The sequence below is a fragment of the Pseudomonas sp. NPDC089996 genome (assembly GCF_044748405.1).
Classification (GTDB): domain Bacteria; phylum Pseudomonadota; class Gammaproteobacteria; order Pseudomonadales; family Pseudomonadaceae; genus Aquipseudomonas.
This window is the reverse complement of record NZ_JBIVGA010000024.1, coordinates 1-55,637: the sequence shown is the minus strand read 5'-3', so window position 1 is coordinate 55,637 and position 55,637 is coordinate 1. Positions and strand designations below refer to the sequence as shown.

Genomic DNA, 55,637 nt, shown 5'->3' with positions numbered 1-55,637 from the left:
GGCTGCTCCAGTGAGGTTGCGCGGCATGCTAGGTCGCGGGTCCCGGTGTGTCAAGGCGCGGTGCCCGCGGGCCGGGGGCGGGACTTGCAAGCAAAACCCGGGTTGCGTACAATCGCGCACCCTAACTTCCTGGGCAGCACCTGCCTTACGCAATTGCACAGGGCCGTTCCAGCCCCGTGCAGCCATGCCAGCCAATACTCATCATATAAAGCGCTGGGTGAGCAGGATTATCGGAGAAATACCCATGTCTTACGCAGTAATCGTTACCGGCGGCAAGCAGTACAAAGTCGCTGAAGGTGAATTCCTCAAGATCGAAAAACTGGAAGTCGCCACTGGCGAATCCGTGACCTTCGATCGCGTTCTGCTGGTTGCCAACGGTGAAGAAGTCACCATCGGCGCACCAGTCGTCGCCGGCGCTAAAGTGGTTGCCGAAGTCGTTTCGCAAGGCCGTCACGACAAGGTTCGCATCATCAAGTTCCGTCGTCGTAAGCACCACATGAAGCGTATGGGCCACCGCCAGTGGTTCACCGAGATCAAAATCACCGGTATCCAGGCTTAATCGCCCGGTTCCCCTGAATTTACTGGAGAATTGAACCATGGCTCACAAGAAGGCTGGTGGTAGTACTCGTAACGGTCGCGACTCAGAATCGAAACGCCTTGGCGTGAAGATGTATGGCGGCCAGGTTATCAAGCCAGGCAACATCATCGTCCGTCAGCGCGGCACCGAATTCCACGCTGGCTACGGCGTTGGCATGGGCAAGGATCACACCTTGTTCGCCAAGATCGAAGGCGTGATCAAGTTCGAGAAGAAAGGCGAGTTCATGCGCCGTTACGTGAGCATCGTCGCCGCTTAATCGCGACGTCGCTCCAGAAGCCCCGTCATGCGACGGGGCTTTTTCGTTTGTGGTGAGCCTCTTGCAAAGCTGTTTGTCTGGGTTGCCGGCGTTGGTTTCTACGGTCGTACGGGGCCGCCGCGCTCATTTTTGCAAGAGCCTCATGTTTTTGAGTCATTCAGCTCGTCTGCCGACGAGAGGCGGTTTTAATGAAGTTTGTTGACGAAGTATCCATTCGGGTCAAAGCCGGTGATGGCGGTAACGGTTGCATGAGCTTCCGCCGCGAGAAGTTCATCGAGAACGGCGGCCCCAACGGCGGTGACGGTGGTGACGGTGGGTCGGTGTACATGGTGGCCGACGAAAACCTCAACACTCTGGTCGACTATCGCTACACCCGTCACCACGAAGCCCAGCGCGGCTCCAACGGCGGCAGCACCGATTGCACCGGCAAGAAGGGTGAAGACCTGTTCCTGCGCGTACCGGTCGGCACCACCGTGATCGACGCCTCGACCCAGGAAGTGATCGGCGACCTGATCACCCCGGGCCAGAAGCTGATGGTCGCCCAGGGCGGCTGGCACGGCTTGGGCAACACCCGCTTCAAGTCCAGCACCAACCGTGCGCCGCGCCAGACCACCCCAGGCAAGCCGGGTGACCAGCGCGACCTGAAGATGGAAATGAAGGTATTGGCCGACGTTGGCCTGCTGGGCCTGCCGAACGCGGGCAAGAGCACCTTCATCCGTTCGGTCTCCGCTGCCAAGCCGAAAGTAGCCGACTACCCGTTCACCACCCTGGTGCCAAACCTGGGCGTGGTCAGTGTCGACCGCTGGAAGAGCTTCGTCATCGCCGACATCCCCGGCCTGATCGAAGGCGCTTCCGACGGTGCCGGCCTGGGTATTCGCTTCCTCAAGCACCTGGCGCGTACCCGCGTGCTGCTGCACCTGGTCGACATCGCGCCGCTGGACGAAAGCAGCCCGGCCGATGCTGCCGAAGTGATCGTCAACGAACTGACCCGCTTCAGCCCGTCGCTGGCCGAGCGCGAGCGCTGGCTGGTGCTGAACAAGTCGGACATGGTCATGGACGACGAGCGTGATGAGCGTGTTCAGGAAGTGATCGATCGCCTGGAATGGGAAGGTCCGGTCTACGTGATTTCGGCTATCTCCAAGCAGGGTACCGACAAGCTCAGCCACGACCTGATGCGCTACCTCGAAGACCGCGCTGACCGCCTGGCCAACGACCCGGCCTATGCCGAAGAGCTGGCCGACCTCGACCAGCGCATCGAAGACGAAGCCCGCGCCCAGCTGCAGGCCCTGGACGACGCCCGTACCCTGCGTCGCACCGGCGTCAAGAGCGTGCACGACATCGGCGACGATGATGGCTGGGATGATGATTTCGAGGACGACGAAGACGGCCCGGAAATCATTTACGTGCGCGACTGACCGGTTGCAGTACACTGAACGCCGCTCTCAGGAGCGGCGTTTTTGTATCCACTGTATCTACAGATTCGACATAGGTTGGAAGACGATGCGAAGCAAGGTGACGGGCGCCAAGCGCTGGGTCGTGAAGATTGGCAGCGCCCTGCTGACCGCCGATGGCAAGGGCCTCGACCGCGGCGCCATGGCCGTTTGGGTCGAGCAGATGGTCGCGCTGCGTGAAGCAGGCGTGGAGTTGGTACTGGTCTCATCCGGGGCCGTGGCTGCCGGCATGAGCCAGCTGGGCTGGTCGTCGCGACCGAGTGCGATGAACGAGCTGCAGGCAGCCGCCTCGATCGGCCAGATGCGCCTGGTGCAGGCCTGGGAGTCGAGCTTCGGCGAGCACGGCAAGCACACCGCGCAGATTCTCCTGACCCACGATGACCTGTCCGACCGCAAGCGTTACCTGAACGCCCGCAGCACCCTGCGCACCCTCGTCGACCTGGGCGTGGTGCCGGTCATCAACGAGAACGACACCGTGGTCACCGACGAAATCCGTTTCGGCGACAACGACACCCTGGCCGCACTGGTGGCCAACCTGGTGGAAGCCGACCTGCTGGTGATCCTCACCGACCGCGACGGCATGTTCGACGCCGACCCGCGCAACAACCCAGAAGCCCAGCTGATCTACGAAGCCCGCGCCGACGACCCGTCGCTGGATGCCGTGGCCGGTGGTACCGGCGGTGCCCTGGGCCGTGGCGGCATGCAGACCAAGCTGCGCGCCGCGCGTCTGGCAGCCCGTTCCGGCGCCCACACCATCATCATCGGTGGCCGGATCGAGCGCGTGCTGGACCGTCTGAAGACTGGTGAGCGCCTGGGCACGCTGCTGTCGCCCGAGCGCGGCATGCTGGCGGCCCGCAAGCAGTGGCTGGCTGGCCACCTGCAGACCCGCGGCACCTTGGTGCTCGATGCTGGCGCCGTGCAGGCGCTGCGTGGAGCGAACAAGAGCCTGCTGCCGGTCGGCGTGAAGACCGTGCAGGGCAGCTTCCGCCGGGGCGAGATGGTGGTTTGCGTCGGCCCGGATGGCGTCGAGGTGGCCCGTGGCCTGGCCAATTACAGCGCGCTGGAAGCGCAGAAGATCATCGGCCAGCCGTCCGATCAGATCGAGGGCGTGCTGGGCTATATCGCCGAGCCGGAGCTGGTGCACCGCGACAACCTGGTGTTGGTATGAAGGTGCTCAAGCGGGCGATCGCCCTGGCAGCTTTTACCCTGCCGGTGCTGGCCGGGGCCGAGGAGATTGGCCAGGTGTCCACCGTGTTCAAGTTCGTCGGGCCAAATGATCGCATTGTGGTCGAGGCTTTTGACGACCCGAAGGTCGAGGGCGTGACCTGCTACCTGTCGCGGGCCAAGACTGGCGGCGTGAAGGGTGGGTTGGGGTTGGCTGAAGATCGCGCGGAGGCTTCGATTGCCTGCCGGCAGGTGGGGCCGATCAACTTCAAGGGGGAGTTGAAGGACGGTGAGGAGGTGTTCAAGGAGCGCACTTCGCTGGTGTTCAAGACCATGCAGGTGGTGCGCTTCCTGGACAAGAAGCGCAATACGCTGGTGTACCTGGTGTACAGCGACCGCATGATCGAGGGCAGCCCGCAGAATGCGGTGACGGCGATTCCGATCCTGCCTTGGGCTCACTGATAGTTTGCTAGATTGCCGGGAGGCCTTTGGCCTCCTTTCGCGACACAAGGTCGCTCCCACATTGGCCGGCGTACGCAGGGCCTTTGTGGGGGCGGCCTTGTGTCGCGAAAGGGCCGCAAAGCGGCCCCAACTACCTCAGGCCAACTCTTCGGCCTGATCCTCACGCACAACCGCCTTCACCTCATCCAGCCGGCTGATGTACTTCCAGTCCGCCTCGTCGATGTAGATGCCATTCGGCCCGCTGCCACCTTCCAGGTCGATCGCCACGCGCGCCGACACCTGCGGCTTCACGCTCGCCAGAATCGGCACGAAGCCCAGCTGCAGGCTGGTTTCCAGCAGTGCCGCCTGGTTGCGCTCGTCGATGTCCGCCGCCTCGTCGAGGTAGTACGGCAGGCGAATGCGCCCGGCCAGGTCGCGGTCCATCAGGTGCAGCAACAGGTACATGTTGGTCAGCGCCTTGATGGTCATGGTGGTGCCGTTTGATGCCGCGCCGTCGATGTCGGCATGGATGATCGGCTGGCCGTTGACCTTGGTGATCTCGAACGCCAGCTCGAACAGGTCCTTCAGGCCCAGCTGGTTGTGGTTCGCCGCCACCAGCCGCGCCAGGTACTCCTTGGCCTCTTCGTTCTTGTTGTCCTGCTCGGCGCTCTGGGTCAGGTCGAACACCGACAGGGTTTCGCCTTCTTCGTACTGGCCGGCGCTGTGGATGATCTGGTCGATGTGCTTGAGCGCTTCCTTGTTCGGCGCCAGCACCACGCGGAAGCTTTCCAGGTTGGACACCTGGCGCTTGTTGATCTCGCGGTTGAACAGGGCCAGCTGGTGCTCAAGGCTGTCGTAGTCGCTGCGAATGTTGCGCAGGGTCCGAGCGATGTCGGTGACCGCGGCGCGGCGCGCCTTGGCCAAGGTCAGGGCCTCGTCGGTGCGGTGCGCATAGGCGTTCACCAGCAGCTGCAGGCGGCGCTCCATGTCGTCTTCGCTGTCGAACTTGGCCACGCCCTTGAGGCGCACCTGGGCGTACAGCGCCTCGATCTGGTTGTCGACCCGCTGCAGGGCCTGCCAGCTGTCCTGATAGTCGTTGAGCATCGGCAGCAGGTTGTCCATGGAGTCGTCGACCGCTTCCATGAACGGCGTGCCGAATGGCAGGTCGGCCGGCAGCAGCTGGCGGCGGCGCAGGGCGTCTTCCAGGGTGCGCTGCTTGGATTCCAGGTCGCCGATCTGGCGACCGACCAGCTGCAGCTTGGCCGACAGCTGCTGGACGCGCTCGGTGAAGGCGTCGCTGGAGCGCTTGAGCTCGTCCTGGGCAGCTTCCAGCTGCGCCAGTTGCTCCATCTTCTCGGGTTCTTCGGCGCTCAGGGTTTCGCTGCGGCGGTAGTCTTCCAGGGCCTTCTGGGCGTCCAGCACTTCCTGGTACAGGGCCTCGGTCTGCGCCTTGGAAGCGGTACGGTCGGCGGCGACCTGCTGCTGGGTCTTGAGCTGCTTGAGCTCCTTTTCCAGGCGTTCCTTCTGGTCGCGCAGTGCCGCGCGATCGGCCAAGGCCTGCAGGGCCGGCGGGTCGATATTGGAGAGGTCGATGGACAGGCCAGGGGCTTCGAAGCGTTCGCCCTTGAAGCCGTCGAGCACTGCCTCCAGCGATTTCACCCACAGGTCGCTGTCGTCCAGCTCGATGCCGCGGTCGCCCAGCGGCAGGCTGAACAATGCGCCGTTGAACAGACGCATCAGGCGGTCGACGTCCTGCTGCGAGAATTCTTCGCGCAGGCGGGCGTAGCTGTTGTTGTCGGCGTGGTCGAGCTGCTGCTTGACCTGCTTCAGGCGTTTTTCCAGGTCGCGCACGCGCTCGTCGAGGTCTTCGGCACTGAACTGGCGCGACTGGGCCAGGGCACCGGCCAGCTCGTCGTGGGCGTCCTTGGCGGCCAGCAGGCCCTGTTCCAGCACCTTGACGTCATCGACCAGGGCAAAGCGGTGCTTGAGCACCGACAGCTCGCCAAGCCAGCGCTGGATGCCGGTGATTTCACGCTCCAGGCGCATCAGCTCCTGGGTGCCGCCGCGCTGATCGTTCTGCAGGCGGTCCTGCTCGCCACGGAAGTGCTCGGCCTGGATCACCAGCTCTTCCTTGCGCGCCATGGCGTATTCCTGCCAGGTGCCCAGCAGGTTGTCGAGCAGTGGCGAAAGGCGGTGCAGCTTGCCGCGCAGGATGTCGCGCTGGGCCACGCCGCCGGCCAGGGCCTCGACCAAGGGGCCTGCGGCAACCAGGGCGTTGTAGTCCTGTTCCATGCGGCGCACGTCGCGGAAGGCTTCTTCGCAGGCGGCGATGTAGTCGACGCTGCCCGAGCGCAGGCTGTGCTCGAAGGCGTCGAGGAACAGCTGCTTGAGCTTGGCGGCGGTGATCTCGCGCATGTGCAGCAGGTTGATGAACAGTGCCCGGAAGGTTTTCAGGCTCTGTTCGCTGGTCGAACGCAGCGGGATCAGGGTCAGGTCCAGCGGGCACGAGGTGTGGCCGCCGACCAGCAGCCGGCGCAGTTCATCGGGCTTGAGCTCATAGGCCTTCAGGCCCAGGCGCTCGAGGTTGGTGAACAGCTCTTTCTGGCGCAGGCAGGTGTCGTTCTTCTGGTAGTGGGCCAGGTCCAGCTCGCCCTTGTAGGCAAAGAACTGGTGGCCGAAACCGCCGCCCGGGCCGCGGCCGACCACACCGATCACGTGCGGGCCGTGGGGCAGGTTCAGTTCGCAGAGGATGTACGAGGTGTCGCTGGCGAAGTAGAAGCGGCGCGACTGCTCCAGGCTGTACTTGCCGAAGCTCATGTCGGACATGCGCGCCAGGATCGGGAACTGCAGGGCGTTGATCGACGCCGACTTACCCAGGTTGTTGGCACCGTACACCGACAGCGGGTGCTCCAGCGGGAACAGGCCGAGGCTGTAGCCGGCGGTGTTGAGCAGTGCGAAGCGGCGGATGCCGTAGCGTTCCTGGCTCATGCGTCAATCTCCTGTTGCTCTTCGCGGATGGCCCGGGCCAGGGCGTCCTCTTCGCTCTCCTCGCCATCGAACGGGGTGAGATCGAGCGGGTCGTCGGTGCGGTTGAGTTGTTCCGGGCTTTCTTCTTCCACCAGTACCGGGGTCGGCAGCGGCAGGTCGCTGTGCAGGCTGGCGGCCAGGTCGCGGTCCTGCTGCACCGACAGGCACACGTCGAGGAAACGGTGCATCGGCGGCAGGAAGCGGTAGATGCCGCCTTCTTCATGGGCGAAGCCGAGCTGGGTCATGCGGCGCATGATCTTTTCTTCCAGCTCGTCCACGGTCTGCACTTCGGCCTGCAGGAACAGGTCGCGGTACTTGTCCAGCAGCGAGGGCAGCTCGTCGCGGCCGATGCTGCCGCCATCAAGCACGGCCATCGGGTCGCGGCCCTGGTCGGCCAGGTGCTCGACGATGATGAAGGTGAACAGCGACAGGCGCTGGGCGGTCTTGTTGACCTGCGCGGCGGCCTGCTCGGGGACGAAGTAATAGAAGCCGCGGGTATCGCACACCAGCTCGAAGCCCAAGGCCTTGAACAGGGTACGGTACTGGTCCTGGAAGTTCGACAGCTGGGCGTACATTTCAGGGTCGCGACGGCTGACGTGGAAGCCCTTGAACAGCTCGCGGAAGATCGGCGCGAGCTGGGACAGTTCGGAAAGATCAAGATGCATTGGCTGGGCTCGCGTTGGTTTCAGGTGGCGCTTCGCGGCTGGACGTCAGGGCGAACGAGCGCAGGCTGACCAGGTGTTCGTGGGTGGTGTACTCGCGCCGGTCCAGGCGCTCGCGCTTGAAGCGCTTCTCCCGCGACAGTCGCGAGAACCAGTACAGCAATTCGTCGGTGGCGCCTTCGGGCTCCTGGTCCAGCAGCCAGACCATCAGGTCTGGCAGCGGCAGGGCGTCTTCGCAGCGCTCGAGCATTTCTTTGACCGTGCGTGGCGCACGTGGCAGCGGGCCTTTCTGGGTCTTGTGCGCCTTGGGAAACTTGGCCGGCTTCGGCTCGAAGCGGGCCAGGGCATAGACGTAGGCCTCGACCTGGCTGGCGCTGCCGAGGAAGGTGCTCTGCGGGCGGGTGAACAGCGGCATGGCGGCTTGCGGCACGGCGTCGATGCCCTTGCGCCGGATCACCGACAGCGCCAGCGCGGCGCCGCGGGTCACGGCATTGTGCCGGCGCGCTTCCTCGCGCAGCGGCAGCAGCAGTTCGCGGGCGTGGCGCAGGGTCAGTTGAGCGCTGGTCTGCATCTCCAGGATGCGCGCGTGGGTGCGCAGCAGCATGTCGTCGTCGACCAGGTGGCCGAGGCGCGCCTGTTCGCCCAGCAGCTTCAGCAGCACGGTTTCGACCTTGCGCACGCCTTGCTCGAAGGCGCCGTCGGCGTTCACCAGCTGAATCATCGGCTCGACGTACTCGTCCCAGGTCGCCAGCACTTCGGCGTAACGCTGGCGCAGTGGGATCTGGCGGTTGCTGGTCTTGGCCCGTTCGGCCACGGCGACCAGCGCCTGCTCGTCGTTGTCGAGCTTCTTCAGTACGTCGCGCACGCGCATGTCGAGCAGGCGCAGTTGGCGCGCCAGGTCGTCGCTGTCACGGTTGTCGAAGGCGTCCTGGATGTGCCCGGCCAGGCGCTCCAGGTGGCGCAGGTAGGCCTCGATCTCCAGGCACAGGCCCAGCCGGTGCTCGCGGCGCAGGTAAGCGAGGAAGTCGTGGATCTGGGCGTTGAGCTCGAAACGGTTCGGGCTCTTGGCCACCGGCACCAGGATATCCAGGCGGATCCACACGTCGAGCAGCTGGGTGATGTCCTGCGGGGTGCTTTCCACCTGCTGGCGGCCCAGTTGCTGGCGCAGTTCGACCAGGCTCAGGGTGCCCTGGTCGAAACGCTCGCACAGCGGCTCGATCAGTGCCCAGTGTTCGGCTAGGGCGCGCAGGACGCGCTTGGGTTCGATCATTGGCGTCTACTCGTTGCCAAGTAAAAAGGGGGCGATTGTACTTCATCCAGGGGGGAGGATTTCACCCCTTGGTCTGTAATGAGCGATAACCTTGCCCCCGGTGAGGGTTTCGCCGACTCCTGTGGAAGCGGGTTCACCCGCGAAGAGGTCGGTACAGGCAACAAAAATCCGCCGACCAGTTGCAGCACAGCCCTGCCAACAACGTTAGAATGTGCGACGTTTCAAACCCCGGAACTCCGAGCCTTGCTGACCGAACCCCGCCGCCGCGCCTACCTTTCCGCCATGCAAGTGGTGCATTGGCTGCCGCGTGCCGAACTGCCGTTCGCCGCACCTTCGCGCCCCGAGCTGCTGTTGCCGCAAGCGCCGGTAGAGGACGTCGATTTCGAGATCAGGCCATCCGCGCCAGCGGCCAGCGATGCCCCGGCCGTGCCCCAGGCCCGCGCCGAGCGCCCGAAAATCGAAATCCCGCGCCCTGGCAGCACGCCCAAGGTCGCTGCCAAGCCCGCCGAAGCCGAGGAAGCTGCCCCAGCGCCACGCCCGGCCCCGGTACCGCCCCCGCGCTTCGCGCTGCAACTGCTGCGCGCCGGTAGCTGCCTGTTACTGGTCGAGCTGGCTACCGGGCAGCCCTTCCAGAGCCGCGATCCGTCCTATCTGCTGCTCAAGGACATGCTGCGCGCCGCCGGCCTGCCCGATGCGCCACAGATCATCGGCGAGCCGGTGCGCTGGCCGTTACTGGTGCGTGGCAACATGGATCAAGGGCCGGATGCCGCGCGTGATTTCGTCCAGGGCTTCATCCAGGCGCGCCTCGAAGAAGCCCCCTGCAGCGTGTTGTGGCTGATTGGCCTGCCGGCCTTGCGCCATGCCGCCAGCGCAGACGCTGAAGCCTATTACCAAGTACTGAAGGTCGCAGGCCTGGGCGATGCCTGGGCCCTGCCGGGCCTTGAACTGTTGATGGACGAGCCGCAGCGCAAGGCGGACGTCTGGCAAGCGATGCGCCAGCTGATGGCGCGCTGGAAGAGCGTTGAATGAGTGACTCGATCAGTTTCCGCCCGATGACCGAGGCGGATCTGGATGCCGTGCTTAAGATCGAATATGCCGCGTTCAGCCATCCCTGGACCCGCGGCATCTTTCAGGATGCGCTCAAGTCCTACGAAGTGTGGCTGATGTTCGATGGCCAGCAGCAGGTGGGGCACGGGGTGATCAACGTGATCATCGATGAAGCGCATCTGCTCAACATCACCGTCAAACCGGAGAACCAGGGCTGCGGCATGGGCCTGAAGCTGCTTGAGCACCTGATGGCGCGGGCCTATCAGCTCAATGGTCGTGAATGCTTCCTTGAGGTGCGGGCCAGTAATCAGTCGGCCTATCGCCTGTACGAGCGATATGGGTTCAATGAAATCGGTCGCCGTCGTGATTACTACCCAATTGCCGGGGGGCGTGAAGATGCGCTGGTGATGGCCTGCACACTGCTTGAGGACTAATCGTGCGGCTCGCTCGCATTACCAGTAGTCAGGCTTGATGGCTGGCCTTTTCTTGGTAGGAACCCGCTCCGGGAACTGATGAGCAGCAAGTTCTTCAGTCGTCACCAAATGCCGCATCCAATGTGAGTTGTTTTTGAGAGAGCCTGGCGTTGTTCGCTTCATGCCCTCTCTATGCGGCAGGATTACGCCGAGGCGCAAGTCAGGAAAGTCTTCTTTGATAGCTCCCAGGGCGGGTGTCATGTCCGTGTCGGCAGAAACCAGTACCAGCTGCTGGACCCGTTCCTGCGCAGGGAGGCTGGCTTGTCTGGAGGCGAGCCTGTACATGCTGATGGCGATGTGAACATCTGTCTCTTTTTCCTCAAGCTTCCAGATGGCCACCTGGTCGAGTCGTGAAGCCAGGCCGTAGAAGACGTTTATCCATCGACGAAGCAAGCGGTACGCAAGGCTTACATATCCCTGAAAACGAAAAAACCGGCACTAGGCCGGTTTTTTCACCCCAACTGCCGACGAACCAAATCATCGCGTACGGGGTTGAGTAGTGAAGTGATTATGCCACTGTAACCGAGCAGGTCAACGGGCATCTTCGGTCCGGATCGCAGTAGCGAAAGAATGATCACTCAAAATGGACCCTGGGTACCGTAAAGGTGCTCTTAAAGTGTATGTCTCAGGATTGCAGGAGACATTTTCTGTAACAGGTCACTCAAGATTGACCGGCTTGCGCAGGTCCCACAGCCCTCTGTTCATCTTTCCGGTATTGCACTTCGCCGCCGCCTGCTCCGGCGTGATAATGCGGTCTTGTGCATGCTTAACTCTTCGTAAGTGGCAACCAGATTGGCGGCCATGCGCAGATGGAGCAGGGAGCATGGGGATAAGAAGAGCGCGCGGGCTGCTGCTGGCTGCGGGTGTGCTGCTGAGCACCATGGCGGCGGCTGACGAGCGAGACGTGTGGATGTTCGCGCAGTGGGCCGGTGACCATCAGACCCGGCCGTTTCGCGAGATGCTGGTGGATGCGCGTCTGTATGGTGTGGTGCCTATCCATCAGCTGTTGCGTTCGGCGTCGGACTGGAAGCTGTGCCATGCCTCGCCTTTCGCTGTACCGCCTGTTGGCAACTGGCCGGCAGTACGTTCCACCCTGTCACTGATCAAGACCCTCGACGAGCAGGGCATCCTGCGCCAGTTCGAAGTGGTATCGGCCTATCGTGCTGCCGATCTCAACCGCTGCGCCGGCGGCGTCGTGGACAGTGCCCATACCCGCGCTTTCGCGGTCGATATCCTGCTGCCGGCCTGGGCCGATCCCAATCCGCTGTGCCGCTTCTGGCAGCAGAGCGGCCAGGCCTGGGGCATGGGCCTGGGGCGCTATCCGAGCGGGCGCATCCACCTCGATACGGCGGGTTATCGCACCTGGGGCGGTGATGGCAGCGCTGGCTCGTCGTTCTGCAGCAAGCCCAGGTGAGTGAGGCAGGCCTGGCTTTCAGTCATCACCCACTCTACGAAGCATTGGCGCTTGCCGCCGTCGTTCAACGGCAGTGGGCTGAGCAGGTGATAGGCAGAGCCATCGCGCAGGAAACCGAACGGCGCCTGCAGTTGGCCGCTGTCGAGTTCGTCGCGCACCATCAATGCCGAGGCGATGGCCAGGCCCAGTCCGGCGCCGGCGGCCTGTAGCGACAGGTAGAAGTGTTCGAAGTCGCTGCGCTCGCTGTGTGTGGCCTGCCGTCCGCTCAGGCGCAGCCAGGTGGGCCATGCACTGGCGCGGGTGCTGCTGTGCAGCAGGCGTTGGCCAGCGAGGTTGTCACTGCCGTGCCGGCTGACCGGGCCTATCCACTCGTCACAGATCTTCATGCTGTGCAGCGTCGGCGGCCAATGGAAGTCGTCGCGGCGTAGCGCCAGGTCGACCCCGCTGCGGGCGAAGTCCAGCGGGCCCCCGGCAGCCACCAGGTGCAATTGCAGGTCCGGGTGCGCGGCATGCCAGCGCGGCAAGCGCGGGATCAGCCAGCGCATGGCGATGGTCGGCTCGCAGGACACGACCAGTACATTGTCCCGTTGCTGCTGTTGCAGGCGCTGCACGGCGCCTTCGAGCTGTTCGAAGATCGCCTGGGTGGTGCCATGCAATGCGCGGCCGGCGGGGGTGAGGAAGATCGCCCGGTTGCGTCGCTCGAACAGTTCGACGCCCAAGCTTTCTTCGAGCAGGCGCACCTGGCGGCTGACGGCGCCGTGGGTGACATGCAGGCGCTCGGCGGCGCGCACGAAGCTTTCGGTTTCGCCGGCGATGTCGAAGTAGCGGAAGGCGGTGAGGGGTGGCAGTTTCATGAGCTTCTCTGTTGCCTGTTCCCGCCGCGAAGCGGTCGGAACAGCTTTGAAAATCTGTCAGGAAAACTATCAGATTTTCATCACTATAAATCGTTTTTTCCGCTTCATCAGGCATCTGATAATAAGTGCATCTGTGCTTTATCATCGTCCATCGAGGCCCTTTTCAGTGACTGAAATTATTGCTGTCGCCCTGTTCACCCTGTTGGCTGTCATCAGCCCTGGTGCCGACTTCGCCCTGGTAACCCGCAGCAGTTACGCACAAGGCCGCAAGGCCGGACTGGCAGCTGCAGTCGGAATTGCCCTGGGTGTGCAGGTGCATGTGCTGTACACGGTGTTGGGGATCGCGGTGGTCATCAGCCAGAGCCCGGCGCTGTTCCTGGCGATGAAGGTGCTCGGTGCGGGCTACCTGATCTACCTGGGCTACCAGTCGCTGACCAATACCGGGCGCATCAGCCTGGAGGGGGAGGTGGCGCAATCCGGGGTGCTGGCTGCACTGCGCACAGGCTTCGTGACCAATGCACTCAACCCCAAGACCATGCTGTTCGTCGTCAGTGCCTACACCCAGGTTGTGCAACCGGGCAGCGCGCTGCTGGTGGATTTCGCCTACGGGGCCTTCATGTCGTTCGCCCACTGGGCGTGGTTCAGCCTGGTGGCGCTGTTCTTTTCCAGTGAAGGGCTGCGAGTGTTGATGATCGCAAGGCAACGGCTGGTCGACCGGGTGATCGGTCTTGCCTTGATCGGCCTGGGCCTGGCCGTGGCAGTCGTGGGGGGGCGGTGAGGCGCGAGTCCTTTTCCGCAGGCAAAGAAAAAGGGCCTACCTTGCGGTAAGCCCTTTGACTTGTTTGGTGGCTACACAGGGACTTGAACCCCGGACCCCAGCATTATGAATGCTATGCTCTAACCAACTGAGCTATGTAGCCGATGGCGCGCATTATTCCCTTGTGAGGGACCTGTGTCAACACTCATTTCAAAAAAAATTTGCACGCTTTCAAAAACTTAGCGGCCAGGCCCGGTGCTAGCGGACGATCAGCCACTGCCCGAGCACGCCATACAGCTGCAAATGCTGCTCGGCAGCCAGTTGCTCCAGGGTTTCACCTGGGCGGTCGAGATTGAAGTTGCCACTTATACGTCGATAGGCGGTCTGTTCATCCATCAGCCAGACCCGGCGGCCCTGGTAGCCGGCCAGGCGTTCGATGACGTGCCCCAAGGGCATTTCACTGGCCCGAAGCTGGCCGTCGCGCCAGGCCTGCGCTGCCTTCACGTCGGCTTTCTGCACCGAGTTGATCCGCGCCTCGTTGAATGTCACCCGCTCACCCGCCGAAACCATGCGCTGATCCCCGCCCTGGATGACCATGGCCTTGCCATTGAGCACCACCAGTTCGTCGTGCTCTGCGTACCGCGCCACCATCAGGCGGGTACCGTACACCTGGATGCGGGCATCGTCGACCTTAACCTCCATGGCACGTCCGTCGAGCACCACCTCCAGGTACACCTGACCTTGTACCAGGTGCAATTGCCGCGTGCGCCCGCGCAGGTCGACGTTCATCGCGCTGGCGCTGTCCAGGTGCAACGTCGAACCGTCGGCCAGACGCACGCTGCGGCGCTCGCCCACATCAGTGGCCAGTTGGCTGGCCAGGCGTTGCATCAGCGGCCAGTAAAGGTAGGCAGAAGCACACAGCAGCAACAGGAACAACGCGGCCAGTACCTTGCCCAGGTTGCTGCGGCGGACCTTGAGCAAACGCGGCCGGAGCCGGGCCGGCGGCACCTGCAGTTGCTGCCAGCAAGCTTCCAGTTCGGCATAGGCGTGCGCGTTGCCAGGTTCCTGGCACCAGCGCGCGAATGCCTGGCGTTCGCCTTCATCGCAGCCGGGCTGGCGGAGGCGGGAAAACCACTCCAGCGCTTCCTGCTGAGGGTCGGCCTGAATCTGCGTGGCGGGCATCGGGCTCATGGGTGGATGTGCTCGCGTGAGGGCTGTTTCGCCCAACGATTACGGGAAGGTTTGGCAGGGGATGCTAAATATATTGAGAACCATTTACAAGTACGCGACGTCACCCCGATAAAAAAGGTAGCTATGTATCTATTTGTTTCCCGATAATCGGATCCCAAACCTGCGGACGGAATTGAAACCCATGGCCATCAGCAGCACCCCCACCGCCAGCACCGGTTCGGCGAACCCAGCCAATCCGCTGGTGATGCGCATTATCGGCTTCTGCGCCCTGGCGCACCTGATCAACGACCTCATCCAGTCGGTGCTGCCGGCGATCTACCCGATGCTCAAGGCCAATTACGACCTGAGTTTCGCCCAGATCGGCATGATCACCCTGACCTTCCAGATCACGGCATCGCTGCTGCAACCTTGGGTCGGCTTCTACACCGACCGCAGGCCGACGCCCAACCTGTTGCCGATGGGCACCCTGTGCACCCTGGTGGGAATCGTCATGCTGGCGTTCGTCGGCAGCTTCCCGATGATTCTGCTGGCCTCGGCGCTGGTTGGCATCGGTTCGTCGACCTTCCACCCGGAGACCTCGCGCATCGCCCGGCTGGCCTCGGGGGGGCGTTTCGGCCTGGCGCAGTCGACCTTCCAGGTGGGCGGCAACACCGGTTCTGCCTTCGGCCCGCTGCTGGCGGCGGCCATTGTCATTCCATTCGGCCAGACCCACGTGGCCTGGTTCGGCGTGGCGGCGCTGTTCTTCTTTGCCGTGACCCTGATGCTACGCCGCTGGTACAAGGAACACCTGAACCAGGCCAAGGCACGCAAGGCGGTACAGGCCACCCACGGCATCTCGCGCGGGCGGGTAATGGCGGCGCTGGTCGTGCTCGGGCTGCTGGTGTTCTCCAAGTACTTCTACATGGCCAGCTTCACCAGCTACTTCACTTTCTACCTGATCGAGAAGTTCGACCTGTCAGTGGCCAGTTCGCAGTTGCATCTGTTCCTGTTTCTAGGCGCGGTGGCGGCGGGTACCTTCTTTGGCGGGCCGATCGGTGACCGTATCGGGCGCAAGGCGGTGATCTGGTTCTCGATCCTGGGAGTGGCGCCGTTCACATTGGCGCTGCCGTATGCCGACCTGTTCTGGACCACCGTGCTCAGTGTGGTGATCGGCTTTATCCTGGCCTCGGCCTTTTCCGCGATCGTCGTCTATGCCCAGGAACTGGTGCCGGGCAGCGTGGGCATGATTGCCGGCGTGTTCTTCGGGCTGATGTTCGGTTTTGGCGGGATTGGTGCGGCGTTGCTGGGGTATCTGGCTGACCTGCGCGGTATCGAGTATGTGTATGGCTTGTGCTCGTTCCTGCCGCTGTTCGGCTTGTTGGCGGTGTTTCTGCCAAATACCGGTAAGCGTTGACATCGCCGGGGCTGCTTTGCAGCCCTTTCGCGGGCGTGCCCGCTCCCACAGGGGCCTCGCAGGGGCCTCCGGCAATTGACGATAGGGGCGGGCTTGGCCTAGAGTGCCGCCTCTTCTAAAACACCTGCGTAGTAGCCACAGCAATGCGCCGTACCCTGACTCTCCCACACACTCGCCAGCCTGCCCTTCAGGCCATGCGTCGTGCGTGGCCGAGCGATACGGTGCTCAAGCGTCGGCGCAGCGTGCTTTTCGCCTTCACTTTCTCGCCACACCAAGCCTGAACTGACCTCCCGCGCCCTTTGCGTCGTCCGCCTCTTCGGCGAGCGTGTGGGCGCCTGTATCTGCACGTCTTTTCAGTTTTGCCTGGAGTGGTACATGAACATGCGTTTGCTGGCGGGCCTTCTGTTCGCCGTGTCGGTGGTAGGCTTCAGCCTGGGAGCCAGCCTGCCGCTGGTGTCGTTGCGCTTGCACGAGGCCGGTGCCGGCACCCTGGAAATCGGCATCATCTCGGCCATCCCTGCTGCGGGGATGATGCTCTCGGCGTTCATGGTCGACGCCTGCTGCCGGCACCTGACGCGGCGCACCATCTACCTGCTGTGCTTCAGCCTGTGCACCGTGAGTATCGCGTTGCTGGACTCGGCGTTCGATTCGCTATGGCTGCTGGCCGTGCTGCGCCTGGGCCTGGGCATCGGCATGGGTATCGCGATCATCCTTGGTGAGTCGTGGGTCAATGAGCTGTGCCCGGACCACAACCGCGGCAAGATCATGGCCTTGTATGCCACCAGCTTCACCGGCTTCCAGGTGCTGGGCCCGGCGCTGATCGCACTGATTGGCGCCGACAGCCCGTGGATCATCCGTGTGGTCACCCTCGGCTATGGCCTGGCCCTGCTGTGCATCTTGCTGACCGTGCCCAACGACCATGCCGAGCATGGCGATGAGGGCGAAAAGAGCTTCGGCCTGGCGGGCTTCTTCCGCGTGGCGCCGGCGCTGTGCGTGGCGGTGCTGTTCTTCTCGTTCTTCGATGCCGTGGTGCTGTCGCTGTTGCCGGTGTATGCCAGCAGTCATGGTTTTGCCGTGGCCGTGGCGGCACTGATGGTCACCGTGGTGTTTGCCGGCGACATGGTGTTTCAGCTGCCCCTGGGCTGGCTGGCCGACCGTGTCGAGCGCACCGGGCTGCACCTGGTGTGCGGGCTGGTGGCGATGGCCATCGGCATAGCCCTGCCTTGGCTGCTGCAGGTGACCTGGCTGCTGTGGCCGATGCTGGTGCTGCTGGGCGCGGTGGCGGGCGGTATCTACACCCTGGCGCTGGTGCTGATCGGTCAGCGCTTCAAAGGGCAGGACCTGGTCACGGCGAATGCCAGCGTGGGTCTGTTGTGGGGTGTCGGCAGCCTGGTCGGGCCATTGGTGAGCGGGGCGGCGATGGATGTGGCGCCGCATGGGTTGCCGATGGCGCTGGCGGTGATGGCGGGGCTGTTCGTGTGCTTTGCTCGGCAGTCGTACCGGCGGGTCGGGAAGTTGCGGCCGGTTTCAGATTGAGGTTGCCTGTACCGGCCTCTTCGCGGGCACGCCCGCTCCCACAGGCCGGCGAAGAGGCCGGTTCAGGCAGTAGGGATCAGAAGGTCCCGCGCAGGGTCACCGAGACATTGCGCGGATCACCCCAGTAATACCCGGTCGGCGTCGGCGCCACCTGGCGGTAGTACTTGCGGTCGAAGATGTTGTTGGCATTGAGCTGCAACGAATAGTTGTCGTTGAAGCGGTAGTTGACCATCGCGTTGTACACCGCATAGCCCGACTGGCTCGCCTCGGCTCCCGGGTTGACCCCGCGTGCGTTGGTCGCAGCCCGTGAATAGATCGCGCTCTGCGCCTGCACGCCGCCGCCGATGGTCCAGGCATCGAGTTCGCCCGGCAACCGGTAGCTGGTGAACAGCTTGAGCAGGCGCTTGGGGTCGGTGGTGCGGATCGCATTGCCCTGGTTGGTCGGGTCGTTGAGGTACTCGGTGGTGTTGTAGGTGTAGCCGCCGGTCACGTTCCAGCCTGGCAGCACTTCACCCGACACTTCCAGTTCGAAGCCCTGGCTGCGGTTCTTGCCCGCGGCGATCTTGCAGTAGCCGGTGTTGCCGCCACAAGGCTGGCCGCTGGCGATGTCGTCGATGGCATTGCCCACCTGGTAGATGCGGAAGAACGCCAGCGAGGCGTTCAGGCGCCCGTCGTAGAACTCGCCCTTGATCCCGGTTTCGTAGGCTTCGCCCTCGACCGGCTTGAGCACCGAACCGCTGATATCGGTCGAGGTCTGCGGGTTGAAGATCTCGGTGTAGCTGGCATAGGTGCTGAAGTTGTCGTTGAGGTCGTAGATCAGCGCGGCGTACGGCACGATCTTGTTGTCGACGCTGAACTTGCCGCCGCTAGTGGTGTTGTTTTCCTGCTCGTAGTCGTACCAGTTGCTGCGCGCGCCAATGATTGCGGTGAGCGGGTCGGCCAGCGAGATGCGCCACGTGGCGTAGGCACCTTCCTGGGTAGTGCGGGTGCGCACCGGGTGGGCGGTGATGTCGATGTCAGGGTTGCCCAGGCTGCTCTTCGGGTCCCATTCACGGATGTCGAAAATGCCCGAGTTGACGAAGTTGGTGGCCGAAGCGTAGGAATCGTTGCGGATACGTTCGACGCCGAGCATCAGTTCGTGGCTACGGCCAAGCAGGTCGAACGGGCCGTTGAGGGTGGCGCTGAGGTTGTTCTGCAGGCTCTCGCCGCCATCGCCCTCGGTTACCTGGTAGCTCATCAGGTAAGGGTTGTTGGTGGGGTTGGCGCTACCGCTGGCACGGGTGAAGTAGGTCTGCTTGAAACCATTGTCGGCCAACTCGAAGTGGGTACGCTGGGCCATCAGCTTGAGCTTCCAGTCGTTGTCGAAGCGGTGCTCCAACTCGGCGAAGGTCTGCAGGTTGCTGCGGTTCCAGCGGTTCCAGTCGGCTCCCAGATAGGTGCTGCGCCCCAGCGGCAAAGGGGAGCCGTCGTAGTCGGCGGGCAGGTTACCCCAGGCGCCGGTGGCGTCGAGCTTGGTCCATTCCAGGCCTGTGGTCAGGGTGGTGCTTTCGTTCAGGTCGAAGGCCAGTACGCCGTAGAACACTTCCTTGCGCTCCTGGCGCCAATCCTGGAAGTGGTCCTTGTCATCGTGTACGGCAATCACCCGGCCTCGCACGTTACCCGTCTCGGTCAACGGGCCGGACAGGTCGGCAACGTAGCGCTGGGCATCCCAGGAGCCGAGGGTGACGCTGCCTTCGCCCTGGAATTCGTAAGTAGGGCGCTTGCGCACCAGGTTGACGGTGCCCGACGGGTTGCCGGCGCCGCGGATCATGCCGGTGGCGCCGCGCAGGATTTCGGCGCGGTCGATGATCGCCGAATCGCTCTGGATGAACGAACCGCCACCGCTGCTCTGCACCACGGTGGCGCCGTCATACTGGATGGCATCGATCGCGTAACCGCGCGAGTAGTACTGCACCCGCTCGCTGTCGGTCAGGTTTACCACCACGCCGGGGGTCTGCTCCAGCAGGCTGGTGAGGTTGGTGATGTTCTGGTCTTCGATGCGCTGGCGGGTAACCACGGTCACCGATTGAGGGGTACGGCGAAGGCTTTGTGCGGTCTTGCCGATGGTCACTGCGCCGGTGGTGTACGAGCCGCTGTGCTCGGTGGTCTCGCCCAGCCGGTTGCTGGAAATGCTGGTAGCCCCCAGCTCCAGCGCACCTCCGGCATCCAGGGCTGGAATCAGCAGGAAGCTGTTGTCACCTTCCTGTTGAACCTGCACATCGCTGCCCTGCAACAGGATCGACAACGCCCCGGCGCCATCATGGCGGCCCTGTACGCCACGGGTGGTCTTGCCTTGCAGGCTGGTGGCATCGAACGACAGGTTCAGGCCACCCTGGCGTGCCAGCTGGTCCAGTGCCGGTGCCAACGGGCCGGCCGGAATGTTCCAGTCGATCTGCTGCTGGCTGGCCGGCGCCGCCAGCGCCGTCAGCGGAAATGCCAGGCCAGTACCTATGCCAAGGCCGAACACGGCAGCGCGCACAGCCTGGCGCAGCTGCTGGTTGCGGGGGGAACTCGGGTGAATCATCGACCGCTCCTGAAGGTTTCGTAGACCACTTTTCGGGCTTTGTTCCTTCAGGCCGGACGAGAATGAGATTTCACCTCATTATTTTTCAAGAATTTTTCAGGCCGCGTCGATGCTGACCCAATAACGTGTGCGGTAGTCGACCCGCACCGGCAGGCTGCGCGCCAACAAGTGGAGGATGCGATCGGTGTCGCCCAGTTGGTAGGTGCCAGACACCTTCAGCCCTGCCACGTCTGGCGCACAGCGCAGCAAGCCTGAACGGTAGCGCGACAGTTCGGTGACGAACTCGCCGAGCGGCATCTGCTGCACGCTCAGCACGCCATCGGTCCAGCCCCAGGGGTCGCCATGCAGGCTGGCGGACTGGGAGTCACCGTTCGCCAGTACTTGCAGTGTCTCCCCGGCATGCACCAGGCGCGGTGAGGCGGAATAGGGGAGCAGCGTGACCTCGCCACGGCGCACGGCCAGTAGCAGCCCCTGCTCGTTTTCGCGCACCAGCAACTGGCCGTCGCGGGTACCCAGCGCGCCGAGGCGGGTATTGATGCGAAACGGACGATTGTCGCTGGCATTGCTGTCCAGGCTGACCTCGCCACGCACCAGGGTCAGCTCGCGCCGCTCGGCGCTGTAGCGCAGGTCGATGGCACTGGCGGTATTGAGCTGGATGCGGCTGCCATCACTGCCAAGCAAGCTGCGGCGTTCGCCGGTGGCCGTGCTGTCGTCGGCCATCAGCGCCGGCAGCCCCAGGGGCTCGCGAGCGGCCCAGCCGAGGCTGCCACCAACGGCCAGCACCGCCAGCAGCTTGAGGTGGTCACGACGGTTGATGCGCTGGCGCTGGCTGCCATCCAGGGTGCGCCGGCTCAGCGTGCCGGGCAGCCCGGCCAGCTCGTCACTGAGCCCGCTGACCCGCTGCCAGGCCTGGGCGTTCTGCGGGTGGCCGGCCAACCATTGCTGGAATTGCTGCTCGGTGAGCGGGCTGGGGGTGTCGAAGCGCAGTTTGACCAGCCACTCGATGGCCTGGTCGACCTGGGCTTGTGCAGGCGCGCGTTCAGAGCTCGGCATAGCGCAACCTGTAGCAGACGCCCAGGGCCTTGGCCAGGTCGCGCTCGACGGTGGCCCGCGACACCTCCAGGCGCAGCGCGATGTGCGGGATGCTCAGGCCATCGAGCTGGGCCATCAGGAAAGCCTGGCGGGTGCGCGGCTTGAGCTGGTAAAGCGCTCGGTCAAGGCGTTCGAGGGTGTCGAGGATAACCAGCCGGTGTTCCTCGCTGGGCACTTCGCCCTCGGGCAGCAGCGCCAGGCTTTCCTGATAGGCACGCTCCAGCGCACGGCGGCGGAACTGGTCGATCATTAACCCGCGGGCGATGCTGCTCAGGTAGGCGCGCGGCTCCTTCAGCGGCGACACCTGGCGCGCGCGCAGCAGGCGGACGAAGGTATCCTGCGCCAGGTCCGCTGCGTGTTCCTTGCAACCGACCCGGCTGCGCAGCCAGCCACGCAACCAGGCGTGATGGGACTGATAGAGCAGGGCGACCTCGGTCGGCTTGAGCGTGTCGTTGATCTGCATCGTATCGAAGGCCTGGTCCCGTGGTGCACGCATGATTGTGAATAGTTCTCAATTCTATGCGGGGATGCTGGCACGGAGCAATGGCATACCAGGAATTAGCGGCGCAAGATCCGGCGTTTGCCCGATGAACGGCTGGGCTAAGCTGGACCTGCCATGAACCTGCAGGAGTACTCGATGATCCTCGCCGACTCGTCCCCCGATGCCTATCGCGAAGCCACCGGTTACCTGGCCGTGCTGGACCCGGACTGGGCGCGACATGTAGCGGCCACCGGGCCGTGCCTGCACCGCACGACGCCTGGCCGCGAGCCTTACGAGGCACTGGTGCGGGCGATTGCCTATCAACAGCTGCATGCACGGGCCGCCGAGGCGATACTCGGGCGGTTGCTGGCGCTGTTCCCCGAACAGGCATTTCCGGCCCCGGAGCAACTGCTGGCAGTCAGCCCCGAGGTGATGCGCGGGTGTGGCTTTTCGGCGAGCAAGCTGGCGACCATTCAGGGCATCGCACAGGCCAGCCTGGAGGGTGTTGTCCCCAGTCGTGACGAGGCGTTGGGTTTATCGGACGATGCCTTGATCGAACGGCTGGTCGCCTTGCGTGGCGTCGGGCGCTGGACGGTGGAGATGCTGTTGATCTACAGCCTGGAGCGTTCGGACATACTGCCGGTGGACGATTTTGGCGTGCGCGAGGGGTATCGCCGGCTGAAAGGGCTGCAGAAGGCACCGACGCCCGCGCAGATGCGTTCGCTGGGCGGTGGCTGGAGTCCGTTCAGGACGGTGGCTGCCTGGTATCTGTGGCGGGCCTGACGTTGATTTTGTGGCATTGCTGGCCTCTTCGCGGGCACGCCCGCTCCCACAGGTACTGCACAGTGTTCGGGCCGGCTGCGATCCCTGTGGGAGCGGGCGTGCCCGCGAAGAGGCAGAAACAGATAGCCGAGGTAAACCACCATGAATGCATTCAAGACCGACACCCAACGCTGGCAAGCCGTACAGGCCCGCGACCCGTTCGCCGCCGGCCACTTCGTCTACGCCGTGCGCACCACCGGCGTGTACTGCCAACCCGGCTGCAAATCACGCATGGCCAAGCGCGAAAACGTCGAGTTCTTCAACGACGCCACCAGCGCCGAAGCTGCCGGCTATCGTGCCTGCCGTCGCTGCATGGCCAAGGCGGACGACCATCGGCGCGCCGATCTGGTCGCCCGCGCCTGCCGTCTGCTGGAAACCAGCGACACCCCGCCCGGCCTCGACCAGCTCGGTGCGGAGCTGGCCGTCAGCCCCTTCCACCTGCATCGCCTGTTCAAGGCTGAAACCGGCCTTACCCCCAAGGCTTACGCCAGTGCCTTCCGCGCTCGGCGCCTGCGCGAGCGGCTGGGCGACGGGCAAGGCTCGGTGACCGATGCCATCTACGACGCTGGCTACAACTCCAACAGCCGCTTCTATGAAAGCGCTGACCAGCGCCTGGGCATGCGCCCGCGCGAGTATCGTGCGGGCGGTGCCGGGGCGAGCATCCACTTCGCCATCGGCCAGTGTTCGCTGGGGGCGATTCTGGTGGCCCAGAGTGAGAAGGGGATCTGCGCGATTCTGCTGGGCGACGATCCGCAAGTGTTGCTCGAACAGTTGCAGAACCAGTTCCCCAAAGCCGACCTGATTGGTGGTGATTGCGCCTATGAACGGCTGGTCGCCGAAGTTGTTGGCTTTGTAGAAGCGCCTGCACTGGGCCTGGACCTGCCGCTTGACGTTCAGGGCACTGCCTTCCAGGAGCGTGTCTGGCAAGCCTTGCGTGAGGTGCCAGTGGGCAGCCAGGTCAGCTACACCGACATCGCCGAGCGCATCGGCGCGCCAAAGGCGGTGCGTGCCGTGGCCATGGCCTGCGCAGCCAACCACATTGCCGTGGCCATTCCGTGTCACCGAGTGGTACGCCGTGACGGTGACATCAGCGGCTATCGCTGGGGGGTGGAGCGCAAGCGGCAACTGCTGGCGCGAGAAACGGCACTCTCCTGATTGGCCGAAGCCGCGTAGAATCCACCGCCAAATCGATGTGTAAAGAGGAACATTCGATGAGGCGAGTCTGCCTTGCCCGATTCTACCTGGCGCTGATGGCCATGCTGCTGGCACTGGCCACGCCGGCCTGGTCGGCCCCGATTTCACCGGTGTCCAAGCTGGCCGCAGCGGAAATGCCGGTGCTCGACGAAAATGCCAGCTACGAGCAACTGTTCGATCGGCTCGACCAGATCCGCCAGGGCGTCACCAGCAATGCCAACGATGACCTGCTGTCGCAGTTGCGCCTGTCGGCCGTGCAGGTGCAGCGCCAGGCCGACGCCCTGACGGCATTGCGCACCGCCGACGTGGAGAAGATCAACGACAAGCTCAACGTGCTCGGCCCGGTTCAACCGGACGAAGCTGAAAGCCTGACCCTTCAGCGCAAGCAGCTCGATGCCGAAAAGAAGGCCCTGGTCACGCAACAGGACCAGGCGGCCAAGTTGACCCAGTCGGCGCGGGACTTGTCCACGCAGATCGTCAACCTGCGCCGCAGCCAGTTCAACTCGCAGATCCTCAGCCGCGCTGCAACGCCGCTGAGTCCGGCGTTCTGGTCGAGCCTCATTCGCCCCACCGAGGACGACGTGGCGCGCCTGCGCGACCTGCGTGGCGAAGCCAGCGATGCCCTGAGCAGTGCATTCAGCGCCGAGCATCGCTGGTTCTTCATCGGCAGCGTGGTGGCCGCGTTCCTGGTGTGGATCTGGGTGCGACGGGTGATCGAGCGCCTGCTGGCCAGCATCATGGTGCATCGCCTGCCGGAAGGGCGCCTGCGTCGCAGTGCCCTGGCCCTGGGCGTGAGCCTGGCCACCCTGGGCACCATCGCAGGCTCGGTATCGCTGCTGCGCTGGGGCCTGGAAAGCAGCGCCGAGCTGGGCTCGGACATCGCCAGCCTGACCAATCATTTCCTCACCCTGGTGGTGTTCAGCGCCTTCATCACTGGCCTTGGCCGCGCCATGCTGATGCTGCAACGGCCGTCCTGGCGCCTGCCGCCGATTCATGACGAAGTGGCCAACGCACTGGGCTGGTTCCCCAAGCTGTTGGCCCTGGCGTTGATGGTCATGCTGACCATGGAGCGCATCAATAGCGTAATTGGCACCAGCCTGGCGCTGACCGTGGCCACCAACGGCCTGACCGCGCTCGTGGTGGCGGCGATCTTTGCGACGGCGCTGGTGCGTTACCGCCGCACGCTACGCAAGCACAAACTGGATCGCCCGACTGGCTTGGCCGGGCTCATCCCGTTCGTGATCGTGGTGTGGGTCGGGCTGATCGTGCTGGCGCTGCTGGCCGGCTACCTGACCCTGGCCTACTTCCTCACTGCCAAGCTGCTGTGGATCAGTGTGGTGGCCGTGTGCGCGTATCTGCTGACCACGTTCCTGGCCGATCTCTGCGAAACCCTGTTGTCACCGCGCCAGCCGGGCGGCCTGGCGCTGGCCTCGACCCTGGGGCTGGCACCACGGCACCAGGCCCAGGCCAGCACCATCCTGGTCGGCATCAGCCGCACGGTACTGCTGTTCCTGGCGGTGATGCTGGCGCTGATGCCCTCGGGCACCAGCCCTGGCGAGCTGCTGCTGAGCCTGGGGGACTGGGATGGGACGGGTGGCAAGCTGCTCGGCAACCTCAACATCGTGCCGCAGGACATCCTGCTGGCGGTGGCAATCTTCTTCGGCGGCCTGTTCGGCATTCGGGTCGTCAAGCGCTGGCTGAGCGAGCGCTTGCTGCCGGAAACCGACATGGACGCAGGGATGCGAGCCTCGCTGGTGACCTTGGTCGGTTACCTCGGCTTCCTGTTCCTGGCCATGCTGGTGATGTCGACCCTGCGCATCAACCTGACCAGCCTGACCTGGGTGGTCAGTGCGCTGTCGGTCGGTATCGGTTTCGGCTTGCAGCAGATCGTGCAGAACTTCATTTCCGGCCTGATCCTGCTTACCGAGCGACCGGTCAAGGTGGGCGACTGGGTGAGCCTAGCGGGTGTCGAGGGCGACATTCGCCGGATCAACGTGCGCGCCACCGAGATCCAGATGTCCGACCGCTCCACGGTGATCGTGCCCAACTCGCAGTTCATCTCGCAGAACGTGCGTAACGTGACCATGGGCAATGCCCTGGGTGTGGTCAGCATCACCCTGACGTTGCCGCTGGAGACCGATGCCAATCATGTACGTGACCTGCTGCTGGCGGCTTACCACGAGCATGAAGCGGTACTCGATGCGCCAGCCTGCTCGGTGACCTTCAAGGACCTGACTTCAGCAGGCATGGTCATTGGTGTGAGCGGCTATGTGGCGGGGCCGCGGCAGGTGTCGGGCGCCCGCAGCGACTTGCTGTTCACTATCCTGGGGCGCTTGCGCGATGAAGGCATACCGCTGTCATCGCCGCAGAGCATGGTGCTGGTGCAGGAAGGCTCCCGCCCGGCCGATGAATCGGTGTGAGGGCCTTCGCGGGTCAAGCCCACTCCTACAGGGATTGCAAAAGCCTGTAGGAACTGGCTTGCCCCGCGAATGGGCTGCAAAGCAGCCCCCGCCTCAATGCTGCTTGGCCTGCCGGATACGCAGCAAGATCACCAACAGCACCAGCAGCACCGGCGGCGCCATGCCCAGCAGTGCATCCCGCGCCGTCAGCCCGAGCCCCAGCACATTCAGCCCGCCATACAGCAGCTTGAACAGGTTCAGCAGGTAGTAGGTGATGGCGATGATCGACAGCCCCTCCACCGCCCGCTGGATCTTCACCTGGGCATCGGCGCGGGCATTGAGGCTGTGCAAGATCCCTGCATTCTGCTCTTCCATCTCCACCTGCACCCGCGCCTGCAGCAGGTCGCCCAGGTTGGCGACATTCTTCGCCAGTTGTTCCAGGCGCTGTTCGGTCGCCGCGCAATAGCGCACGGTCGGTTTGAACCGGCGCTCGATGAACACCCCCAGGCGCTGGCAATCACCCACATGGCTCTCGCGCAATTCACCGAGGCGTTCGAACACCAGCTGCGCATAGGCCTGGGTGGCACCGAAGCGGTGGCGGGTCTTCACCGTGCGGCTGACCACCTGCCGCGACAGGTGGGCAATCGCTTCGAGCAGAGCCTTGGAATCGTGGCCATCACCGCCGGCGCTGCGTTCTGACAGTTGCACCAGGGTCTTGTCGAAGGCATCCAGCTCCTGGCTGAGGGTCTTGGCCGTGGTCAGGGTCAGCGACGCCATCATGCGATAGGTTTCAATTTCCAGCAGGCGGCGGATCATCCGGCCCTGGCGGTAGGCGTTGAGGCGACGGTTGATGAACAGGAAGCGGTTGGTGCCATCATCGGTCAGGCGGAAGTCGCTCCACACCGTCGCATCGCCACCGCCGACGCAGGAGCCGCACGGGTCCTTGAAACCGTAGTGGGGCAGGTCGAGGTGCTGTTCGTCGCGCACCAGCACCTGCACGGCATTGATCACCTGCGCTGCCTGGGGTGCGATGGCTTCGGCCAGCACCGGCGGTAGCGGCTGCCATTGGGCGTCGGCGGCTGAGCAGGGCACCACCAGGGTCAACGTGAAGAATTCGGTGTGTCGTTCCCATTTGAAGGGGTGGCCATCCAGGCGAGTGATGCCCTGGGCGGCGTCGGCGTCGACCGCCTCCGGGCAGCAGCGTTGCAGCAGTGCGGCGCACGCGGCATCGCCGCCGAGCAGGGCCAGGTGGAAGACATGCGCCGGGCCGTCGAAGTACAGCGACGGGCGGGCGTGCAACTCGTTATGCAAGGCGGTGCGTTGAGGGTGCATGGTGGTCCGGCCTGGTGTTGTGATTGTTGGGGGTACCAGGGAGTGGGACTTTGCGGGGGGAGGGGAAAGTCACGCGGATAATGTACATCACTGATTGATTCAGCACCGACTGTGGGAGCGGGCGTGCCCGCGAACACCGGCGTAGCCGGTGCCAGCCAGCGTGTTGGATTCTTCGCGGGCACGCCCGCTCCCACAGGTTCAGTGCCGGCCGGGAAAACTGAGCAGCCTCAGCGCCAGCGCTTCGGCCTTGCCAGCAGCTTCTTCACACGGTCGTTAGTATTGAAGGCATCGTCTTTCAGCGCTTGCTTGAAAGAATTGAACGTTTTGCCACGGAGTAGAAAGACGTCCACGGTTTTCTGTGTACCCAGTTCTATGGAAACGTTCGACACATCAGTTTTCAATACCACGTGTTTTTTCATACATCTCGCATTAGAACCAATTCATTCAACGCATTGGCCATCTGTACGTTGTGCACGGTATTGACCAACATCCCGACACCAGGCTCGCCGGCGTTGCCACAGATGTACTCGTCCAGTGTGTCTTCGATACCGCGCAGCAATTGTGAGATGTATAACAGGGCCTCGGGTGAGGGCATGTCGTTGTTGATGGTATAGAACGTGCGGGGGGAGGTTTTGGCGGGTGGGTCGGGGACTACTTTTTCCATGGTCTACTCCTAGATCAGTCAGGAGCTGACGCCCATTCCCTCTCACAGGTTTGGGTGGCAGCTGTACGCGGGGTGAGAGACCGGTGATCTAGGAAACCGGCCAGGACGAGTCCTGCCCGCGCACAGCTACCGCTGAGGTTGCAGCTAGATCAACACGGGCTCTCACACCCGGTCGCCGAATTTGACGACTCAGGGAAATTAGCCCTGATGCTGATCATCAACAACAGAGAAACGGCAGCGCAGTGCGTAGGATAATTCTCAATCAGGTCGCTCTTGAAGCATTTGGTTTAAGGTTGGGAAAAGTCTTACGTCTGATGCGCGGCGAATGCGGTTGGTTGTAGGAGCGGCCTTGTGTCGCGAAAGGGCTGCGAAGCAGCCCCAGGGGTTCAGCGCAGATGCACAAATTGCTGGGGCTGCTTCGCAGCCCTTTCGCGACACAAGGCCGCTCCTACAAGGGCCCAGTGCGGCCTTGAGGATGTGATATCAGCCCAGGCAACGGGTCACATGCTTCACCGACTGATACCCCGACAACCCCCAAGGCCCCAGCTCCCGGCCAATCCCGCTGCCCTTGGTGCCACCCCACGACGTTTCGACAAATACCGCCTGCACCGAGTTGATCCACACATGCCCGACCTCCAGCGCATCGGCCACGCGCTCGGCACGCTCCACATCGGCGGAGCACACCGTGGCGACCAGCCCGAAGCGGCTGTCGTTGGCTTCGGCAATGGCCTGTTCTTCCGTGGCGAAGCGGCGGGCGCACAGCACCGGGCCAAAGATCTCTTCAGTCCACAAGCGGCTTTCCTTCGGCACATCGGCATACAGCGTCGGGCTCACGAACCAGCCCTCACGGTCCAGCGCCTGCCCGCCAGCCAGGCACTGCAAACCCTCTTCACGCGCCGTCGCGAAGTAGCTGGCTACCTTCAACCATTGCGCCTGGCTGGTCAGCGGCCCCATGTCCACTTCTTCGGTCAGCGGGTTGCCGACCCGCAGCTTTTCCAGAGCGGCCTGCAGGCGCGGCAGCAGTGTTTCGGCAATGCCGTCCTGCACCAGCAGGCGCGAGGTGGCCGAGCACATCTGCCCGGCGTTCCAGCTGATGCCGGCAACAATCCATTCCACCGCCTGGTCCGGGTCGCAATCGTCGAACACCACGATCGCCGACTTGCCGCCGAGCTCCAGTGTCACCGGCCGGCACTGCGCCGATGCACTGCGCATGACCTGGCTGCCGACGTTGTTGCTGCCGGTGAACGACAGTTTGTCGAGGCCGTTGTGGCTGCTTAGCGCGGCACCGGTCTCGGCCTTGCCGTTGACGATGTTCAGCACGCCGGCAGGCAACCCCAGGGCGTCGGCGATCTGGCCGTAGGTCTGCTCGATCAGCGGGGTCACTTCCGATGGCTTGAGCACCACAGTGCAACCGGCCGCCAGGGCCGGGGCGAGCTTCCAGGCGCTGGTCACGAGCGGGAAGTTCCACGGCACGATCAGACCGACCACACCCACCGGTTCCAGGCGGGTACGGGCAGTGAAGCCGGGCGCAGCCAGTGGCACGTCGCGGTTCTTCGACGGCAGTTGCTCGGCCAGCTCGGCGTAGTAGGCGAAGGTGGCAATCGCGTCATCCAGGTCGATCTCGGCCTCGTGGCGCGGCTTGCCGTTGTTGCGCATCTGCAGCGTTATCAGTGCTTCACGGCGTTGGCCGAGCTGTTCGGCAAAACCGCGCAGGAAGGCCGCACGGGTGCTGGCGCTGACCATTTTCCAGGCAGGCAGGGCGTCACGGGCGGCCGCCACGGCCTGGTCGACCTGGGCCACGCTGGCGGCCATCAGTTCGGCGAAGGGCAGGCCCAGCGCAGGCTCGCTGACGCTGATGCAGTCGCTGCCCTGGCCTTCGACCCAGCGGCCGGCGATGTAATGGGAGGTGGTCATGGTCGGTATCCAGTCAGGCCATTTCGGCAGTGGTGGTCACCGGCGTACGCGGGGTGCTTTTGCAACGCACCCAGCGCGGGCCATTCGGGCCATACACGCCAGCAGGTTCAGGGAACAGGTTGAGCAGCAGCAGGTACAGCACGCCTGCCAGGCCCAGGGTCACTGGCAGGCTCAGGTCGATGCCGCCGGCCAGGTCGCCCAGCGGGCCGACGAACTGCCCCGGCAAGTTGACGAAGCACAGGCCGACCATGGCGCTGGGGATCCACGCGCCCATGCCGCGCCAGTTCCAGCCATGCAGGAACCAGTAATGGCCGCCACGCTGGCCGCGGGTGAACACCTGCAGGTCGTCGGCGTGGTAGAAGCCGCGGCGGGTGATCAGGCCGAGGATCATGATCACCATCCACGGGCTGGTGCAGGTGATGATCAGCACGGCGAAGGTCGACACGCTCTGCACCAGGTTGAAGGTGAAGCGGCCGATGAAGATGAAGCCGATCGCCAGCACGCCGATCAGCAGGGTGGCGCCGGCGCGGCTGAGCAGGCGCGGGAACACGCTGGACATGTCCAGGCCGGTGCCATACAGCGCGGTGGTGCCGGTGGACATGCCGCCGATCACCGCAATCAGGCACACCGGCAGGAAGAACCAGCTCGGTGCCACGGCCAGCAGGCCGCCGACGTAGTTGTTCGCGGCGATGTAGTCAGGCGCCTGGGTGGCCACCAGGGTGGCGGTGCACAGGCCGAACAGGAACGGGATCAGGGTGGCAACCTGGGCGGCGATCACCGCCAGCATGATGCGCGACTTTGGCGTTTGCCGCGGGATGTAGCGCGACCAGTCACCGAGGAAGGCGCCGAACGACACCGGGTTGCTCATGGCCAGGATCGCGGCGCCGACGAAGGCTGCCCAGAAGCCCGGCTGGCTGAGGTTGACGCTACCGGCGAAGCCCGCATCGAACGGCCCGGCGAAGGCAAAGATACCCAGCAGGAACAGCAGGCTCGACGCCCACACCGCTATCTTGTTGACCCACAGCATGAAGCGGAAACCGAAGATGCACACCACCAGCACCAGCACCGCGAACAGGCCGTAGGCCAGGCCCAGGGTCAGGTCGGTTTCCGGCAGCCCGGCCAGGCGCTTGGCGCCGCCGACCAGGGCATCCCCCGAGCTCCACACCGACAACGAGAAGAACGCTACGGCGGTGAGCAGCGACAGGAACGAGCCGACGATGCGCCCGTGCACGCCAAAGTGCGCGCCCGACGACACGGCGTTGTTGGTGCCGTTGAGTGCACCGAACAGGCCCATCGGCGCCAGGATCAGCGCGCCCACGCCGACGCCGAGCAGGATCGCCCAGACCCCGGCCTGGAACGACAGCCCGAACAGTACCGGGAAGCTGCCTAGCACGGCAGTGGCGAAGGTGTTGGCGCCGCCGAAGATCAGGCGGAACAGGTCCAGCGGGGAGGCGTCGCGTTGATCGTCGGGGATCTGTTCGACGCCATTGGTCTCGATACCGGTCGAGTGGCTCATGGTGATGCTCCAGCGCGGTTGTTGTAGGCCCGTCGCGGTGCGCGGGCCCTCTTGTGGGTGCGATGGCAGTGCGGCAAGGCCGCGTAAGTTCGGATCAGGCGGCGGTGACGACCGACAGATGCTCGTGGCACGCCAGCCATTGTTCGCCGTGGCGGCGGAAGACGATGGTCTCGCGCTCGGCCAGCTGGTGCTCCTCACCGGCAATGCGAATGTGCGTGGCCACGTCGTGCATGAAGATCGCCACGTCGCCCTGCAGGCTCACCTGCACGTTGCTCGATTCACAGCCGAGCACGGCAAAACCCTCGGCCTGCCACTGCGTCCAGAGGTCTTCATAGGCACGGCGAGACAGCAGCGGTTGCGGCAAGGTGTGGAAGAGGAAGGTGGCGTCTTCGCTGAAACAGGCGAAGTAGCGGGCGGTGTCATTGCTGGCAAAGGCAGCGACGAGGTCGGCAGCGGCCTGCCGTACCTGGAGTGTCTGGTCCACGGGAGTGGCCTCACGGTTATTGTGATTGTGGTGAAGCGATTCTGGTGGGGGCGGGGCGGGGGAAAAATCGCTGGGGGTAAATAATTAGTTCAGGAATTTGTGAACCATTGTTCCGGTTGCCTTTACCAGTGCCCATGCAGTGGATAAGGTTGCCTGATACGTTGGCGTAGAGCCTTGTCCAGGGAATAAAAGTAATGAGTCACTACGAGCCGCCACTGACGATAACGCCACGGATGTTGGCATTGGTCGCCGAGATCAGCGAGCACGTGGGCCAGCTGACGGCTTATCGGGACGATGCCCTTACACCACAATTGCGCCGGGGGAACCGCATCAAGACCATCCTCCCTTTGTCGAATTCATGCTGGAGGCGTTGCTCCAAGCTCTGGTTGAGGTGAACTCGAGCGATCATGTAACCGATCAAGTAACCGAACAAGTAGCCAGTCTGTTAAGCATCCTGCCCCCAGGCAAGGCGTTGAAAGCCAGCGAGTTGATGCAGCGTCTGGGGCTCTCGCACCGGCCCACTTTCAGCAAGTCGTATCTCAAGCCCGCTCTGGCTTCTGGCCTTATTGAAATGACAGACCCCGATTCCCCCCGTAGCCCGACGCAACACTATCGACGGGTACAGAAATAATGACGTCGCGCCTTCGCCTGCGCCGTACCGCGCCGGGCCGTCGGCAAGCGGCGCGAGTACTAGACGCCTGCGCTCAGTTCGCCTCGCGTACTGCGCTGAGAAACGCCCGGGTCCGTTCCTGTTGCGGGTTCTCGTAGATCTGCGCCGGCGTCCCCTGTTCATGGATCTGGCCCTTGTAGAAGAAGCACACCCGATCAGCGAACTCCCGGGCAAAGCCCATCTGGTGCGTCACCATCAACATGGTCAGGTTGTGCTCGCTGCCCAAGCGGCGGATCACGTTCAGCACCTCGCCACACAGCTCCGGGTCCAGCGCCGAGGTCACTTCGTCGAACAGCATCACCTTGGGCCGCATGGCCAGCGCCCGGGCAATCGCCACGCGCTGCTGCTGGCCGCCCGACAACTGCGAGGGGTAGTGTTCGAACTTGCTGCCCATGCCCACCATCTCCAGCAGCTCGGCGGCGCGTTCGCGGGCTTCGGCCGGTTTCACGCCCAGCACCTGCACCGGGGCCTCGGTCACGTTCTGCAAGGCACTCATGTGCGGGAACAGGTTGAAACTCTGGAACACCATGCCGATCTTCGCCCGCACCTTGCGCACATGGCGCTCGTTGGCAGCGACCAGTGCACCGTTGCGCCCGGGCATGTGGGTGAGCGAGTCGCCATCGACCTCGATCAGACCCTGATCGATGCCCTCCAAGGTCATCAGCACCCTCAGCAAGGTCGATTTGCCCGAGCCGCTGGGGCCGATGATGGCCACCTTCTCGCCGGGGGCGACGTTGAGGTTGAGGCCATCAAGGACGGTGAAATTGCCGTAGCGCTTGGTCACGTCCTTGAAGCTGACGATCGGTTGGGCAATGGCCGGTGTGGGCATGCTGGTGTCCCGTGGCAGGGAGGTGGTGGCAGTGGCGAGGTGGGTCACAGGCGCGATCATCAGCGAAGCTCCAGGCGCACTTCAAGGCGCCGAACGAGATAGGCCAGAGCGACGCTCAAGGCCAGGAAGAACAGACCGACCAGAGTGATCGGCTCCAGGTAGCGGAAGCTTTCGGAGCCGACGTTCTTGGCCTGCTGCATGATTTCCACCACGGTGATGGCCGACAGCACCGGGGTGTCCTTGAGCATGGCGATCAGGTAGTTGCCCAGCGGCGGCAGGATCGGCCGGATCGCCTGGGGCAGGATGACCGCCCGATAGGCCGTCCACGGTGCGAAGTTCAGCGCGATCACCGCCTCCCACTGGCTGCGCGCCACCGAGTCGAGGCCGCCGCGGTACACCTCGGCCAGGTAGCAGGCGTAATGCAGGCCGATACCGATGATGCCGGCCTGCATGGCGCTCATGTTGACCCCGTAGTTGGGCAGCACGTAGTAGAGGAAATACACCTGGATCAGCAGCGGTGTGCTACGGATGAATTCGATCAGCAGCGCCACCGGCCACGACAGCCAGGTCTGGCGGCTGCGCCGGGCGATGGCCAGGAACAGGCCGAGGACCACGGCAATCAGGAAGCCCACCAGGGTGATGCCCAGCGTTTTCAGTGATGCCTGCAGCAAGTCGGGCAGAATCTGCGCGACGTAGTTCCAGTCCCAGACGTTCATGACAGGCTCCCCCGCAGGCGGCCACGGCTCAGGCGCCGTTCAAGCCGTCGCATGAGGAAGTTGATGGCCTGCGCCAGGACGAAGTACAGCAGCAGGGTCAGGCTGAAGATTTCCAGGGTCTGGAAGGTCGCCTGGTCCAGTTGTCGGGCGCGGAAGCTCAGGTCCGACAAGGTGATCAGCGACACCAGCGAAGTGTTCTTCAGCAGCTCGATCAGCAGGTTGGTGCCAGGCGCGATGGCCGCCAGCAAGGCCTGCGGCAGGATGATCCGCCGCAAGCGAGTGGCAGCAGGCATGTTCAGTGCGGTGCAGGCCTCGTATTGCCCCTTGGCCACCGAACTGATCGCCCCGCGCATCACTTCGGCACCATAAGCACCGATATGCAGCCCGAGGCCGACGATGGCCACGGTGTAGGCGCTGAGTTCGAGGTTGAACGGCGGCAGCGGCAATACGAAGAACAGCCAGAACAACTGCACCAGCAGCGAGGTGCCGCGGAACAGTTCGATGTAGGCCACGCACAGCCAGCTCAATGGTCGCCAGGACGAGCGCCGGCCGAGGGCGGCAAGGATTGCGGCGACGATGGCCAGCAACGAGCCGAAGAAGGTGACCTGGACGGTGATCCAGGCGCCTTGCAGTAACAACGGTATCAATTCACCCATGGTTCGACCTGAATAATCGGATTACACAGGGAATGGCACGGCAAGCGCCATGCCACCTCGATTCACTGCTGGGCACAGAGCTCGGCGGCGGTCTTGTCGGTCACGTTGGAGCGGTCGAAGCCGAACGGTGCGACGGTCTTCAAGTGCTCCTCGCTGCCCAGCCATTTCTTCATCTCGGCGTTGACCGCATCGCGCAGTGCCTTGTCTTCGGGGCGGAAGGCCAGGGCGCCGTAGCCGGTGTGGGCCGGGTCATCGGTAAAGTCGGCGATCGCTTCGACCTTGTCGCCACCCTTCTTGGCCAGGCCCTTCATGGTCAGCTGGGTGCCCACGGCGGCGTCGGCGCGGCCGGCGCGTACGGCTTGCAACTGGGCGGTGGTGTCCGGTACCTGCAGGATCTGCGCGTCCTTGATGCCCGAGTCGCGGGCATAGGCGAGGTTGACCGTGCCCGCCATGATTGCCAGCTTCACGTCCGGGTTCTTGGCGATGTCGGCATAGCTGTGCAGGTTCTTCGGGTTGCCCTGGGCCACCAGCAGGGTGTCGGGCAGGGCGTACTGCGGGTCGGTGAAGATCACCTGCTTGCAGCGTGCCGGGGTGATGTACATGCCGGCGGCAATCACATCGAAGCGCCCGGCGCGCAGGCCCGGAATCAATGAGCCCCACTCGGTGAGCACGCCATCGACCTGTTTGATGCCCATCTTCTCGAAGATGACCTTGGCGATTTCCGGCGACTCACCGGTAACCCGGCCATCGGTCTCGGTGTAGGCGAATGGCGTTTCGTTGGCGTAGCCGATGCGGATACGGCTGGTTTCCTTGATCTGGTCCAGGCTGGCGGCCTGGGCGCTGGCCAGCACGGCGAAAGTGGCGCATGCCACCAACAGACGCTGGAGTGGGCGTGAAACGTTGAAAGGCTGGCTCATCAATGAATCTCCTGTTTGTTATAAAAACCGTCGCCGACGGCTCTGTGTTAGGAGGCAGTGGAGCAAAACAGCGAGAAGCAGGGCCGGTCGTTTGTTCGAGGCTGCCGGGCAGCGGGGTGTCGACCTTGGACGGAGCATACAAAAGCTGAAACGGCGATGTCATTGCACTAGGACAATTGCCCAAGTGGCGTGCAGGGAGGATGCTGTGAACCTGGCCCCTGCAAGCGAAGCGAACATCATGATGCAGAGTTGGAAGGCAGCCCTCGACGCCGCCCGCATCGGCGAGTCCAAATACAAGACCCTGGTGCAGGCCGTCACTGGCGAGATCGAGTGTGGCGTACTGGTCCACGACCAGCGCCTGCCGCCGCAGCGGCAGGTCGCCGATGCCTTGGGCATCAGCGTGCAGACCGTGACCAACGCCTACAAGGAACTGGAGCGCCAGGGCCTGGTGCGCTGCGAGATCGGCCGTGGCAGTTTCGTCAGCCGGCGCATGAGCGACCGAGTGTCGGATGACATCATCGACCTGCCCGAACGTACCCTGGTCGACTTCTCCATCACCCGCATCATGCATACCCAGGTACATGAACGCATATGGCGCGACACCTGTGCCGAGCTGGCCGTGGAGGAGGAGCAGCCATGGATCCATGCCTACCGGCCTATCGCCGGTTTCGAGAGCCATCGCGAATCGGCGGTGCGCTGGCTCGACGGGCTGGGGATGCAGGTCGAACGCGACGATGTGCTGGTCACCAATGGCGCGGCCCATGCCATCTTCCTGGCCTTGGCCTCGCTGGCCGGGCCAGACGATGTGGTGCTCTGCGAGGGCCTGACCGACCATGGCGTGATTGGCAACTCACAGGTACTCGGCTTCACCCTCAAGGGCCTGGAGATGGACCGCGAGGGCATCGACCCGGAGCACTTCGAGGATATCTGCAGCAACGAACGAGTGACCGCCCTGGTCTGCACACCCAACCTCAATAACCCGACCGTCAGCGTGATGCCCGACAGCCGGCGCCAGGAGATCGCCGCAATCGCTCGGCGCTTTGGCGTGCACATCATCGAAGATGACGTCTACGGGCCGTTGCTGGGCGGGCGCCATGCGCGGCCGCTCAGTGCGTATGCCCCGGAGCTGTCGTTCTATTGCACCAGCATGACCAAGTCGGTACTCACCGGCCTGCGCGTGGGCTACCTGGCGATGCCCAAGCGCCTGGCATTGCGCACCGAAAGCATCCTGCGGGTGAACAGCTGGATGGCCACGCCGTTGGTCGCGGAGATCGCCTCGCGCTGGATCAACGATGGGCGTGCCATGCAGCTGGTGGAGCTGCAGCGCAAGTTGCTGGGGGAGCGGCAGGCATTGTTGCGCGAGTACCTCGGCGAGTACGTGCGCGGTCAGCATGCCCATGCGTTGGGCGCGTGGCTTGACATTCCCGAACGCTGGGAAGTGGACAGCCTGGTGCGGGCCTTGCGCCGCAGGCATATTGCCGTGACGCCACCCGAGCCATTCCTCGTGCGCGGCACGCCGCGGCCACGGGCAGTGCGCCTGTGTGTGGGCGCCGAGTGTTCCGAAGCCAAGCTGCGCCAGGCACTGGGCGATATGCGCGAGCTGTTCGGCCAGTACCCGCAGATCCATGAGCTCTAATTTGACTGATCGGCCAGCGCGGTCAGTTGTGGGAGCGGCCTTGCGTCGCGAAAGGGCCGCAGCGCGGCCCCAGGATCTTTGCTCTGATCACACAATGTCGGGGCTGCTGCGCAGCCCTTTCGCGACGCAAGGCCGCTCCCACAAAAGCGAGCGCAAGTGGGCACAGGCAAAAATCTCAGGCAAATTGACCTAGTACATTCATCACGACAATTTTCGCCTCATACACTCCGCCCAACATCAGGTCACTTGTTGGGTCCCGGTCATGTCAGCGCTTTCGCTTCACGATCTCTACCTCGCCCGCCAGCATATCCACGGCCTTGTGCGTAGCACGCCGCTGGAGCTGTCACCCAGCCTGTCACGCCACCTGGGTACTTCGGTCTACCTGAAGCTCGAAGCCCTGCAGACCACCGGCAGTTTCAAGCTGCGCGGCGCCAGCAATGCCATCGCCGCCCTCGGCGCCGAACAACGTTCGCGCGGCGTGGTCACCGCTTCCACCGGCAATCACGGGCGGGCAGTGGCCCACGCTGCTGCGCAACTGGGTGTGAAGGCAACCGTGTTCCTTTCGCTCCTGGTGCCGGCCAACAAGGTTCAGGCCATCCGCGACCTGGGCGCCGAGGTGTGCATCGTCGGCCACTCCCAGGACGATGCCCAGCAGGCCGCGCAACGGCATGCCGACGAACATGGCGCAGCGTTGATTCCGCCCTTCGATCATCCCCACGTCATCGCTGGCCAGGGCACCCTGGGCCTGGAAATCATCGAGCAGTTGCCCGAGGTGCAGCAGGTGCTGATCCCGCTCTCTGGCGGTGGCCTGTTCGCAGGTGTGGCGCTGGCGCTGAAAAGCATCAACCCGGCGATCACCACCCACGGCATCAGCATGCAGCGCGGTGCGGCGATGCACGCCAGCCTGCAGGCTGGCTGCCCGGTCGAGGTCGAGGAATTGCCGACCTTGGCCGACTCGCTCGGTGGCGGTATCGGCCTGGGCAACCAGCACACCTTGGGCATGACTCAGCGTTTGCTCGATCAGCTTCACCTGCTGCCGGAAACCTCGATCGCCAACGGCATGCGCCATGCCTACCTGCACGAGCGGCTGGTGCTCGAAGGCGCCGGCGCGGTTGGTATCGCCGCGCTGCTCGACGGCCTGGTGCCGGCCCGTGGGCCGGTCGTGGTGGTGGTCAGTGGGCGCAATGTCGACAGCGCACAACACCTGCGCGTCATCCATGGCGGCGACGCCTGATTTCTTCACTGGAGGTAGTGCAATGCCGGCCATCACCTTGCTTAGCGAAGCCGATCTGCGTGGCTGTATCTCACTCGACCGTGATGCGGTCGATGCCATCGAACGGGCCTTTGCCCTGCTCGCCACGGCCAAGGTGGCGATGCCGCCGGTCCTGCGCCTGGACATACCTGAGCACAACGGCGAAGTGGATGTGAAAACGGCTTACCTGCCGGGCCTGGAGCGCTTCGCGATCAAAGTCAGCCCGGGCTTTTTCGACAACCCCAAGCTCGGCCTGCCCAGCCTCAACGGCATGATGATGCTGCTGTCGGCACGTACCGGCCTGCTCGATGCCTTGCTTCTCGACAACGGCTACCTCACCGCAGTGCGGACTGCGGCAGCCGGCGCGGTGGCCGCACGCTGGCTGTCACGTCAGGACAGCCGGCGCGTGGCACTGCTAGGCAGTGGCGAACAGGCCCGCTTGCAATTGCAGGCGCTGCGTTTGGTACGGCCGATCGAGCAGGTCAAGGTCTGGGGCCGCGATGCCGACAAGACCGCAGCCCTGTGTGATGACCTGGGCCGTGACGGGCAGTTGCAGGTGCTGGCCTGCGACAGTGTCGACCAGGCCATGCAGGCGGTCGACATCGCCATCACCTGCACGCCCAGTCGCCAACCGCTGATTCAGCCTCATCACCTGCAACCTGGCCTGCACATCACCGCCATGGGCTCGGACGCCGAGCACAAGAACGAAATCGCACCCCAGGCCCTGGCCCGGCTCGACCGCTATGTCGCCGACCGCCTGAGCCAGACCCGCGTGCTCGGTGAGCTGCACCACGCCTTGCGTACCGGCGCGATCAGCGACAAGGCCGAGCATTACGAACTGGGCCAGATCATTGCTGGCCTGCACCCGGGCCGTGCCAGCGCAGAGGAGGTCACCCTGTGCGACCTGACCGGCACCGGCGCCCAGGACACCGCCATCGCCAACCTGGCCTTCGAGCGTGCAGTCGCCGCCAACAAAGGCCTGGCGTTTCTCAGCTGACACCTTTCGCCACCCACTCACAAGAAGGGCATCCGTATGTCACAGACAGTGGTCAACCTGCCGTTCAGCCGGCAGGAATACACCCAGCGCCTGGCCAAGACCCGCGCCGCCATGCAGGCGCAGGGCCTGGAGCTGTTGCTGGTTACCGACCCATCGAACATGGCCTGGCTGACCGGCTATGACGGCTGGTCGTTCTACGTGCACCAATGCGTGCTGCTGGCGCTCGATGGCGAGCCGATCTGGTTCGGCCGCGGGCAGGACGCCAACGGCGCGAAGCGCACGGTGTTCATGCAGCACGACAACATCGTCGGCTACCCGGACATCTACGTGCAGTCGCGCGAGCGCCACCCAATGGACTACCTGTGCCAGGAGGTGATCCTGACCAAGGGTTGGGGCGGCCTGTGCATCGGCGTGGAGATGGACAACTACTACTTCAGCGCCGCCGCCTATCAGGCGCTGTGCAAGCACCTGCCGCAGGCGCGCTTCAGCGATGCCGCCGGGCTGGTCAACTGGCAGCGCGCGGTCAAGTCGGCGCAGGAAATCGACTACATGCGTATCGCCGCGCGCATCGTCGAGCAGATGCATGGGTGCATCCTCGAACGCATCGAACCCGGCATGCGCAAGAACGAACTGGTGGCCGAGATCTACCGCAGCGGCATCCTTGGTGTCGATGGCCATGGCGGCGACTACCCGGCCATCGTGCCGCTGTTGCCGACCGGGGCCGACGCCAGCGCGCCGCACCTGACCTGGGACGATTCGCCGTTCACCCGGGGTGCCGGCACCTTCTTCGAGATTGCCGGCTGCTACAAGCGCTACCACTGCCCGCTGTCGCGCACCGTGTATCTGGGCAAGCCGCCGCAACATTTCCTCGAAGGCGAAAAGGCCGTGGTCGAAGGCATCGCAGCCGGCCTCGATGCCGCGCGGCCAGGCAACACCACCGGTGATATCGCCCGGGCGTTCTTCCGCGTGCTGGAGAAGTTCGGCATCCACAAGGACAGCCGCTGTGGCTACCCGATCGGTATCAGCTACCCGCCTGACTGGGGCGAGCGCACCATGAGCCTGCGCCCGAGCGACTCCAGTGTGCTGCAACCTGGCATGACCTTCCACTTCATGCCAGGGCTGTGGATGGACGACTGGGGCCTGGAAATCACCGAGAGCATCCTCATCACCGAGACCGGGGTCGAGACCCTGTGCAACGTGCCGCGCCAGCTGTTCGTGAAGGACTGACCCATGAATGCAATCGCACAGGCCGCCGTTACGCTGGCCAACCCGATCAGCTGCACCCTGGATTTCGAACAGGACGGTGTGCAGCACGGCTTCCTCAAGCTGCCGTACTCTCGTGACGACTCGGCCTGGGGCGCAGTGATGATCCCGCTGACCGTGGTCAAGAACGGCAACGGCCCGACCGCCTTGCTCACTGGCGGCAACCACGGTGACGAATACGAAGGCCCGGTGGCGCTGAGCAAACTGGCCCAGCAGCTGCAGGCCGGGCAGGTGAGCGGCCGGGTGATCATCGTGCCGTTCATGAACACGCCCGCGTTCCAGGCCGGCACCCGCACGTCGCCGATCGACCGTGGCAACCTCAACCGCAGCTTCCCCGGCCGGCCCGACGGCAGCGTGACGGAGAAGATCGCCGACTACTTCCGGCGCACCTTGCTGCCGCTGGCCGATATCGTTCTGGACATCCACTCCGGTGGCCGCACCCTCGACTTTCTGCCGTTCGCCGCATGCCATGTGCTGCCCGACAAGGCCCAGCAGGCCCGCTGTGAGGCCGGCATGCAGGCGTTTTGCGCGCCGTACAGCATGCGCATGCTCGAACTGGATGCGCAGGCGATGTACGACACCGCCGCCGAAGAGCAGGGCAAGGTGTTCGTTACCACCGAGCTGGGCGGGGGCGGCACCTCCACAGCCAAAAGCGTGGCCCTGGCCGAACGTGGCGTGCGCAACCTGCTGATTCACGCCGGCATCCTCGCCGGCGAAATGGAGCAAGGCGAGACCATCCTGCTCGACATGCCCGATGGCGACTGCTTCATCGCCAGCGAGCACGACGGCCTGCTGGAAATGTGCCGCGACCTGGGCGAGACGGTCAGCCAGGGTGAGGTGATTGCCCGCATCCATGACATCCGCCGCACCGGTGGCGCGCCGGTCGAGTACCGCGCCCGCCGCAGTGGCCTGCTCGCCGCCCGGCATTTCCCCGGGCTGGTGAAGTGCGGCGACACCCTGGCGGTGATCGCCGACGTACTGGCTTAGACCCGGCGCCACGACAACGAGGTATGGAGAACAGTCATGTCACACCACTACCCATTCAAAAGCCTGTGCCATGTCGACGGCCAATGGCTGCACAGCCTCAGCGGCAACAGCATCGCCGTGCACAACCCGGCCAGCCGGCAGGTCATCGACCATGTGCCGCTGCTCGAGCACGAGCAGATCGTCGCCGCCGTGGATGCCGCCGAGCGGGCGTTCCCTGCCTGGCGCCAGCAGAGCCTGGAGTGTCGCGCGGCGTTGTTGCGGCGTTGGGCAGAGCTGATGCTCGAACACCAGGAGGCACTGGCACGCATCCTCAGCGAGGAGCAGGGCAAACCGCTGGCCGAAGCGCGCGCTGAAATCGCCTATGCGGCAAGCTTCATACCCTGGTTTGCCGAGGAGGCCCGACGCCTCAATGGCCAGACCCTACCCAGCCATATCGCAGGTGCCCAGCTGAGCACCGTGAAGGAACCCGTCGGCGTCTGCGCATTGCTCACCCCATGGAACTTCCCCAGTGCCATGATCACCCGCAAGGCTGCTGCGGCACTGGCCGCCGGTTGCACGGTGGTGGTCAAGCCCGCCCATGAAACACCGTTCTCGGCGCTGGCGCTGGCGCAACTGGCTGAGGATGCCGGCTTCCCGCCAGGGGTATTCAACGTGGTGATCGGCGAGCCGCAGATGGCCATGGAAACCTTGGTGCGTGACAGCCGTGTACGGTCGGTCAGCTTCACCGGTTCTACCCGGGTCGGCAAGCTGGTGCTGCAGGCCGCAGCCCAGGATGTGAAGAAAGTGGCGCTGGAGCTGGGTGGCAATGCGCCGTTCATCGTCTGTGCCGATGCCGACCTTGAACTGGCCGTGCGTGTGGCCGTGGCGGCCAAGTTCCAGACCTCCGGCCAGGACTGCTGCGCGGCCAACCGGATCATGGTGCAGCGGCCGCTGTACGAAGCCTTCCTGGCGCGCTTCGCCGAGGCGGTGCGGGCACTGCCGGTCGGCCCGGCGATGGTCGATGGCGAGGAAACGGCGGCAGAGATCGGCCCGCTGATGCACCAGGCCGCCTTCGATACCACCCAGGCCCGGGTCGAGGATGCCCTGCAACGTGGTGCCCGGCGCTTGGCCGGCGGTGAAGGGCATGCCTTGGGTGGCTGGTTCTTCCAGCCGACGGTGCTGGCCGATGTCACCCCGGCGATGCGTATCTACCAGGAAGAAAATTTCGCGCCGATTGCCGGGGTCATGCCGTTCGACACCTTGGAGCAGGCCATCACCATGGCCAACGACACCGAGTACGGACTGGCCGCCTACATCGTCGGTAACCGCCTGGATGTGGTGCACCCGCTGGTGCGCCGGCTCGACCACGCGATGGTGGCGATCAACGGCGTCAAGTTCACCGGCCACCCCATCCCGTTCGGCGGCATGAAGGCTTCGGGCCTGGGCCGCGAAGGCGGCAGCGAGGGCTTCGAGCCCTTTGTCGAAACCAAATACGTTTGCCTGCACCACCACGGTCAGTTCTAAGGAGCGTTTGCCATGAGCCAAGATTTCAGCCAGCTGTTCGAACAGGACCGCGCCCACTTCATGCACCCCTCGACCCATGCCCACGACCACGCCAGCGGCGCGCTCAAGGGGCGGATCATCACCGGTGCCGAGGGCATCCGACTGCGTGACCACGAAGGCCGTGAACTGATCGATGCCTTCGCCGGCCTGTACTGCGTGAACATCGGTTACGGGCGCACCGAGGTCGCCGACGCGATCCACCGCCAGGCCAAGGAGCTGGCGTACTACCACACCTATGTCGGCCATTCGACCGAGGCGATCATCGAGCTGTCCAGCCGCATCATCGACTGGGCGCCGGCGGGGATGAAGAAGGTCTATTACGGCCTGTCGGGCTCCGACGCCAACGAGACCCAGGTCAAGCTGGTGCGCTACTACAACAACATCCTCGGCCGCCCACAAAAGAAGAAGATCATCTCCCGCGACCGCGGCTACCACGGCTCGGGCATCATGACCGGCAGCCTCACCGGCCTGGCCAGCTTCCACCAGCACTTCGACCTGCCGGTGGAAGGCGTCAAGCACACGGTCTGCCCGCACTGGTATCGCAAGGCGCCAGCCGGCATGGATGAGCAGGCCTTCGTGCAGTACTGCGCCGAAGCGCTGGAGCAGATGATCCTCGCCGAAGGCCCCGACACCGTTGCGGCGTTCATCGGCGAACCGTTGATGGGCACCGGCGGCATCATCGTGCCGCCCAAGGGTTACTGGCAGGCGATCCAGGCCGTGCTGGATCGCTACGACGTGCTGCTGATTGCCGACGAGGTAGTGTGTGCCTTCGGCCGTCTGGGCTCGAAGATGGGCAGCCAGCGCTATGGCATCCGCCCGGACCTGATCACCACGGCCAAGGGTCTGACCAGCGCCTATGCGCCGCTGTCGGCAGTGATCGTCGGCGAGAAGGTGTGGAGCGTGATCGAAGAGGGCTCGCAGAAGGCTGGCCCGATGGGCCATGGCTGGACGTACTCTGGGCACCCGATCTGCGCGGCGGCGGCGCTGGCCAACCTGGACATTCTCGAGCGCGAGCACCTGACCGAGAACGCCGAAGTGGTGGGGGCCCATCTCAACCGGCGCATGCGCGAGACCTTCGAGGGCCACCCGTTGGTAGGCGAAGTGCGCGGTGACGGCATGTTGTGCGCGGTCGAGTTCATGGCCGATCGCGAGGCGCGCACGGCGTTCGACCCGGCGCTGAAAGTCGGGCCGCAAGTCTCGGCAGCGTGCCTTGAGCGCGGGATGATCGCCCGGGCCATGCCCCATGGCGACATCCTCGGCTTTGCGCCGCCGCTGGTGCTGACCGAGGAGGATGCCGAGCGGATCGTCGCCATCACCAAGGCGGCCGTCGACGAGGTGGCCGGCAAGGTGCTCGGCTAAGCACTGCAGGGGCCGCCAAGCGGCCCCCACAAGCTGGTGAAGCAAGGGCTGTCAGGGTGCGGCAGTTTGCCCAACAAGCGAAACGGCAAGTTGCCATGAATCGACCATACTGACTCTTCATTCGCCTTCATGAGGGTGCCATGGCCAAGCCGTCCAAGCAGAAAGATGCGAAAGAGCAGGCAGAAAAACTGGGCGGCAAAGCCTATGAGCAGGCGCTCAGGAAACTGCACGTGGAGCTCGTGAAGCTGCAGGAGTCGTGCTCTGGCAGGCGCGCAGGCTCTACCGTGCGGTAGAGACCCGGCAGAGCCCGGCGTATTGGGTGAGCTGCCTGACGACCATGTTGATCCTGCTCGGGCAGTCGGTGCAGGACAGTGCCATGTTGATCTGGATCGACCGGCGCCGGGTTCGGGCTGCCTAGCACTCTTGTACTGGCCCTTTCGCGGGCTTGCCCGCTCCTACAGGTACAGCACGATCCCTGTGGGAGCGGGCAAGCCCGCGAAGAGGCCAGCACAGGCAATTCAAGGCTTCCAGTCAATCCCGGTATCCGCCAGATAGGCATCCACCGCAGCCCCGACCGTAGGGTGAAACGCCCGCTCGCCCATATGCTCGAACAACTCGAAGCGCTTCATCTTGTCCTTCACCGGGTCTTTCATCTCGGCAAACTGCAGCTCCACCCCCCGAGCCTCCAGCGCCCGGTCCAGTTCGGCGAGCATGTCCGCCGAGGTGATATCGATGCTGGTCACCGGCTCCGCCGCAATCACCAGCCGCTGCACCGGGGTCGGTGATTCATCCACCGCCGCCAGCACCGTACCCTGGAACTGCTCGGCATTGGCGAAGAACAGCGGCGCATCCCAGCGCAGCAGCACCAGCCCCGGAATCCGCCGCGCCTGTGGATAACGCTTCATGTCGTGGTAGCCACGGGTGCCATCGACGCGCCCGAGCACCGCGTGATGCGGCCGCCAGCCGTCCCACAGGAATTCGATCACCGATATCGCCACGGCAATGCAGATACCCGGGATGGCGCCGAACACTGCGACACCGACGAAGCAGGTGAACGACAGCCAGAACTCCCATTGCTGCATGCGGAAGATGCGTTTGAGATCGGCGAACTCGAACAGGCCAAGGGCCGCCGCGATCACCACGGCGGCCAGTGCGCTGTTGGGCAGGTGCTGCATCAGGTTCGGTGCGACCAGCAGCAGGGTCACCGCCAGCGCGCCGATGATGCCGGTGAGCTGGGTTTTCGAGCCAGCGGCCTCAGCCACCGGCGTGCGCGACGAACTGCTGCTGATCGGGATGCCCTGGAACAGGCCGGAGGCCAGGTTGGCCACGCCCAGGCCAAACATTTCCTGGTTCGGGTTGACGGGCGTTTTCAGCCGCGCGGCATAGGAGCGCGACAACACGCTGGTGTCTGCGAACGACACCAGGGCCACGGCAATCCCGCCCAGCAGCACTTCGACCAGGTCGATGTCGGTGACCCAGGGGAACGCGAAATTGGGCAGGCCCTGGGGCAATTGGCCAAGTACCTTCACGCCCACCTGATCCAGGTCGAACAGGCTGACAGCCAGCGTCGCCAGCACCACGGCGATGAGGATGCCGGGCAGGCGCTTGAAGGGTTTGAGCAGCAGGATCAGCGCCAGGCTGGTGGAACCGACGATGAAGCTTGGCCAGTGTCCACCACCTGCGAACAGTGCCTGGCCAAGGTGCCAGAGGTCGCGCAGCGGGCCTTCGCTGTCGACCTTGATGCCGAACAGCTTGGGCAGCTGGCTGATCAGCACGGTAAGGGCGATCCCATTCATGTAGCCGTAGCGGATCGGCTTGGACAGCAGTTCGGTGATGAAGCCCAGCCGCAGCAGCCCGGCAATCACGCAGAAGGCACCGGCCACCAGGGCCATCAGGCTGGCGATGGCAATGGCGCGCTGTGGGTCGCTGGCGGCGTACTGCACCACCACTGCCAGGATTGGTGCGGCAAGCGCCGAATCCGGGCCGAGCACCAGGATACGGCTGGGGCCGAACAGGGCATAGGCCAGCAGTGGGATGATGGTGGCGTACAGGCCGTAGATGCCCGGTACCCCGGAGGCTTCGGCGTAGGCGATGCCGACTGGCACCAGCATGGTGGTGAGCACCAGGCCGGCGGCGATGTCCTTGGGCAGCCAGGCGGGCTGGTAGTGCAGCAAGGTGGCAAGGCCCGGGAGCCAGCGTTGCCAGTCGAAGCGGGCAGGGGGCGGCCTTTCTTGCATGGATGATGCTCCTTGAGGCCGCGCTGCGGCCCTTTCGCGACACAAGGCCGCTCCAGAGATCGCATATCCCTGTAGGAGCGGCCTTGTGTCGCGAAAGGGCTGCAAAGCAGCGCCGGCAATCCCTCAGACGTAAGACAATTCCTATCCTGAAACCAAATGCTTCAGTTCAAGATAGCTTGGGAATTATCCTACGCACACCGCTGCCGTTTCTCTGTTGTGGATGTAGAGCATCAGGGCTAATTTCCCCGGGTCGTCGCGGTTTGACGACCGGGTGTGAGAGCCCGTCTACATGCAAGAGATTGCCGTCATGGTAGCTGTGCGCGGGCAGGCCCCGTGCCTGGCCGGTTTTCGCTCTTGTTTGGCCGGTCTCTCACCCCGCGTACAGCTGCCACCTAATCCTGTGAGAGGGAAAGGGGAGGTAGTCCATGTAAGCAAACGAGAGAAAAAATCATGAAGAAACTTGTTCCCGATCCACCCGCCAAAGTTACGTCCCAGCCTTTCTACACCATCAACAAAGACATGCCCTCGCCCGAGGCATTGCTCTACGTCATCCAGTTGCTGCGCGGCATTGAAGACACCCTCGACGAATACATCTGCGGGAGTGCCGGCGAGCCGGGTATCGGCATGCTGGTCAACAGTGTGCATAACGTGCAGATGGGGAGGGCGTTGGCCGAGTTGGTCCTGACCCGGGAGGCAGGGGAGATCACCTGGCATTGATGCCAGAAGTCGCGAAAGGGCATGTGTGCCCCACAAAAAAAAACCCTTGAAGCCATGGGCCTCAAGGGGTTTGTCAGTACCGCAGACTGTCGCTTAGACGTTGAAGCGGAAGTGCATCACATCGCCGTCCTTGACGATGTAGTCCTTGCCTTCCAGGCGCCATTTCCCGGCTTCCTTGGCACCGCCTTCACCCTTGAACTGGATGAAGTCGTCATAGGCCACCACTTCGGCGCGGATGAAGCCTTTCTCGAAATCGGTGTGGATCACGCCAGCCGCCTGCGGGGCGGTGGCGCCGACGCGTACGGTCCAGGCGCGGACTTCCTGCACGCCGGCAGTGAAGTAGGTCTGCAGGTTGAGCAGCTCGTAACCAGCGCGGATCACGCGGTTCAGGCCAGGCTCTTCCAGGCCCAGGGCCTCAAGGAACATGTCCTTCTCTTCGCCGTCGTCCAGCTCGGCGATTTCCGCTTCGATCTTGTTGCACACCGGCACCACGACCGCGCCTTCTTCCTCGGCGATGGCCTTGACCACGTCCAGGTGCGGGTTGTTGTCGAAGCCGTCTTCGGCCACGTTGGCAATGTACATCACCGGCTTGCTGGTCAGCAGGTGGAAGCCACGGATGACGGCCTTTTCGTCGTCAGCCATGTTCTTCATCAGGCTGCGCGCAGGCTTGCCTTCGGTGAAGTGCGGAATCAGCTTTTCCAGGATCGCCTTCTGCGCCAGGGCTTCCTTGTCGCCGCCCTTGGCATTGCGGGCAACCTTCTGCAGTTGCTTCTCGCAGCTGTCGAGGTCGGCGAAGATCAGCTCGAGGTCGATGATCTCGATGTCGCGCTTGGGGTCGACGCTGTTGGAAACGTGAATCACGTTCTCGTCTTCGAAGCAGCGCACCACATGGGCGATGGCGTCGGTCTCGCGGATGTTGGCGAGGAACTTGTTGCCCAGGCCTTCACCTTTCGAGGCACCGGCCACCAGGCCAGCGATGTCGACGAATTCCATGGTGGTCGGCAGGATGCGGTTGGGCTTGACGATTTCCGCCAGCGCCGCCAGGCGTGCATCGGGCATCGGCACGATGCCGCTGTTCGGCTCGATGGTGCAGAAGGGGAAGTTCTCCGCCGCGATGCCAGACTTGGTCAGGGCGTTGAACAGGGTGGACTTGCCGACGTTGGGCAGGCCGACGATGCCGCAATTGAAACCCATGGGTATTCCCCTCTCTAGGAAATCAGGCCTTCTGGCTGTGCAGCTCGCGCATGGCCTTGGCGAAGTCGCCGGCCAGCACGTCCGGCAGCACGCCGAGGGCAAAATCGATGCTGGCGTCGAGCTTCTCCTGCTCGGCGCGCGGCGCGCGGCCCAGGACGAAGTTGGAGACCAGTTTGGCGTCACCCGGGTGGCCGATGCCAAGCCGCAGGCGGTGGAAGTCGTTCTGGTTGCCGAGCTGCGCGATGATGTCGCGCAGGCCGTTGTGCCCCCCATGGCCGCCGCCGCGCTTGAGCTTGGCAACGCCCGGAGGCAGGTCGAGTTCGTCGTGTGCCACCAGGATCGCTTCCGGTTTGATACGGAAGAAATTCGCCAATGCCGCCACGGCCTGGCCGCTGCGGTTCATGTAGGTGGTGGGGATCAACAAACGAACGTCGTTGCCCTGATGGCTGAACTTAGCCGTCAGGCCGAAATATTTCTTGTCAGCGGTCAGCGATACACGCTGGGCGCTGGCAATGCGTTCAACGAAAAGAGCCCCTGCGTTATGCCGGGTCTGTTCGTATTCGGGGCCGGGGTTACCCAGGCCGACGATCAACTGGATGGCGGTCACGTCAGGGGCTCTTCCTTGGAGTTGGTGGGTTACAGGGCGCGGGGCGCACTGTAACCCGATCAACACCGGCGTGCGAGTGGATTACTCGGCAGCGCCTTCGTCAGCAGCTTCAGCGGCAACGCGCGGAGCGTGGACGTTGGCAACAGCTTTGTCATCACCGTGGGCCAGAGCAACGAACTCTACGCCTTTCGGAGCTTTCAGGTCCGACAGGTGGATGATGGTGCCGATTTCAGCGTTGGCCAGGTCGACTTCGATGAACTCAGGCAGGTCCTTGGCTTCGCAGGAAACTTCGATCTGCGATTCAACGTGCGAGATCTCGCCGCCTTTCTTGACCGGTGCTTCTTCGTTGATGAAGTGCACTGGAACAACAGCGGTCAGCTTCTGGCCAGCAACGACGCGAACGAAGTCGGCGTGCATGATGAAGCCTTTGGCTGGGTGACGCTGCATGGCCTTGACCACGACGTTCTGCTTGGCGCCGTCGACGTTCAGTTCGATAACGTGGCTGAAGGCAGCTTCGTTTTCGAACAGCTTGGCGATTTCCTTGGCCACGATGGTCAGGGATTGGGCTTCTTTATCGCCACCGTATACAACGGCAGGGATGCTCTGCGAGTGACGCAGGCGGCGGCTCGCACCTTTCCCCAGGTCAGTACGCGCTTGGGCGTTCAGAATGAAATCAGTCATTTTGCTTCTCCAAAATAGCCTCCCGAAAGGCGTTTGCGACCAGCGCCAGACGGGGATGGCAAAAAAGCCCCGCCCCAACAAGTGCTGGGGCGGGGCGCTTCACATCAACACGTGCTCCGCTTAGCGGAACATCGCGCTGATCGATTCTTCGTTGCTGATGCGGCGTACCGCTTCAGCGACAACCGGTGCGATATCCAGCTGGCGGATACGGTCACAGGCTTGAGCAGCGGCGGACAGCGGAACGGTGTTGGTCACCACCAGCTCGTCCAGTACCGACTTCTCGATGTTCTCGATCGCGCGGCCCGAGAGGACAGGGTGCGTGCAGTAGGCGTAAACCTTGGCAGCGCCGTGCTCTTTCAGGGCTTTGGCCGCGTGGCACAGGGTGCCGGCGGTGTCGACCATGTCGTCTACCAGGATGCAGGTGCGCCCTTCGACGTCGCCGATGATGTGCATGACCTCGGAGTGGTTAGCCTTTTCACGGCGTTTGTCGATGATACCCAGATCGACGCCCAGGGACTTGGCAACTGCGCGCGCGCGCACAACGCCACCGATGTCCGGGGAGACGATCATCAGGTTCTCGAAACGCTGGTCTTCGATGTCGTCGACCAGTACGGGCGAGCCGTAGATGTTGTCGACGGGAATATCGAAGAAGCCTTGGATCTGGTCAGCGTGCAGGTCGACGGTGAGAACACGGTCGATACCCACGACAGTGAGCATGTCAGCGACGACTTTGGCGCTGATGGCTACACGTGCCGAACGCGGACGGCGGTCCTGGCGGGCATATCCGAAGTAAGGAATCACGGCGGTGATTCGGGATGCTGAGGAGCGGCGGAAGGCGTCGGCCATCACTACCAGTTCCATCAGGTTATCGTTGGTCGGGGCACAGGTCGGCTGAATAATGAAGACGTCTTTACCGCGAACGTTTTCATTGATCTCAGTGCTGATCTCACCGTCGGAGAATTTACCGACAGAGACGTCACCGAGAGGGATATGCAGCTGACGTACGACACGCCGAGCCAGATCGGGGTTAGCGTTCCCCGTAAAGACCATCATCTTGGACACGCGCAGTACCTGAAGGCTGAGGGTATACCTGGATGAGTATAAGGAAAATGGCAGGGGCGGCTGGATTCGAACCAACGCATGGCAGGATCAAAACCTGCTGCCTTACCGCTTGGCGACGCCCCTGTATCTGTTGCTTGCGAACGCTTATGCGCTCGACTTCTTGAGCAGACTTTGCAGCTTGCGATGCAACATCGAAACATTGCTTCCTTTCGCCACAAACCCTGTTTGGGTCACTGAAAGAAGGGCCAGAACTCTATCAGCTTCGGCTTTGCTTGGGAAGGCCCCAAACACACAACTTCCAGTACCGGTTAGTCGAGCCTCAGTGAATTTACCCAGAGAATTCAATGCGTTGCGAACTTCAGGGTAACTCTGCTCTACCACCGGTTGGCAGTCATTTCGACTGTTTCCCTCGGGAACGGGGCGCATCTTAAGGGGGAGTGAATCACGTGTCAACTGCGGATGTGAAAAAATTTCTACTGTGCTGACAGACACTTGCGGCACCAGCACGACGTACCAGGGTTCCTCGGGGTCGACCGGGGTCAGTTGCTCACCCACGCCCTGAGCGAATGCAGCATGACCACGGACGAACACCGGCACGTCGGCGCCCAGGCTCAGGCCCAGCGTGGCCAGGCGGTCTTCGTCCCAGTCCAGCTGCCACAGGTGAGCCAGTGCCAGCAGGGTGGTCGCCGCATCGGAGCTGCCGCCGCCGATGCCACCGCCCATGGGCAGTACCTTGGTCAGCCAGATATCGGCGCCCAACGCGGTGCCTGACTGCTCCTGCAATTTACGCGCGGCACGCACGATCAGGTTGCTGTCGTGGGGCACGGCTGCGATTTCAGTGTGCAGGCGGATCACGCCGTCCTCGCGCAGGGCGAAGCTCAGTTCGTCGCCATGGTCGAGAAACTGGAACACGGTTTCCAGCTCGTGGTAGCCGTCGGGACGGCGGCCGATGATGTGCAGCCACAGGTTGAGCTTGGCCGGGGCGGGCAGGGTGAGCGTGTGCATGGGGTCAGTGCCCCAGCTGGCGTGGCTGCCAGTCCTTGACCACCAGGGTCACGTCCAGGTCCTTGCCGTGCAGCTTCAGGCGTTCGGGCAGCCAGTAGCCGTTCTGCTCGGTGTAGCTCAGGTATTGCACCTGCCAGCCGTCCTGATCGAGGCTGGCCAGGCGGCTGTCGCCGTCCAGGGTCAGCTTGCTCTTGCTGTCGGGGGCGGGCAGGCCGCGGACCCACCAGACCAGGTGCGAGACCGGCAACTGCCAGCCGAGTTGCTCTTCGAGCAGGGCTTCGGGGCTGGTGGCTTCATAACGGCCCTGGTTGGCCACTTCCAGCACCACGCCACCGGGGCGGCCGGTCAGGCGAGCGGCGCCGCGGCCGAGCGGGCCGGCCAGGCGGATGTCGTAGTAGTCCTGGCGTTGCAGCCAGAACAGCGTGCCACTGCCGGAATCGCGCGGGGCGCGGATGCCGACCTTGCCGTTGATCTGCCAGCCGTCGAGGCTGCTCAGCTGTTCTTTATGGGCGCGCCACTGCTGTGGGTCGCCGTGGCCCTGCAGGGCCTCGCGGCTCCCGAAGCCGGCGCAGCCGGCCAACAGGGCGATCAGGGTGAACGTGATGCAATGGCGCAGGAACATGGCGTTAAAGAGTCTCGGATCCGGTCAGGCGCAGGATAGTCTTGCGCAGGATGGGGCTGTCGGCCTGGGCTTCAAAGCCCTTGGCCCAGACCTGTCGGGCTTCGCGGCGTTTGCCGTTGGCCCACAGGACTTCGCCCAGGTGAGCGGCCACTTCGTGGTCGGGGAAGCGGGCAAACGCCTGGCGCAGGTAGTTTTCAGCCTCGTCGAGGTGGCCCAGGCGGTAGTTGACCCAGCCCATGCTGTCGAGCACGGCGGGGTCGTCCGGGGTCAGCTGGTGGGCCTTGTCGATCAATGTCTTGGCTTCGCTGTAGCGGCTGGTGCGATCGGCCAGGGTATAGCCCAGCGCGTTCAGCGCCATGGCATTGTCCGGCTCGCGGTCGATGATGGCGCGCAGGTCTTTTTCCATCTGCGGCAGGTCATCGCGCTTTTCGGCCAGCATCGCGCGGGTATAAAGCAGGTTGAGGTCGTCCGGGTAGCGCTTGAGGGCTTGCTGCAGCACCTGGTCGGCCTGGGCGTCCTTGTTGTTGTTGCTGTAGCTTTCCGATTCGATCAGGTACAGCTGCACGGCGTAGTCCGGCTGCGCCTCGCGGGCCTCGGCGAGCAGGCGCGAGGCCTCGGTGCCGCGGCCGTTGGCGATGAGGATGTCGGCCTGGCGCAGTTGCGCCGGCAGGTAGTCCGGGCCGCTGCCGACCAGGGCGTATTCGCGCAAGGCGCCAGCCGGGTCGTGGCGCTCTTCGGCAATGCGACCCAGGTTCAGGTGGGCGGCGTCGACGTTGCTGTCGCGCTCGATCAGCTCGCGCAGGTAGACCTCGGCTTCGTCCCAGTCCTTCATCTCCAGGCACACCAGGGCCAGGGAGTAACGCGATTCGTCATCATCCGGGTACTGCTGGACCAGGCTGAGGAATTCGGCCTTGGCGTCGGCCATGCGGTCCTGTTCGACCAGGGTGCGCGCGTAGGTCAGGCGCAGGCGTTTGTCGTCCGGGTTGTCACGAATGGCCCCACGCAGCAGCGGCAGCGCTTCCGGACCGCGGTCCAGGGCCTGGAGCAGGCGCGCGCGCAACAGGATCGGGGCGATTTCGCCATTCTGCGCCGGTTGCGCTTCGAGCAGGTCGAGGGCCTCCTGGGCCTTGCCGTCCTGGTTCAGCAGCAGCGCCTTGCCGAACACCAGCTGGCTGTTGTCCGGGTACTTGACCAGCAGGCGGTCGAAGCTTTGCATCAGGCCGTCGCGGGTGCTCTGGTCGGTTTCGGCGGCCGACAGAGCGAGGAAGTCGAAGTGGGTGTCACCCTGGCCCTGCAACACCTTTTCCATATAGGTCATGGAGTCGTCGTAGCGGCCGGCACGGGCCAGCTGGATGGCGGCGGCGCGTTGGGCGTCGAGGTTATTCGGGTCGTTTTTCGCCCAGATCAGCGCGCTGTCCAGCGCCGGCTCGTCGGCACCGAGGTACTCGGCAATCCGGTAGGCGCGCTCGGAGACGCCGGGGTCCTGGGTCTTTTCGGCCTGGTCGGCGTAGTTGGCCAGGGCGATGTCGAAGCGGTTGCGCTGGCCGGCCAGCTCAGCCACCAGCAGGCTATAAAGGGTGTCCTGCTTGAACGACCCATACACCACGGGCTTTTCCGCCTCGCCCTGGCCGGCCTCGGCAGCGGGAGGCTCGGCATTGTGCGGGGCCAGGCTCTGGCAACCCTGGAGCAGGGCAAAGGCAAGCAGCAGTGCGTAGGGTCTGTTCATAAAGAGGCTTAAAAAGACTAACCGGCGGTCGGAGCATGATGACACAAGCGCGGGGGCAAACCCACCTGCGAAGGTCGTGGTTTACAGCCTGGGTGGTGCTAGGTCGGACAGCGGGGTAGGTGAGAGGTTCGGTGGTGTAGATCGCTCCGTTGATTGGTTATTGAACGGGAAACAGGAAATGGGAAAGCACGAGCGCAGAGAGCAGCGTCAGATGCAAGGCCAGCAGGCAGAGAAGAATGCATCGATGCTTTCGGGGGAAAGCCTTGACCTCCTCTGCGTTAGCGAGTCCTCGCCATATGAACAATTTGGGCGTTGCCAATACTACAGATATGGAACCAGTGCGTATCAACTTGCCTGGCAGGCCTGCGAATCTGTAGATTTTTCTGTTATCTATGATGTATTTGCAATTTGATAAAAATGACTCAAAAAGCTCGGTGTATTTATGAGCAACGTAGCACTGGGTAATGAATGTGAGCGCCATTGGAATAATGATTGAAATTCCTACTATTCCCGGTTCCAAGGTCGTATTCACTTCAGGCTTTCCCGATATAGAGATTCACCGAAGGATTTGCTCTTTTCTCCAGCGTAGTCACCTGAATACTTCCCTCCTATGGCTCTCGCCACTGTCAGTGCCCAGATCCAGCCATCGCTGACCACGCCTGCGCCCATGGACGCATGGGCAAGCAGACTCTTGAGCAACTCGAAATTATCCAGAAAGAACTCATCGGCACCTTGCCCGCTGCGCATCAGCCCCATGTGTGTCGTGGCAGCGTTCGCCATCAGATAGGCCTCCTGGCAGGTACAGGAAGCCGTTGACCAGTCACCGACTATGACCAGTTCGCGCTCCTGACAACACTGTTGTAAATGTGTGAATTCAGAACGTCGAACTTGTTCGCAGAATGCCCACTCAGCGCAAGGCCAGCCTTGAGCGTGTGGTAGTTCTGCATTCTGGGATTGATGAACGCGC

50 protein-coding genes, 2 tRNA genes and 3 pseudogenes are annotated in these 55,637 nt (G+C 63.7%); 25 read left to right on the top strand and 30 right to left on the bottom strand.

From position 1 onward, the window contains the following. Positions 1–244 precede the first annotated feature (244 nt). The 5 genes from rplU (at position 245) to ACIPW4_RS26230 (ending at position 3,931) form a co-directional block, all read left to right on the top strand. A complete protein-coding gene (gene rplU, locus ACIPW4_RS26250; RefSeq protein WP_003247466.1) occupies positions 245–559 on the top strand; it encodes a 50S ribosomal protein L21 in 315 nt (104 codons plus the stop codon). Positions 560–596: 37 nt separating this feature from the next. Then, positions 597–854 (top strand): 50S ribosomal protein L27, encoded by a 258-nt coding sequence (rpmA, locus tag ACIPW4_RS26245; protein ID WP_003247464.1) that lies wholly within the window; start codon positions 597–599, stop codon positions 852–854. A 188-nt stretch (positions 855–1,042) separates the two neighbouring features. Continuing rightward, positions 1,043–2,269, top strand: a complete 1,227-nt coding sequence (gene cgtA / locus ACIPW4_RS26240; RefSeq protein ID WP_400663312.1) for an Obg family GTPase CgtA — start codon at positions 1,043–1,045, stop codon at positions 2,267–2,269. A gap of 85 nt (positions 2,270–2,354) precedes the next feature. After that, positions 2,355–3,473, top strand: a complete 1,119-nt coding sequence (gene proB / locus ACIPW4_RS26235; protein WP_400663309.1) for a glutamate 5-kinase — start codon at positions 2,355–2,357, stop codon at positions 3,471–3,473. Continuing rightward, positions 3,470–3,931, top strand: a complete 462-nt coding sequence (locus ACIPW4_RS26230; protein WP_400663306.1) for a CreA family protein — start codon at positions 3,470–3,472, stop codon at positions 3,929–3,931. The genes proB and ACIPW4_RS26230 overlap by 4 nt, the downstream gene beginning before the upstream one ends. Before the next feature lie 135 nt (positions 3,932–4,066). Here the strand turns inward: ACIPW4_RS26230 and mksF are convergent, their stop codons facing one another. From mksF to mksB, 3 genes are read right to left on the bottom strand one after another with little or no spacing between them, the layout of a single operon-like run. Further along, the gene (mksF, locus tag ACIPW4_RS26225; RefSeq protein ID WP_400663303.1) at positions 4,067–6,898 is read right to left on the bottom strand and encodes an Mks condensin complex protein MksF; all 2,832 of its coding nucleotides are present in this window, start codon (positions 6,896–6,898) and stop codon (positions 4,067–4,069) included. After that, complete coding sequence (gene mksE, locus ACIPW4_RS26220) at positions 6,895–7,602, bottom strand: Mks condensin complex protein MksE (protein WP_027918273.1); 708 nt, start codon at positions 7,600–7,602, stop codon at positions 6,895–6,897. The genes mksF and mksE overlap by 4 nt, the downstream gene beginning before the upstream one ends. Further along, the gene (gene mksB / locus ACIPW4_RS26215) at positions 7,592–8,869 is read right to left on the bottom strand and encodes an Mks condensin complex protein MksB (protein WP_400663300.1); all 1,278 of its coding nucleotides are present in this window, start codon (positions 8,867–8,869) and stop codon (positions 7,592–7,594) included. Before mksB ends, mksE begins: the two co-directional genes overlap by 11 nt. A gap of 243 nt (positions 8,870–9,112) precedes the next feature. Between mksB and ACIPW4_RS26210 the strand changes: the two genes are divergently transcribed. After that, complete coding sequence (locus ACIPW4_RS26210) at positions 9,113–9,898, top strand: energy transducer TonB (protein ID WP_400663297.1); 786 nt, start codon at positions 9,113–9,115, stop codon at positions 9,896–9,898. Beyond that, positions 9,895–10,350, top strand: a complete 456-nt coding sequence (gene rimI / locus ACIPW4_RS26205; protein WP_400663294.1) for a ribosomal protein S18-alanine N-acetyltransferase — start codon at positions 9,895–9,897, stop codon at positions 10,348–10,350. The genes ACIPW4_RS26210 and rimI overlap by 4 nt, the downstream gene beginning before the upstream one ends. An 18-nt stretch (positions 10,351–10,368) precedes the next feature. Here the strand turns inward: rimI and ACIPW4_RS26200 are convergent. Continuing rightward, positions 10,369–10,746, bottom strand: a pseudogene (locus tag ACIPW4_RS26200) (NYN domain-containing protein); the annotation flags it as partial. Positions 10,747–11,212: 466 nt separating this feature from the next. Between ACIPW4_RS26200 and ACIPW4_RS26195 the strand changes: the two are divergent. Next, positions 11,213–11,803: a D-Ala-D-Ala carboxypeptidase family metallohydrolase gene (locus ACIPW4_RS26195; RefSeq protein ID WP_400663291.1), complete on the top strand. Its 591-nt coding sequence runs from the start codon at positions 11,213–11,215 to the stop codon at positions 11,801–11,803. Here ACIPW4_RS26195 and ACIPW4_RS26190 read toward each other — a convergent pair. Then, positions 11,743–12,657 (bottom strand): LysR substrate-binding domain-containing protein, encoded by a 915-nt coding sequence (locus ACIPW4_RS26190; protein WP_400663288.1) that lies wholly within the window; start codon positions 12,655–12,657, stop codon positions 11,743–11,745. The two genes, ACIPW4_RS26195 and ACIPW4_RS26190, sit on opposite strands and share 61 nt — an antisense overlap. A 166-nt stretch (positions 12,658–12,823) precedes the next feature. Here ACIPW4_RS26190 and ACIPW4_RS26185 point away from each other — a divergent pair, with 166 nt between their 5' ends. Further along, complete coding sequence (locus ACIPW4_RS26185; protein ID WP_400663285.1) at positions 12,824–13,435, top strand: LysE family translocator; 612 nt, start codon at positions 12,824–12,826, stop codon at positions 13,433–13,435. 65 nt (positions 13,436–13,500) lie between these two features. On the opposite strand, the gene ACIPW4_RS26180 is transcribed toward ACIPW4_RS26185, so the two are convergent. Together ACIPW4_RS26180 and ACIPW4_RS26175 are read right to left on the bottom strand one after the other, a co-directional pair. Next, positions 13,501–13,577, bottom strand: a tRNA-Met gene (locus ACIPW4_RS26180). A 95-nt stretch (positions 13,578–13,672) separates the two neighbouring features. After that, complete coding sequence (locus tag ACIPW4_RS26175) at positions 13,673–14,605, bottom strand: FecR family protein (RefSeq protein WP_400663282.1); 933 nt, start codon at positions 14,603–14,605, stop codon at positions 13,673–13,675. A 181-nt stretch (positions 14,606–14,786) separates the two neighbouring features. Here ACIPW4_RS26175 and ACIPW4_RS26170 point away from each other — a divergent pair, with 181 nt between their 5' ends. Next, positions 14,787–15,998 carry an MFS transporter gene (locus ACIPW4_RS26170; RefSeq protein WP_400663279.1) on the top strand — a complete coding sequence of 404 codons (1,212 nt, stop codon included), beginning with the start codon at positions 14,787–14,789 and terminating at the stop codon, positions 15,996–15,998. A 375-nt stretch (positions 15,999–16,373) separates the two neighbouring features. Then, on the top strand, positions 16,374–17,534 hold the full coding sequence (locus tag ACIPW4_RS26165; protein ID WP_400663276.1) for an MFS transporter: 1,161 nt from the start codon (positions 16,374–16,376) through the stop codon (positions 17,532–17,534). Positions 17,535–17,610: 76 nt separating this feature from the next. Here the strand turns inward: ACIPW4_RS26165 and ACIPW4_RS26160 are convergent, their stop codons facing one another. The 3 genes from ACIPW4_RS26160 to ACIPW4_RS26150 form a co-directional block, all read right to left on the bottom strand. Further along, entirely contained in the window at positions 17,611–20,097 is a 2,487-nt protein-coding gene (locus tag ACIPW4_RS26160; protein ID WP_400663274.1) for a TonB-dependent siderophore receptor, read from the bottom strand. A 96-nt stretch (positions 20,098–20,193) separates the two neighbouring features. After that, complete coding sequence (locus ACIPW4_RS26155; RefSeq protein ID WP_400663271.1) at positions 20,194–21,150, bottom strand: FecR domain-containing protein; 957 nt, start codon at positions 21,148–21,150, stop codon at positions 20,194–20,196. Beyond that, on the bottom strand, positions 21,137–21,652 hold the full coding sequence (locus tag ACIPW4_RS26150) for a sigma-70 family RNA polymerase sigma factor (RefSeq protein WP_400663345.1): 516 nt from the start codon (positions 21,650–21,652) through the stop codon (positions 21,137–21,139). The genes ACIPW4_RS26155 and ACIPW4_RS26150 overlap by 14 nt, the downstream gene beginning before the upstream one ends. A gap of 174 nt (positions 21,653–21,826) precedes the next feature. On the opposite strand from ACIPW4_RS26150, the gene ACIPW4_RS26145 reads away from it, so the two are divergent. The 3 genes from ACIPW4_RS26145 to ACIPW4_RS26135 all read left to right on the top strand — a co-directional run bounded on the left by ACIPW4_RS26145 (position 21,827) and on the right by ACIPW4_RS26135 (position 26,106). Continuing rightward, a complete protein-coding gene (locus tag ACIPW4_RS26145) occupies positions 21,827–22,453 on the top strand; it encodes a DNA-3-methyladenine glycosylase family protein (protein ID WP_400663342.1) in 627 nt (208 codons plus the stop codon). A gap of 141 nt (positions 22,454–22,594) precedes the next feature. After that, positions 22,595–23,647, top strand: a complete 1,053-nt coding sequence (ada, locus tag ACIPW4_RS26140; RefSeq protein WP_400663268.1) for a bifunctional DNA-binding transcriptional regulator/O6-methylguanine-DNA methyltransferase Ada — start codon at positions 22,595–22,597, stop codon at positions 23,645–23,647. 56 nt (positions 23,648–23,703) lie between these two features. Next, on the top strand, positions 23,704–26,106 hold the full coding sequence (locus ACIPW4_RS26135; protein WP_400663265.1) for a DUF3772 domain-containing protein: 2,403 nt from the start codon (positions 23,704–23,706) through the stop codon (positions 26,104–26,106). Positions 26,107–26,199: 93 nt separating this feature from the next. Here ACIPW4_RS26135 and ACIPW4_RS26130 read toward each other — a convergent pair whose 3' ends face one another. The 6 genes from ACIPW4_RS26130 to ACIPW4_RS26105 form a co-directional block, all read right to left on the bottom strand. Further along, the gene (locus ACIPW4_RS26130; RefSeq protein ID WP_400663262.1) at positions 26,200–27,417 is read right to left on the bottom strand and encodes a DUF3422 domain-containing protein; all 1,218 of its coding nucleotides are present in this window, start codon (positions 27,415–27,417) and stop codon (positions 26,200–26,202) included. A gap of 227 nt (positions 27,418–27,644) precedes the next feature. Further along, the gene (locus tag ACIPW4_RS26125; protein WP_400663259.1) at positions 27,645–27,836 is read right to left on the bottom strand and encodes a hypothetical protein; all 192 of its coding nucleotides are present in this window, start codon (positions 27,834–27,836) and stop codon (positions 27,645–27,647) included. Then, a complete protein-coding gene (locus tag ACIPW4_RS26120) occupies positions 27,833–28,081 on the bottom strand; it encodes a hypothetical protein (protein WP_400663257.1) in 249 nt (82 codons plus the stop codon). Before ACIPW4_RS26120 ends, ACIPW4_RS26125 begins: the two co-directional genes overlap by 4 nt. Before the next feature lie 483 nt (positions 28,082–28,564). Continuing rightward, on the bottom strand, positions 28,565–29,995 hold the full coding sequence (locus ACIPW4_RS26115) for an aldehyde dehydrogenase family protein (RefSeq protein ID WP_400663254.1): 1,431 nt from the start codon (positions 29,993–29,995) through the stop codon (positions 28,565–28,567). Positions 29,996–30,008: 13 nt separating this feature from the next. Next, entirely contained in the window at positions 30,009–31,511 is a 1,503-nt protein-coding gene (locus tag ACIPW4_RS26110; RefSeq protein WP_400663251.1) for a purine-cytosine permease family protein, read from the bottom strand. Between the two features lie 94 nt (positions 31,512–31,605). Continuing rightward, entirely contained in the window at positions 31,606–31,995 is a 390-nt protein-coding gene (locus ACIPW4_RS26105; RefSeq protein WP_400663248.1) for a YybH family protein, read from the bottom strand. A gap of 358 nt (positions 31,996–32,353) precedes the next feature. Here ACIPW4_RS26105 and ACIPW4_RS26100 point away from each other — a divergent pair, with 358 nt between their 5' ends. Continuing rightward, the gene (locus ACIPW4_RS26100; protein WP_400663245.1) at positions 32,354–32,626 is read left to right on the top strand and encodes a Fic family protein; all 273 of its coding nucleotides are present in this window, start codon (positions 32,354–32,356) and stop codon (positions 32,624–32,626) included. 73 nt (positions 32,627–32,699) lie between these two features. On the opposite strand, the gene ehuA is transcribed toward ACIPW4_RS26100, so the two are convergent. From ehuA to ehuB, 4 genes are all read right to left on the bottom strand, one after another. After that, positions 32,700–33,494, bottom strand: coding sequence for an ectoine/hydroxyectoine ABC transporter ATP-binding protein EhuA (gene ehuA, locus ACIPW4_RS26095; protein WP_400663339.1), 795 nt, complete (start codon positions 33,492–33,494; stop codon positions 32,700–32,702). A 59-nt stretch (positions 33,495–33,553) separates the two neighbouring features. Continuing rightward, on the bottom strand, positions 33,554–34,210 hold the full coding sequence (ehuD, locus tag ACIPW4_RS26090; protein WP_400663242.1) for an ectoine/hydroxyectoine ABC transporter permease subunit EhuD: 657 nt from the start codon (positions 34,208–34,210) through the stop codon (positions 33,554–33,556). Further along, positions 34,207–34,866: an ectoine/hydroxyectoine ABC transporter permease subunit EhuC gene (gene ehuC, locus ACIPW4_RS26085; protein WP_400663239.1), complete on the bottom strand. Its 660-nt coding sequence runs from the start codon at positions 34,864–34,866 to the stop codon at positions 34,207–34,209. The genes ehuD and ehuC overlap by 4 nt, the downstream gene beginning before the upstream one ends. Before the next feature lie 62 nt (positions 34,867–34,928). Continuing rightward, complete coding sequence (gene ehuB, locus ACIPW4_RS26080; RefSeq protein WP_400663237.1) at positions 34,929–35,783, bottom strand: ectoine/hydroxyectoine ABC transporter substrate-binding protein EhuB; 855 nt, start codon at positions 35,781–35,783, stop codon at positions 34,929–34,931. Positions 35,784–36,024: 241 nt separating this feature from the next. On the opposite strand from ehuB, the gene ACIPW4_RS26075 reads away from it, so the two are divergent. The 8 genes and pseudogenes from ACIPW4_RS26075 to ACIPW4_RS26040 all read left to right on the top strand — a co-directional run. Further along, positions 36,025–37,419 carry a PLP-dependent aminotransferase family protein gene (locus ACIPW4_RS26075; protein WP_400663336.1) on the top strand — a complete coding sequence of 465 codons (1,395 nt, stop codon included), beginning with the start codon at positions 36,025–36,027 and terminating at the stop codon, positions 37,417–37,419. A gap of 262 nt (positions 37,420–37,681) precedes the next feature. Next, positions 37,682–38,653 carry a hydroxyectoine utilization dehydratase EutB gene (eutB, locus tag ACIPW4_RS26070; RefSeq protein WP_400663235.1) on the top strand — a complete coding sequence of 324 codons (972 nt, stop codon included), beginning with the start codon at positions 37,682–37,684 and terminating at the stop codon, positions 38,651–38,653. 22 nt (positions 38,654–38,675) lie between these two features. Continuing rightward, positions 38,676–39,668 (top strand): ectoine utilization protein EutC, encoded by a 993-nt coding sequence (gene eutC, locus ACIPW4_RS26065; protein WP_400663233.1) that lies wholly within the window; start codon positions 38,676–38,678, stop codon positions 39,666–39,668. A 36-nt stretch (positions 39,669–39,704) separates the two neighbouring features. Further along, positions 39,705–40,895 (top strand): ectoine hydrolase DoeA, encoded by a 1,191-nt coding sequence (doeA, locus tag ACIPW4_RS26060; RefSeq protein WP_400663230.1) that lies wholly within the window; start codon positions 39,705–39,707, stop codon positions 40,893–40,895. A gap of 3 nt (positions 40,896–40,898) precedes the next feature. After that, positions 40,899–41,918 carry a N(2)-acetyl-L-2,4-diaminobutanoate deacetylase DoeB gene (gene doeB / locus ACIPW4_RS26055; protein ID WP_400663228.1) on the top strand — a complete coding sequence of 340 codons (1,020 nt, stop codon included), beginning with the start codon at positions 40,899–40,901 and terminating at the stop codon, positions 41,916–41,918. A gap of 36 nt (positions 41,919–41,954) precedes the next feature. Beyond that, entirely contained in the window at positions 41,955–43,421 is a 1,467-nt protein-coding gene (locus tag ACIPW4_RS26050) for an NAD-dependent succinate-semialdehyde dehydrogenase (RefSeq protein WP_400663225.1), read from the top strand. A gap of 12 nt (positions 43,422–43,433) precedes the next feature. After that, positions 43,434–44,819, top strand: a complete 1,386-nt coding sequence (locus ACIPW4_RS26045; protein WP_400663223.1) for an aspartate aminotransferase family protein — start codon at positions 43,434–43,436, stop codon at positions 44,817–44,819. Between the two features lie 140 nt (positions 44,820–44,959). Further along, positions 44,960–45,073, top strand: a pseudogene (locus tag ACIPW4_RS26040) (polyphosphate kinase 2); the annotation flags it as partial. A 264-nt stretch (positions 45,074–45,337) separates the two neighbouring features. On the opposite strand, the gene ACIPW4_RS26035 reads toward ACIPW4_RS26040, so the two are convergent. Then, positions 45,338–47,056, bottom strand: coding sequence for a SulP family inorganic anion transporter (locus tag ACIPW4_RS26035; protein ID WP_400663220.1), 1,719 nt, complete (start codon positions 47,054–47,056; stop codon positions 45,338–45,340). Positions 47,057–47,506: 450 nt separating this feature from the next. Here ACIPW4_RS26035 and ACIPW4_RS26030 point away from each other — a divergent pair, with 450 nt between their 5' ends. Beyond that, on the top strand, positions 47,507–47,773 hold the full coding sequence (locus tag ACIPW4_RS26030; RefSeq protein WP_400663217.1) for a hypothetical protein: 267 nt from the start codon (positions 47,507–47,509) through the stop codon (positions 47,771–47,773). A gap of 93 nt (positions 47,774–47,866) precedes the next feature. Here the strand turns inward: ACIPW4_RS26030 and ychF are convergent, their stop codons facing one another. The 8 genes from ychF to ACIPW4_RS25990 form a co-directional block, all read right to left on the bottom strand. Then, positions 47,867–48,967 (bottom strand): redox-regulated ATPase YchF, encoded by a 1,101-nt coding sequence (gene ychF, locus ACIPW4_RS26025; RefSeq protein WP_016484859.1) that lies wholly within the window; start codon positions 48,965–48,967, stop codon positions 47,867–47,869. Between the two features lie 22 nt (positions 48,968–48,989). Further along, entirely contained in the window at positions 48,990–49,574 is a 585-nt protein-coding gene (gene pth / locus ACIPW4_RS26020) for an aminoacyl-tRNA hydrolase (protein WP_009686183.1), read from the bottom strand. 81 nt (positions 49,575–49,655) lie between these two features. Beyond that, positions 49,656–50,255 carry a 50S ribosomal protein L25/general stress protein Ctc gene (locus tag ACIPW4_RS26015; RefSeq protein WP_400663214.1) on the bottom strand — a complete coding sequence of 200 codons (600 nt, stop codon included), beginning with the start codon at positions 50,253–50,255 and terminating at the stop codon, positions 49,656–49,658. Between the two features lie 120 nt (positions 50,256–50,375). Further along, positions 50,376–51,317: a ribose-phosphate pyrophosphokinase gene (locus ACIPW4_RS26010; protein ID WP_003247410.1), complete on the bottom strand. Its 942-nt coding sequence runs from the start codon at positions 51,315–51,317 to the stop codon at positions 50,376–50,378. A 48-nt stretch (positions 51,318–51,365) separates the two neighbouring features. Then, positions 51,366–51,440: transfer RNA gene (locus ACIPW4_RS26005), tRNA-Gln, on the bottom strand. Positions 51,441–51,461: 21 nt separating this feature from the next. Next, positions 51,462–52,322, bottom strand: a complete 861-nt coding sequence (gene ispE, locus ACIPW4_RS26000; protein ID WP_400663212.1) for a 4-(cytidine 5'-diphospho)-2-C-methyl-D-erythritol kinase — start codon at positions 52,320–52,322, stop codon at positions 51,462–51,464. A 4-nt stretch (positions 52,323–52,326) separates the two neighbouring features. After that, positions 52,327–52,944, bottom strand: a complete 618-nt coding sequence (gene lolB / locus ACIPW4_RS25995) for a lipoprotein insertase outer membrane protein LolB (protein ID WP_012270479.1) — start codon at positions 52,942–52,944, stop codon at positions 52,327–52,329. 4 nt (positions 52,945–52,948) lie between these two features. Beyond that, a complete protein-coding gene (locus ACIPW4_RS25990; protein WP_400663209.1) occupies positions 52,949–54,670 on the bottom strand; it encodes a tetratricopeptide repeat protein in 1,722 nt (573 codons plus the stop codon). 178 nt (positions 54,671–54,848) lie between these two features. On the opposite strand from ACIPW4_RS25990, the gene ACIPW4_RS25985 reads away from it, so the two are divergent. Then, positions 54,849–55,082: a hypothetical protein gene (locus tag ACIPW4_RS25985; protein ID WP_400663206.1), complete on the top strand. Its 234-nt coding sequence runs from the start codon at positions 54,849–54,851 to the stop codon at positions 55,080–55,082. 227 nt (positions 55,083–55,309) lie between these two features. On the opposite strand, the pseudogene ACIPW4_RS25980 reads toward ACIPW4_RS25985, so the two are convergent. Continuing rightward, a pseudogene (locus tag ACIPW4_RS25980) lies at positions 55,310–55,637 on the bottom strand (hypothetical protein); the annotation flags it as partial.

Bases quoted from the DNA above. Each gene is read 5' to 3' on its own strand.
- rplU (WP_003247466.1), top strand. From the start codon at position 245: ATGTCTTACGCAGTAATCGTTACCGGCGGCAAGCAGTACAAAGTCGCT.
- rpmA (WP_003247464.1), top strand. From the start codon at position 597: ATGGCTCACAAGAAGGCTGGTGGTAGTACTCGTAACGGTCGCGACTCA.
- cgtA (WP_400663312.1), top strand. From the start codon at position 1,043: ATGAAGTTTGTTGACGAAGTATCCATTCGGGTCAAAGCCGGTGATGGC.
- proB (WP_400663309.1), top strand. From the start codon at position 2,355: ATGCGAAGCAAGGTGACGGGCGCCAAGCGCTGGGTCGTGAAGATTGGC.
- ACIPW4_RS26230 (WP_400663306.1), top strand. From the start codon at position 3,470: ATGAAGGTGCTCAAGCGGGCGATCGCCCTGGCAGCTTTTACCCTGCCG.
- mksF (WP_400663303.1), bottom strand. From the start codon at position 6,898: ATGAGCCAGGAACGCTACGGCATCCGCCGCTTCGCACTGCTCAACACC.
- mksE (WP_027918273.1), bottom strand. From the start codon at position 7,602: ATGCATCTTGATCTTTCCGAACTGTCCCAGCTCGCGCCGATCTTCCGC.
- mksB (WP_400663300.1), bottom strand. From the start codon at position 8,869: ATGATCGAACCCAAGCGCGTCCTGCGCGCCCTAGCCGAACACTGGGCA.
- rimI (WP_400663294.1), top strand. From the start codon at position 9,895: ATGAGTGACTCGATCAGTTTCCGCCCGATGACCGAGGCGGATCTGGAT.
- ACIPW4_RS26195 (WP_400663291.1), top strand. From the start codon at position 11,213: ATGGGGATAAGAAGAGCGCGCGGGCTGCTGCTGGCTGCGGGTGTGCTG.
- ACIPW4_RS26190 (WP_400663288.1), bottom strand. From the start codon at position 12,657: ATGAAACTGCCACCCCTCACCGCCTTCCGCTACTTCGACATCGCCGGC.
- ACIPW4_RS26175 (WP_400663282.1), bottom strand. From the start codon at position 14,605: ATGAGCCCGATGCCCGCCACGCAGATTCAGGCCGACCCTCAGCAGGAA.
- ACIPW4_RS26170 (WP_400663279.1), top strand. From the start codon at position 14,787: ATGGCCATCAGCAGCACCCCCACCGCCAGCACCGGTTCGGCGAACCCA.
- ACIPW4_RS26165 (WP_400663276.1), top strand. From the start codon at position 16,374: ATGAACATGCGTTTGCTGGCGGGCCTTCTGTTCGCCGTGTCGGTGGTA.
- ACIPW4_RS26160 (WP_400663274.1), bottom strand. From the start codon at position 20,097: ATGATTCACCCGAGTTCCCCCCGCAACCAGCAGCTGCGCCAGGCTGTG.
- ACIPW4_RS26155 (WP_400663271.1), bottom strand. From the start codon at position 21,150: ATGCCGAGCTCTGAACGCGCGCCTGCACAAGCCCAGGTCGACCAGGCC.
- ACIPW4_RS26150 (WP_400663345.1), bottom strand. From the start codon at position 21,652: ATGCAGATCAACGACACGCTCAAGCCGACCGAGGTCGCCCTGCTCTAT.
- ACIPW4_RS26145 (WP_400663342.1), top strand. From the start codon at position 21,827: ATGATCCTCGCCGACTCGTCCCCCGATGCCTATCGCGAAGCCACCGGT.
- ada (WP_400663268.1), top strand. From the start codon at position 22,595: ATGAATGCATTCAAGACCGACACCCAACGCTGGCAAGCCGTACAGGCC.
- ACIPW4_RS26135 (WP_400663265.1), top strand. From the start codon at position 23,704: ATGAGGCGAGTCTGCCTTGCCCGATTCTACCTGGCGCTGATGGCCATG.
- ACIPW4_RS26130 (WP_400663262.1), bottom strand. From the start codon at position 27,417: ATGCACCCTCAACGCACCGCCTTGCATAACGAGTTGCACGCCCGCCCG.
- ACIPW4_RS26125 (WP_400663259.1), bottom strand. From the start codon at position 27,836: ATGAAAAAACACGTGGTATTGAAAACTGATGTGTCGAACGTTTCCATA.
- ACIPW4_RS26120 (WP_400663257.1), bottom strand. From the start codon at position 28,081: ATGGAAAAAGTAGTCCCCGACCCACCCGCCAAAACCTCCCCCCGCACG.
- ACIPW4_RS26115 (WP_400663254.1), bottom strand. From the start codon at position 29,995: ATGACCACCTCCCATTACATCGCCGGCCGCTGGGTCGAAGGCCAGGGC.
- ACIPW4_RS26110 (WP_400663251.1), bottom strand. From the start codon at position 31,511: ATGAGCCACTCGACCGGTATCGAGACCAATGGCGTCGAACAGATCCCC.
- ACIPW4_RS26100 (WP_400663245.1), top strand. From the start codon at position 32,354: ATGCTGGAGGCGTTGCTCCAAGCTCTGGTTGAGGTGAACTCGAGCGAT.
- ehuA (WP_400663339.1), bottom strand. From the start codon at position 33,494: ATGCCCACACCGGCCATTGCCCAACCGATCGTCAGCTTCAAGGACGTG.
- ehuD (WP_400663242.1), bottom strand. From the start codon at position 34,210: ATGAACGTCTGGGACTGGAACTACGTCGCGCAGATTCTGCCCGACTTG.
- ehuC (WP_400663239.1), bottom strand. From the start codon at position 34,866: ATGGGTGAATTGATACCGTTGTTACTGCAAGGCGCCTGGATCACCGTC.
- ehuB (WP_400663237.1), bottom strand. From the start codon at position 35,783: ATGAGCCAGCCTTTCAACGTTTCACGCCCACTCCAGCGTCTGTTGGTG.
- ACIPW4_RS26075 (WP_400663336.1), top strand. From the start codon at position 36,025: ATGCAGAGTTGGAAGGCAGCCCTCGACGCCGCCCGCATCGGCGAGTCC.
- eutB (WP_400663235.1), top strand. From the start codon at position 37,682: ATGTCAGCGCTTTCGCTTCACGATCTCTACCTCGCCCGCCAGCATATC.
- eutC (WP_400663233.1), top strand. From the start codon at position 38,676: ATGCCGGCCATCACCTTGCTTAGCGAAGCCGATCTGCGTGGCTGTATC.
- doeA (WP_400663230.1), top strand. From the start codon at position 39,705: ATGTCACAGACAGTGGTCAACCTGCCGTTCAGCCGGCAGGAATACACC.
- doeB (WP_400663228.1), top strand. From the start codon at position 40,899: ATGAATGCAATCGCACAGGCCGCCGTTACGCTGGCCAACCCGATCAGC.
- ACIPW4_RS26050 (WP_400663225.1), top strand. From the start codon at position 41,955: ATGTCACACCACTACCCATTCAAAAGCCTGTGCCATGTCGACGGCCAA.
- ACIPW4_RS26045 (WP_400663223.1), top strand. From the start codon at position 43,434: ATGAGCCAAGATTTCAGCCAGCTGTTCGAACAGGACCGCGCCCACTTC.
- ACIPW4_RS26035 (WP_400663220.1), bottom strand. From the start codon at position 47,056: ATGCAAGAAAGGCCGCCCCCTGCCCGCTTCGACTGGCAACGCTGGCTC.
- ACIPW4_RS26030 (WP_400663217.1), top strand. From the start codon at position 47,507: ATGAAGAAACTTGTTCCCGATCCACCCGCCAAAGTTACGTCCCAGCCT.
- ychF (WP_016484859.1), bottom strand. From the start codon at position 48,967: ATGGGTTTCAATTGCGGCATCGTCGGCCTGCCCAACGTCGGCAAGTCC.
- ACIPW4_RS26015 (WP_400663214.1), bottom strand. From the start codon at position 50,255: ATGACTGATTTCATTCTGAACGCCCAAGCGCGTACTGACCTGGGGAAA.
- ispE (WP_400663212.1), bottom strand. From the start codon at position 52,322: ATGCACACGCTCACCCTGCCCGCCCCGGCCAAGCTCAACCTGTGGCTG.
- lolB (WP_012270479.1), bottom strand. From the start codon at position 52,944: ATGTTCCTGCGCCATTGCATCACGTTCACCCTGATCGCCCTGTTGGCC.
- ACIPW4_RS25990 (WP_400663209.1), bottom strand. From the start codon at position 54,670: ATGAACAGACCCTACGCACTGCTGCTTGCCTTTGCCCTGCTCCAGGGT.
- ACIPW4_RS25985 (WP_400663206.1), top strand. From the start codon at position 54,849: ATGGGAAAGCACGAGCGCAGAGAGCAGCGTCAGATGCAAGGCCAGCAG.